Origin of the sequence: Microbacterium sediminicola (assembly GCF_039531125.1) — a bacterium.
Classification (GTDB): Bacteria; Actinomycetota; Actinomycetes; order Actinomycetales; family Microbacteriaceae; genus Microbacterium; species Microbacterium sediminicola.
The window spans coordinates 113,551-171,221 of the sequence record NZ_BAAAPL010000002.1 but is presented as its reverse complement, the minus strand read 5'-3'; the positions used below and the strand labels follow the sequence as shown (position 1 = coordinate 171,221).

The window sequence follows — 57,671 nt, the reverse complement described above, 5'->3', positions numbered from 1 at the left end:
GCGGCGCGTGGGCCGAGCTCGGCGGCCACCCACCCGATGATCGGCGCGCCGATCGGCGTGCCGCCCATGAGGATCGCGACGTAGATCGCGAGCACGCGGCCCCGAACGGCCGGCTCCGTCGTGGTCTGCACGTACCCGTTCGCGGTGGACAGCACCGTCACGACGGCAAAACCCGTGAACATGAGCGTGACGGCGTAGAGCCAGTACAGCGGCATGAGGGAGGAGATCGTCGCGGCGATCGCGAACAGCAGCGTCCCCGCGATGATCACCCGCACGCGCGCGCGGTCGCGACGAGCGGCGAGGAGCGCGCCGGTGAGCGAGCCGATCGCGAGGACGGAGCTCAGCACACCGAACCCGTCGGCGCCGGTGCCGAATTCGAGCGCCATCGTCGAGGCGAAGATCGGGAAGTTCATGCCGAAGGCGCCGAGGAGGAACACCACGGTGAACACGATGACGAGGTCGGGGCGGGTGCGCACGTAGCGGAAACCGTCAGCGAGCCGCGACCGCCCGGCCATGGACGCGCGGGGCGTGAGCTCACCGGGGCGCATCACGGCGAGCGCGACGATCATCGCGAGGAAGGTCACACCGTTGACGAGGAAGACCCACCCGGTGCCGATCGCGACGGCCAGAAGACCCGCGACCGCGGGCCCGATCATGCGGGCGGCGTTGAACGATGCCGAATTCAAAGCGACGGCGTTGCTCGTGTGCTCGCGATCGACCAGGTCGGACACGAAAGACTGGCGCGCGGGATTGTCGAATGCGGCGACCAGCCCCAGCGTGAGCGCGAACGCATACATCAGAGGAAGCGTCATCTGCCCGGTGACCAGGAGTGCGCCGATGCCCACGGCCAGCGCGAGCTGCCCGGTCTGGGTCAGAAACAGCAGCGTGCGTCTGTCGAAGCGGTCGGTGACCCATCCGGTCACCCCCACCAGCACGAGCGGCGGTGCGAACTGCAGCGCCATCGTGATGCCGACGGCCGCGGCATCCCCCTCGGTGAGCTCGGTCAGCACAACCCAGTTCTGGGCCGTCGCCTGCATCCAGGTGCCGATGTTCGAGACGAGAGCGCCGATGAACCAGACCCTGTAGTTGAAGATCGACAGGGATCGGAAGGTGGAACTCACCGTTCCAGTATCGCCCCGCGGCCGCGCGGGAGCCCTCCGGTCACATTCACGGCTCGTTCACCAATGTGTCAACCGGAGTGTGGGTGCGCGCGTCATCATGGCCGCATGTCCGCAACAGCGATGGCGCAGCATCTGAACACCCTGAAGTTCGGATCGACGCACAAGAAGGTGTGGTGGCTGTCGGCCCTGGGCATCATGCTCGACGGCTTCGACTTCTTCATCCTGGGCGTCGCGCTGCCCCTGATCGTCGTCCAGTGGAACATCTCACCGCTCGAGACCGGACTCGTCTCCAGCGCCGCCGTCGTGGGCGCGATCGTCGGCGCTTCGCTGATGGGGCGTCTCGCCGACAAGATCGGGCGCAGTCTCGCCTTCAAGATCGACCTCGCGATGTTCGTCGTCTTCGCGCTGGCCTCGGCGTTTGCTCCCGACATCTGGTGGCTCATCGCGTTCCGCTTCCTCTTGGGTGTGGGCGTCGGGGCCGACTATCCGATCGCATCCACGTACGTGGCCGAGATCTCGCCCACCCGCTCGCGCTCGCGGTTGCTGATCGGAGCCTTCAGCTTCCAGGCGGTCGGCCAGCTGCTCGGCGCTCTGGTGGGGCTGGTCGTGCTGTCGGCGCACCCCGATCCGAACGCCTGGCGGTGGATGCTGGCCTTCGGTGTCATTCCCGCGGTGATCATCGTGCTGATGCGCCGCAACGTCCCCGAGAGCCCGATGTGGCTGGCCTCGATGAGGCGCTATGACGAAGCGGTCGACGCCCTCCAGAAATTCACGGGTCGCCGCCTGACCGTGGATGAGGTCCGAGAGGTCACGGCCGAGGAAGCCGTGGCGGGAATGACGTCGCCCGGGAGCGCCGGTACGACGACCGTCGTGGAGAAAAAGGAGATCTTCTCGAAGGATGTGCGGGGTGCGACGATCCTCACGTCGGTGCCCTGGTTCTTCATGGACATCGCGACCTACGGGATCGGCGTGTTCACCCCGACGATCCTCGCGGCACTGGCGCTCGGCAACGCCGCCAACAGCAACTACATCGCGGACGACATCACCTCGACCGAGGGCGCCGCTTTCTTGGACATCTTCCTCATTGTGGGCTTCGCCGCTGCCATCCTGCTGGTGCGCAAGCTGGGGCTGATCTTCATGCAGACCGTCGGCTTCGTCGTGATGGGGGTGGGACTGATCGTGTTGGGTGCCACTGACTTCATGTCGGATGCCAACCCCTGGACGCTGGTGATCTTGTTCACGGCGTTCGCCGCGTTCAACCTCTTCATGAACGCGGGCCCCAATTCGACCACCTTCGCGCTGCCTGCCGTCGCGTTTCGCACCGAGAACCGCGGCGCGGGTGCGGGATTCGCCGCCGCCGCGGGCAAGTTCGGGGCGGCGTTCGGCACGTTCTTCTTCCCGATCATGCAGGACGACTGGGGGCTGTTCCCGACCCTCATGGTCATCGCCGCAGGGTGCTTCGCCGCGGCGCTGATCACCTTCGTCTTCCGTCGCCACGCGACGCGGGCGCTGGGTGAGGATGCGACGACGGCGAAGATCGTGACGATCGACCCCGCCGCGGTGCTCGCCGACCACGCGGCGTCGTCGGTGACTCGACAGACGCCGTCACCGCTGCCCCCGTCAGCTGATATCTGACCCGGTCTCGCCCGCGGCGACGCGCGCGTCGTCGTGGCGGCGGGAGGGAATGGCGAAGGTCGCCGCCAGCCCGACCGCGAGGAATCCGGCGGCGGTGAAGGCCGACCACCTCGTGCCGTCCGAGAACGCCGTCTTGGCGTCGTCTGCGAGCGCCGCGGTGGTGGAAGACGCCGCGAGTTCCTCGATCGCGGCTCCCGCGCTGTCGACCACGGTCGACACGACCTGATCGACCTCGTTTGCGGGCAGTCCGCGGGCATCGAGCGCGGAGGTGAGCACGCCGGCCGTGCTCGTGAACAGGACGGTTCCCAGGATCGCGATGCCGAGCGCTGCGCCGACCTGACGCGAGGTCGACTGCGTTCCCGATCCCTGACCGCTCTGGGCGACGGGCACATCGGCGAGGATCACACCCGTCAGCTGCGCGGTGGCAAGGCCCACGCCGAACCCGTAGACGAACAAGCCGGGGAGAACCCAGCCCCAGGCGGCGTCGGGGGCGATCGCGAGCCCGACAGCGACCACGCCGACGATCTCGGCGATGATGCCGATCCTGACAACGCTCACCGCTCGGACTCTTCCGGTGGACGCTCCCGCGGCGCCGCTCGCCACGAACGAGCCGACCGCCAGCGCGAGAAGGACGAAACCGGTGTGAAGAGCGTCGAGCCCGAGGACGAACTGCAGCCACAGCGGCAGGGACAAGATGAGCCCGAACTCGCCGAGCGAGACGATGAGCGCCGCGATGTTCCCGTACCGGAAGGTCGGAATCCGGAACAGCCCCAGGGTGATCAATGCCGGCTTGCCGACGCGCTCGCGGCGCAGGCACCAGGTGATGAAAGCGCCGGCGGTCACGACGGCGACGCCGAAAGCGATCGGCACCGGCGATACCTGCCACGGCCACGTCCATCCGCCGATGGTGAAGTCACCGTCGACACTCCACCACCCGAGCGTTCGGCCTTCGATCAGGCCGAACACCAATGCTCCGAAAGTGACGAAGGACAGCATCCCGCCGACATAGTCGACCCGGCCGGCTCCGCGATCCCGTGACTCGGTGATCGTGAGCAGCACGCCGATCACGATCACGATGCCCAGGGGGATGTTGATGCCGAACGCCCAGCGCCACGAGAAGTCGGTGGTCAGCCATCCACCCAAGAGCGGGCCGACGGCGGCCATCCCGCCGATCGTCGAGCCCCACACGGCGAAGGCGATCCCTCGCTCGCGCCCACGGAAGCCCGCGTTGATGAGAGACAGTGTGGTCGGCAAGATCATCGCCCCACCGATGCCCTGGATCAGCCGGGCCAGGATGAGGGCGTCGCCCGTGGGTGCCAGTGCTGCTCCCACCGATGCGGCCGCGAAGATCACGACGCCGGTGAGCATGAGTCGTCGCCGGCCGACCCTGTCGGCGAGGGAGCCGAAGACCAGGAGCAGCGAGGCGAAGACCAGCGTGTACGACTCCTGCACCCACTGGACCTGCGTCGAGGTGATGCCGAGGTCCTCGACGATCGACGGAATCGCGACGTTGACGATCGTCGAGTCGACGATGATCAGCGAGACCGCGATGCTGATGAAGACAAGTCCGAGCCACCGGCGGGAAGAGTGCATATCGCTAGAATAGCTAGCAATATCTGCGGAGCGCCATGCCTCGGTAGGCTCGCTGCATGCCGGAGTTCATCGACGCGCACGGCGTCGCCATCGTCTATGACGTCCACGAGCCATCCGGAACCGCGCGGGGCGCGCTCCACCTGCTGCACGGCGTCGGAGACCACGCCGGCCGGTACGCATCGGTGATCGCCGCGCTCACCGGGGCGGGGTTCCGCGTCTACGCCGATGATCACCGCGGGCACGGGCGAACCGGCGTTCGCCAGCACGGCGATCCGGGAAAGCTCGGGCGACTGGGCGTCGGCGGTATGCCGGCGACACTCGCAGCCGTCTGGCAGCTCGACGAGCTGATCCGCGCCGAGAACCCCGGGCTGCCGCTGGTTCTCCTCGGCCACTCATGGGGTTCGTTCTTGGCGCAGATGATCGTGAATGACCACCCCGAAGCGATCGATGCGCTCATCCTCACCGGAAGTGCGCTGCGCTGGCCCGGATCGCTCAATTCGGGTGACCTCAACGCGCCCTGGAAGGGGCCGGATGCCAACGGCATGGAGTGGCTGAGCACCGACACCGAGGTGCAGCGCGCGTTCCTGGACGACCCGCTCACGACCTCCACCCCGCTGCTGAAGCTGTTCGGCCCGGTGGACGCACTGCGGATCATGGGCAGGCCGGGGAAGCACCTCGGTCGCGATATCCCGACGCTGCTCATGGTCGGGCGGGACGACACCGTCGGCGGCCCCCGGAGCGTGCACCGGCTGGCCGAGGCCTACCGCACCCGGTCGGGTTTCACGGATGTCACGACGCTGGTCTATCCCGGAGCTCGGCACGAGATCTTCAACGAGGCCCAGCAGGCCGAGGTGCGCGCCGACCTGATCGCGTGGCTGGACGCCCATATCGCCGCACGGGACTGAGCGGGGAGCTCCGCGTGATCCTAGGCTTGTCGCATGCACGGTGAGTACAAAGTCCCCGGCGGCAAGCTCGTGGTCGTCGATCTCGACGTCCGAGAGGGGCGGCTCGCCGATGTCCACCTCGCGGGGGACTTCTTCCTCGAGCCGGACGAAGCGCTCGCCGACATCGATGCGGCGCTCACGGGTCTGCCGGCTGAGGCCGATGTCGCCACGATCGCCGCGGCGGTTCGCGCGGCGCTTCCCGAGGGGGCGCAGCTGCTGGGGTTCACGCCGGAGTCGGTGGGCACCGTCGTGCGCCGCGCCCTGATCACGGCGCCCGGATGGCGCGACTTCTCGTGGCAGATCGTGCACGAGCGCCCGGTGTCCGCGCACATGAACCTCGCGCTCGACGAGGTGCTCACCGCCCGCGTCGGCGACGGGCGTCGGTCGCCGACGCTGCGGCTGTGGGAGTGGAACGAGTCGGCTGTGGTCATCGGCTCGTTCCAGTCATACCGCAACGAGGTCGATCCCGAGGGAGCGGCCAGACACGGCTTCGACGTCGTGCGCCGGATCTCGGGTGGCGGCGCGATGCTCATGGGGGCGGACGCGATCATCACGTATTCGCTCTATGTGCCGGCGGCGCTCGTGGCGGGAATGACCTTCGCCGACTCGTACGCCTATCTGGACGACTGGGTGCTCGAAGCGCTGCGGGCCCTCGGGATCGATGCGGTGTACCAGCCACTCAACGACATCACCGGCCCCGACGGCAAGATCGGCGGTGCCGCCCAGAAGCGGTTGGCCAACGGCGGTGTGCTGCACCACGCGACCCTCAGCTATGACATGGACGGCGCGGTGCTCACCGACGTCCTGCGGATCGGTCGAGAGAAGCTCTCCGACAAGGGCACGACCTCGGCCGCCAAACGTGTCGACCCGCTGCGTCGGCAGACCGGGTTGCCGCGCGAGGCGATCATGCAGAAGCTCTCCGACACCTTCGCCGCGCGGTACGGCGCAGCTCCCGGACGTATCACCGATGAGGAATACGCCGAGGCTGAAGCGCTCGTGGCATCCAAATTCGCCACCGACGCCTGGCTGCATCGCGTCCCGTGACCGCGCGTTCCGTGATCCAGCTCCACCACTCCGACAACCTGCCGGTGCTGCGTGCTCTGGCGGACGAGTCCGCGATGCTCGTCTACCTCGATCCGCCGTTCAACACCGGGCGGGTGCAGGGTCGCGCGATCGAGTCCGCGACCGCACCGGGGGAGGTACGGCGTCCCGGCGCCTACACCCGGCGGGGATTCCACGGGCGTGACTACGAGCGACTGAGAGGTGATCTGCGCACCTACGACGACCGCTTCGACGACTACTGGGGATTCCTGGAGCCACGGCTGGCCGAGGCGTGGCGGGTGCTGCGTCCCGAAGGGACGCTCTACCTGCATCTGGACTACCGCGAGGCGCACTACGCGAAGGTGATGCTGGATGCGCTGTTCGGCCGGGAGTGCTTCCTCAACGAGATCATCTGGGCTTACGACTACGGTGCCAAGAGCAAGCGCCGATGGCCGACCAAGCACGACACGATCCTCGTCTACGTCAAAGACCCGGCGCGGTATTGGTTCGACTCCGCCGAGGTCGACCGCGAGCCCTACATGGCGCCCGGACTCGTCACGCCCGAGAAGGCGGAACGCGGAAAGCTTCCGACCGACGTCTGGTGGCACACGATCGTGCCCACTGCCGGGCGGGAGAAGACCGGATATCCGACGCAGAAGCCCGAAGGCATCCTGCGTCGGATCGTGCAGGCATCCACCCGAGTGGGGGATCTCGTCGTCGATCCGTTCGCGGGCTCGGGAACCACCGGCGCCGTTGCCGCAGCGCTCGGGCGTGATGCCATCCTGATCGACGCCAGCGCGGAGGCCGTTGCCGTGATGCGCGCGCGGCTCCCCGAGGCGGACGTCGTCGACTCAGTGAGCTGAGGTGACGCGTCCGGCGCCGGCCGATGGGTGCACCGCGAAGATGTGGGGCGGAGCAAACCCCGCCTCGGCGAAGGCGACTGTCACCGCCTCCGTCACGGCGGTCACATCCTCGTGTCGCACGAGCGCGATCGCCGCGCCGCCGAATCCGCCGCCGGTCATGCGGGCGCCGATGGCTCCCGCCGCCATCGATGTCGCCACAGCGGTGTCGAGCTCCGGGACCGAGATCTCGAAGTCGTCGCGCATCGAGGCGTGGGAGTCCAGGAGCAGGGCTCCGATCGCCAGGGGACCGCGTGCGCGCAGGACCTCGACGGTGTCCAGCACGCGCTCGTTCTCGGTGACGACGTGGCGCACACGCCGGAACGTGACGTCGTCGAGAATGTCCTCGGCGCGGGCGAGGTCGTCGACGACGAGGTCGCGCAACGAGGAGACCCCCATGGTCGCCGCGCCCAGTTCGCACGAGGCCCGACGCTCGCCGTAGCCGCCCGTGGAGTGTTGATGTTTGACGCGGGTGTCCATCACGAGCAGTTCGAGACCGGCCGCGGCGAATCCGAGCGGCACGGACTGCGTCTGCAGGCTGCGGCAGTCGAGGAACGTCGCGGCATCGGACTGGCCCAGCATGGATGCCATCTGATCCATGATTCCCGTCGGTGCCCCCACCGCGTCGTTCTCGGCGCGCCGCCCGGCGATCGCCAGCTCGCGGCGTGAGAGCCCGAGCTCCCACAGCTCGTTGAGTGCCATCGCCACGGCGCCCTCGATCGCCGCCGACGACGAGAGTCCCGCACCCACCGGAACGTCGGATGCGATGGCGATGTCGGCGCCCGCGGGAATCCCCTCGGCGTGTGCGAGCAGCGCCCAGGCGATGCCGAGCGGGTAGCGAGCCCACTCGACGATCTCGTCGCGCCGGGAGGGGAACAGGTCGTTCAGCTCGACGAGGGGAACCTCGACGGTCTCTTCGGCGAACGTCGACGCGACGCGCACGCGGGCGTCGGCACGCAGGGCGACAGCGGCGTGGGTGCGATGGTCGATGGCGAAGGGGAGCACGAAGCCGTCGTTGTAGTCGGTGTGCTCGCCGATGAGGTTCACGCGGCCGGGAGCTGACCAGAGACCCGACGGAGCGGCGGCGAACGCGGCCGCGAAGAGTTCCGCCGCATCGGCGGATGCCGCGGATGCCGCGGATGCTGCGGTGTCGCTCATGCCTGTACCCCCTCGACGTACGCGGAGGCCACGGCGGCGCGGATCCGCTCGGCGGCCGCCTCGGGCGGGACATCCCCGATCCAGGCGCCCATGGCGGCCTCCGATCCTGCGAGGAACTTCAGCTTGTCGGCCGCACGTCGCGGCGAGGTGATCTCCAGGTGCATGCGCACGGTGTCGCGGGCGACGTGCACGGGGGCTTGGTGCCAGGCGGCGATGTAGGGCGTCGGGGTGTCGTACAGCGCATCGATGCCACGGAGCAGCCGCAGGTAGAGCGGGGCGAGCTCATCGCGCTCGGCGTCGGTCGTCTCGGCGAAGTCTGCGACGTGGCGGTGCGGCATGAGGTGCACCTCGATCGGCCAGCGCGCCGCGAAGGGGACATATGCGGTCCAGTGCTCGCCCGAGAGCACGACGCGGCTGCCGCCGCGCTCGAAGTCGAGCACCCGCTGCATCAGATCGGGCGCGGTGCGCTCGATGTTCGAGAGCAGACGCTGGGTGCGGGGTGTGACATACGGGTAGGAGTAGATCTGACCGTGCGGATGGGGGAGGGTGACCCCGATCGCCTCGCCGCGGTTTTCGAAGGGGAAGACCTGCTGGATGCCGGGCAGGGCGGACAGCGCAGCGGTGCGGTCGGCCCATGCCTCGATGACGGTGCGGGCGCGAGTCGCGGTCTGCGTCCCGAACGAGCCGGTGTGTTCGGGGCTGAAACAGACGACCTCGCAGCGCCCGACCGAGGTGCGGGTGTTACCGAGAGCCAGAGCATCCAGGTCGTCGAGGCTGCGGGGTGCGTCGTCGGCGACCGGGGTGTCGCCGTGTGCGGCTGCGAGGGCCGGGCCGAACGAGGGGGACTTGTTCTCGAACACGGCGACGTCGTAGCGCGACGGCAGCTCGGAAGGATTGGTGGGCGTCTGCGGCGACAGCGGATCGAGTTCGGCGGGTGGAAGGAATGCGCGGTTCTGGCGGGCGGCGGCCACGGAGATCCAGTCGCCGGTCAGCACGTCCTGGCGCATCGTCGCTGTGGCCGGGCGCGGCCCGAGGTCGCGGGTGTCGATCGCGCGGTCGGGGCCGAGTTGCGTTCCGGGGTCGTCGTAGTAGAAGAGGTCGCGGCCATCGGCGAGGGTGTCATCGCGACGGACGACGCCCGCGCCGAGTTCGGTCACGGGGAGCTGGCGCATGTTCACGATAACATCGTAGACATTCTGCATGCTATCGTCAACATGATCCCGCTCGGGGAACCATGACCCTGTGAGGCAACTATGAACGCCAAACGCGCCTCGATGGCGGATGTCGCCGCCCTTGCGGGAGTGTCGGCGCAGACCGTCTCACGCGTCGTGAACGGGAGCGCTCGGGTCGACCCCGCCACCCGAGACCGCGTCGAGGCGGCGATGCTCGAGTGTGGCTACCGTGTGCACCGCGCAGCCCGTGCCCTGCGCACTGGTCGCAGCGGAACGATCGGCGCGGTCGTATCGACGCTTGCCACGGTCGGCAACTCGCTCATGCTCGAAGCCGTCACCGATGCCGCCGCGTCCCGCGGCTACGATGTCGCCGTCGTCACGCTCCGCGACGGCGCCGCGTCCGCTCTTGAACGCCTGCGCGAGCAGGGTGTGGACGGCGTGGTTGTCATCAACGAGGCATCCGCGCTCGCTCGCAGTGCCGAGCTGCCGGTCGGCCTCCGCCTGGCCGTCGTGGACTCCCCGCCCGATGACCGTTACTCAGGTGTAGAGACCGATCACGTCGGAGGAGCCACGGCCGCCACCGCGTATCTGCTGGATCTCGGGCACGCGACGGTGTCACACCTCGCGGGCCCCGCGACCTCGTACGCGGCATCCGAGCGCGAACGCGGCTGGCGGTCGGCGTTGGACGACCGAGGCGTCGAGCGGGGCGAGCCCGTGCGCGGATCGTGGAGTTCCGCATCCGGGTACGAGGCGGCCCGGCTGCTCATCGAGACCCGAGCGATCGGCACGGCCCTGTTCGTCGCCAACGACCAGATGGCGCTCGGTGCGCTGCGGGCGCTGGCCGATGCCGGGTTGCGGGTGCCCGAGGATGTCTCGGTCGTCGGCTTCGACGATGTCGCTGACGCTGCCAACTATCGCCCTCCGCTCACGACGGTGCGGCAGGATTTCCACACTCTCGGCGAGGCCGCCGTCGCAGCGCTGTTGGATGAGACGGGCACGGGCGGGCGACACGTGGTCGCCGCCCCCCTCGTCGAGCGCGGCAGCGCGGCAGCGCCCACGGCGACCTGATCAGTCCAGCGCGACGGCTTCGATGAGCGCCGCTGACTGCGGATACTGCATCGGGGGGCGAAGCCCCGCCGTGCGCGCTGTGCGGCCGGACATGACCACCGACGTTTCCGACCAGGCGAGCGTCGACTGCCCGGGGTGGCCGCCGGCGCCGTCCGGAGCGATGAGGCCGATGCGGTAGCGGCGTTCGTCGTCGAGTCCCGGCAGGGTGACCGGCGCCGGCGGGTGGAAGGCGCTGGTCGTCACCTGGGTGAGCGAGAAGAGGGCTCGTGACCCGTCCGCCGCGACCACGCCGCGCAGGTCGAGCGAGGGATCCGCGAGGTCGGCGTGCACCCGGCGGCCCGTCGCGATCATCTCTCGGGCGTCCTTGTGCACCGACACCCACGCGGCGATGCGCGACAGTGTCTCGTCGTCCTCGCGGGTGAGGTCCCATTCGATCCCGAAGTGGCCGAACAGGGCGGTGATGGCGCTCAGCTCGAGCGAGGCCGTACGCCCCGTCGAGTGCACCACGGGGCTCGTGAGGTGCGCCCCCATCATTTCGGGCGGCACCACCAGGCCCGTGTAGCGCTGGATGTCGAGACGCTCGATCGGGTCGAGGCAGTCGCTCGTCCAGATGCGGTCGGTGTGCTCCAGGATGCCGAGGTCGACGCGCGAACCGCCGGAGGCGCAGGACTCGATTTCGAGCCCGGGGTGCTTCGCCTTGAGTTCGTCGAGCAGTCGGTACAGCGCCAGCACATTCGCGTGGCCGCGGAACCCCGCCCCCGCGCCGCCGCCCGGTTCGAGCAGATCGCGGTTGTGGTCCCACTTGAGGTAGGCGATGTCGTATTCGTCGAGCAGGGCGTTCAGCCGCTCGGAGAGGTAGGCGTAGGCATCCGGGTTCGACAGGTCCAACACCTGCTGCTGGCGACCGGGCCGGGGGAGTTCGCCGCGGGCGCGCAAGATCCAGTCCGGATGCTGCCGGGCGAGGTCGCTGTCGGGGTTGACCATCTCAGGTTCGACCCAGAGGCCGAACTCCATCCCGAGGCCGGTGACGTAGTCGATGAGCGGTGCGAGCCCGTCGGGCCAGACATCCTCGTCGACGTACCAGTCGCCGAGGCCCGCGGTCTCGCCGCGGCGTCCGCGGAACCAGCCGTCGTCGAGCACGAATCGCTCCACTCCGACCTGGGCCGCGCGGTCGGCGAGCGCCTGGATCGTGGGGAGGTCGTGGTCGAAGTAGACGGCCTCCCAGGTGTTGAGCGTGACCGGGCGGGGTCGTCGTGGGTGCTGGGCGCGGGCGCGCAGCTCGTCGTGGAAGCGGGCGGCGAACGTGTCCAGCCCGTCGCCCCACGATCCGACCGCCCACGGACTCGCGTAGGACTCGCCGGTGGTGAGGGTGATCTCGCCGGCGGTGAGGAGTTCACCGGCCCAGATCACGCTGTCGCCGGTCGGAGTGCGCTCGGCGGTCATGCGCTGATCGCCCGACCACGCCAGATGCACGCCGTGGACCAGGCCGCGTTCGAAGCCGAAGCCGGGGGTGCCGGCGACTACCACGAGGGTCGCATCCGCCCCGGGCCTGCCGCGGCGACTCTCGCGAACGTGGCCGCCGACCGTGAACGCGCTGCGCTGCGGCGACCGCTCTCGCAGGTGGTGCCCCGTCGTGGTCAGTAGCTCGCGCGCGCTCGACGGCACGGGAAAGCCGAGCTGCAGCGACTGCAGTCGGTATGGCGCATCGCCGAGGTTGGTGAGGGTGTGGCGCTGACGCACCGCCCCTCCGGCCCCGACGATGATCTCGGAGACGACGCTCAGCTGCGCCTCGGTGTCGCGCAGCCAGAACCGCGCTGAGACGTCGTCGATGATCGCATCGTGCAACGTCAGGCGGCTCGAGAAGTCACGACCTGAGCGATCTCCCTCCAGGCCCGGCGAGGTGAGCCATCCGCCCGAGGCCTGCGGCAGGATCGTGAGTCGACCGGTTTCGTCCAATCCCCCCGACACTCGCTGGGGCACGGCACCGCGTGTGATCCCCGCGAGCTCGTCTGCGTCCAGTTCGCCGAGGTCCTCGCCCCAGTGGACGATGACCGGCTGGTCGGCGCTGTGCACATCGAGCACGACGCTCGTGCCGCCCTGTCGCAGGTGGACGACGGGAGGCAGAGTGCTCGACGGCGCGGTGTCGGGGGGAGTGGGCATGGATCAGTCCTCGAGGTAGCCGAGCTCAGCGCTCGCGAGGAAGCGTACCGAGGGGATCGTCACGTTCTCCAGCTCGACGATCACGACCGTGTTCTCGCCCGCACGCGTCGCGGGGCCCGGCACGAACAGCGTGCGCTGCGGACCGTTCTGCCAGTAGCGACCCAAGAAGAAGCCGTTGATGAACGCGTACCCCTTGCCGAACCCGTCGGTGTCGAGGAAGAGGTCGGATGCGGCATCCAGTGTGAACGAGGCGCGCAGGCCCACCGTGCCGGAGTAAGCGGCGGCAGCGGGCGCCGGGGCTGCTTCGAGCACGGATGCTGCGACCGCGGTCACATCGATCGGTGTGGCAGTCCATCCCGTGAGCGCCGCTCCATCCACCGTGGGCACGCCGATGAGTCCCTTGTGCTCGCCGATGCGGCTCGCATAGTTGATGCGCCCCTGGTCCTCGACCAGCAGCTCGAGGCGTCCGGCCGAGGGCAGGGCGATCGTGTGCTCGTGTTCGCGGCGCGACATCCGGCCTACGGGGGTGCCGTCGACCGACGCCCACGCGAGGTCGCGCACCTCGTCCACCGCGAACAGTCCCGCGGGGGCATCGGCGGCGTACAGGACGAGCGCCCCGTCCTGTCCGAGCTGCTCGAAGGTCGCGGGAGCCTCGGTCGTCTGAATCTCGCGGACCAGCGGCGCGAGCCAGTCGCCCGTGGCCTCCAGCGGCACCTCGAGGATCGGGGCGGCGGTGGGGTCTGCGGGCACCTCGTCTGGCACCGGTGCGTACTTGGCGATGACCTCACGGAACGCCCAGAACTTGGCGTTGGGGTTTCCCGCCTCATCCAGCGGGGCGTCGTAGTCGTACGAGGTCGTGATCGCCGAGTAACGGCCCTTGTCGTTTGCGCCGTTCATGAGGCCGAAGTTCGTGCCGCCGTGGAACATGTAGAAGTTCACCGAGGCGCCGGCGGCGAGCATGTCGTCGAGATCTTGTGCTGCGACCTCGGGCGAGGTGGTGTGGTGGTTCGAGCCCCACCAGTCGAACCAGCCGTCCCAGAACTCCGAGCACATGAGGGGCCCGGTGGGCTGGAATTCGCGGAGGGTTGCCAGACGTTCGCTGGCGCGGGAGCCGAAGGAACCGGTCAGGTGCAGGACACCCGGAAGGCTGCCGTTGCGCAGCATGTCGGGCTGCGGCTGATCGACGGTCGTCAGTGGGACCGTGATTCCGGCGGCGCGGGTGACGCGCACGAGCTCCTCGAGGTAGGCCTTGTCGGCGCCGTAGGCGCCGTACTCGTTCTCGATCTGCACGAGGATGACGTTGCCGCCGCGATCGATCTGGCGGGGCGTGACGATCTCGTAGATGTTCTCGAGGAAGCGGGTGATCTCGCGCACGAACCCGGGCTCGGAGCTGCGCAGGCCGAGCGAGGTGTCGGTGGTGAGCCACGTCGGCAGCCCGCCGTTGGCCCACTCGGCGCAGATGTAGGGGCCGGGGCGCACGATCGCGTGCATCCCCTCGGCCGCGACGAGATCGAGGAAGCGACCCAGATCGTTCCAGCCCGTGCTATCCCATTCGCCGCGCACCGGCTCGTGGGTGTTCCACGAGACGTAGGTCTCGATGGTGTTCAGACCCATGAGGCGGGCCTTGTGGATGCGGTCGGCCCACTGGTCGGGGTGCACCCGGAAGTAGTGGATGGCGCCCGAGAGGATCTGGTAGGGCTCGCCGTCGAGGAGGAAGTCGGTGTCGCCGATGGTGAAAGTGGTCACGAGCGCGCTTTCGGTAGGGAGAGAGGTTGATGGGTGAAGGGCAGGAGAACGGCGGGAGGGGAGCTGGCCCCCTCCCGCCGCGTCGCCGTTCCCGGAGAGGGGTTACTGGTTGACCGAGAAGCCCTGGCTGTTGCCGTACTCGACGAGCTGGTCCTGCCAGTCCATGAGTCCGTCGGTCAGGGTCGTCGAACCGTTGTAGGCCTCGCCGACCGTGTCGTTGAAGATGCTGTTCGCGTAGACCTGGAAGGGCAGGTACTGCCAGCCGGTGCCGACCGACTCGGATGCCGCGACGAGCACCTCGTTGATGGCCTGGCCGCCGAAGTACTCCGAGGTTGCGCTCTGGAACTCTTCGGAGTTCAGCGTCGCGGTCGTGGCGGGGAAGCCGCCGGTCTCGACGAACATGTTCACGCTCTCGTCGGAGTTGTTCAGCCACTTGAGGAACCCGGCCGCAAGCGCCGCGTTCTCGGTGCCGGCGAGCACAGCCTGCGCGCTTCCGCCGTTCTCAGCCGAGACCGCTTCGCCGCCGTCGTAGGTCGGCATCGGGGCGACGCGCCACTCACCGGCGGACTGCGGCACGGAGGACTCGAAGTTGCTCGGCATCCACGCACCGGTCACAAGGGTTGCGAGCGTCCCGTTGCCGAGGCCCGTGAACCACTCGTTCGACCAGCCTGAGATGTCGGAGAGCAGGCCCTCGTCGATCAACGTCTGCCACATCTCAGCCCACTCGGTGGCGCCGGCGTCGTTCAGGTCGATCGTGACGTCGGTGCCGTCGGTGGTCGAGTAGGGGCGGCCGCCGGCCTGCCAGATCATCGACTGCGTGAAGCCCGCGTCGCCCGAGTCCGAGGTGATGTACTTCGTGGGGTCGGCCTCGTGCAGCTGACGCGCGACCTCGATGTACTCGTCCCACGTGGTCGGAACCTCAAGGCCGAACTCGTCGAAGATCGTGGCGTTGTAGAACATCGCCATGGGTCCCGAGTCCTGGGGCAGACCGTAGATGCCGCCGTCGAGGGCGACGGAGCCCCAGGTGGACGCCGAATAGTCGGCCTCGAGGTCGCCGAAGCCGAATGACGTGAGGTCGAGGAGGCCGCCGGTCAGGGCGAACTGGGGCATCGCGTAGTACTCGATTTGCGCGACATCCGGGGCACCCGACCCCGCCATGATCGCGTTCTGCAGCGCGGTGTACTGGTCGGCGCTGGTGCCGGCGTTGACGAGGTTGACCGTGACGTTGGGGTACTCCGCCTCGAACGCCGCGACCTGGTCGGCGCTGGAGGGTGCCCACGCCCAGTAGGTGATCTCTCCGCCGGCCTCGAGGGCGGCCTCGATGTCGTCGGCCGAGCCGCCGCCGCTGCTGCTGCCGCCTGACGAGCAGGCCACGAGCGACACCGCCGCGATCGCCGCGACCGAGACTCCGGCGACGCGACGAAGCGCCGTTCCGGTGGTCATCTTCTTCATGGTGTTCCTTCCACTTCCTTGTTTGCGGAACCGGGGCAGGGCGCTCCGGGCTGTCTGAGAGGGCTTGTGTCACGAAGCAGTGCCTCCCGGGCTGCTCCAGATCTGGGCTACTCCTTGACGCTCCCCGCCGTGAGCCCCGACTGCCAGAACCGCTGCAGCAGCAGGAATGACACGACGATCGGGATGATCGACAGGAACGCGCCGGTGAGCACCAGGTTGTAGATCGGTTGCGCGCCGGCGCCGGTCGCCTGCGCGTTCCACTGGTTCAGGCCCACCGTCAGGGGGTACCAGTTCGGGTCGCTGAGCATGATGAGCGGCAGGAAGTAGTTGTTCCAGGTGGCGACGACCGCGAACAGCAGCACCGTCACGATGCCGGGGACCAGCAGGCGGATCGAGATCGTGAAGAAGGTGCGGATCTCGCTCGCCCCGTCCATCCGCGCGGCCTCGAGCAGCTCGGTCGGGATAGCATCCGTCGCGTAGACCCAGATGAGGTACAGACCGAACGGGCTGATGAGCGAGGGGATGATGATCGCCCACGGGGTGTTGGTCAGCCCCATCTGGCTGAACAGCAGGAAGGTCGGGACGGCCAGGGCTGTTCCCGGCACGGCGACCGCGCCCAGCACCACGGCGAAGTAGATCTTGCGACCCTTGAAGTTGTACTTGGCCAGGCCGTAGCCGGCCATCGTCGCCAGCAGGGTCGCACCGCCCGCACCCACCACGACGTACAGCAGCGTGTTGCCGAGCCACCGGACGAAGATGCCGTCGTTGTAAGTCAGGGTGTCGACGATGTTGTCCCAGAGGGCGAAGTCACCGCCGAACCACAGACCGAAGGTGGTGAACAGGTTCTCCTGCGTCTTGGAGGCATTGACGAACAGCCAGAACAGCGGCACGAGGGTGTACAGCAGGTACACCGACATGACGAGGGTCAGCACGAGCGACTTGCGCTTGTGCGTCGGAGAGGTGTGCGCGTAGGTGCGGGTGTTCATCGCTGCTCCTGCCGTGAGCCGCGCAGCTGGACCACGTAGGCGATCACCGCGGTGATGATGCCCATGATGATCGCCACGGTCGCGGCGTAGTTGTACTGCTGACCCGCGAACGACAGGTTGTAGGCGTACATGTTGGGCGTGTAGAAGGTCGTGATGATGTTCGGCGCGAGCGGCTGCAGGATGTTCGGCTCGTTGAACAGCTGGAAGCTGCCGATGATCGAGAAGATCGTCGCGATCACCAGCGCCCCGCGAACGGCCGGGATCTTGATCGAGAAGATCGTCCGCCAGGCGCCGGCGCCATCGATGGAGGCCGCCTCGTAGAGCTCGGAGGGGATGGTCTTCAGTGACGAGTAGAAGATCAGCATGTTGTAGCCGACGAACTCCCAGGTCACGATGTTGCCGATCGCGACGAGGATCCATTGCGAGCTGAACGGCTGGACGACGTCTCCGCCGAGCAGATCGTTGAGATTGGATGTGAGACCGAACTGATCGCCGTAGATGTAGCCCCACATGAGAACGGCGACCACCGCGGGAACCGCGTAGGGAAGGAAGATCACGATGCGGTAAAAGCCGGTCGCGTGTAGTCGTGCACTGTCGATCGCGAGGGCCGCGGCCAAGGCTAGACCCAGCATGATCGGCACCTGTACGACGAGGAAGACCAGAACCCGCAGGAAACCGTTCCAGAACCGCTCGTCAGTCAGTGCGGCGATGTAGTTGTCGAGGCCGACGAAAACGGTGCCGCCGATGAGCTGGTCCCGGAACAGGCTCAGCCCGAGGGCGTAGACGAGCGGCGCCAGGAAGACGAGGGTGAAGACAATCGCGAACGGACCGGCGAAGATCCAGCCCCTCCAGTCGCTGCGGGAGCGCGTCCGCGGGGTGCGCTTCGAGCGCGGTGCCGCTGCTCGAACTGCTGTTGTGGTCATCATCAACCGAAGCCTCTTCTGTGATGCTCTCTCGACTGGTGCGTCGATGTTGACGTAAACATAGCCCCGCTCTGGGTAGCATGTCAACGTCAACATGGATCGTTGAGGTGAGCGAAGATGCCGAACGGGGATGCCAAAGCCCCCAGACCTGTGCGCCGTCCGGCGTCGATGGCGGACGTTGCACGGCTGGCCGGGGTGTCCGGTCAGACCGTGTCGAGAGTGGCCAATGAGGTTGAGAACGTCGACCCCGCGACCCGCGCCCGCGTGCTCGCGGCGATGCGCGAAGTCGGCTACCGACCCAACCGCGCCGCGCGGGCGTTGCGGTCGGGGCGATTCGGCAGCATCGGAGTGATCATGTTCTCGCTGTCGTCGTACGGGAACACGCGGTCGCTCGAGGCGATCGCCACCGGTGCGGCATCGGCGGGGTACTCGATCACGCTCATCCCGCTGGCATCCGCGTCTCCTATGGCGGTGGCTGCGGCGTTCGCCCGGCTGAGCGAGCACGCGGTCGACGGCGTGGTCATCATCATGGAAGCCCACTACCTCCACGACAGTCAGGTCGAGTTGCCGACCGATCTTCCGATCGTCGTGCTGGATTCAAGCGGTCAATACCCCTATCCGATCATCGACACCGACCAGGCGCAGGGCGCACGCTTGGCGACGCAGCACTTGCTGGACCTCGGCCACGACACCGTGTGGCACGTTTCAGGTCCGGCAGTCTCGTTCTCGGCGACCCGACGTCGGGACTCGTGGCGCGCCACCCTTGAGGCCGCGGGGGCGCGAGTTCCGGAGGTGCTGCGCGGGGACTGGAGCGCGAACTCCGGCTATGACGCGGGGTGCATCCTCGCCGAGCGGGATGATGTCACGGCGGTCTTCGCATCCAACGACGAGATGGCGCTCGGTGTTCTGCGTGCGTTCCGGGAGCACGGCATCCGGGTGCCCGAGGATCGCAGTGTCGTGGGGTTCGACGACATGCGCGAGTCCGCGAACTTCTCACCGCCGTTGACGACGATCCACCAGAACTTCGAGAGGGTCGGCATCCGTGCTCTCGAAGCCCTGGTGCACGAGATCGAGACAGGTGACACGAGTGAACGCATCATCGTGCCGACTCAGCTTGTCCAGCGCGCCAGCACCGCTCCGCCCCCGGCCCGGCCCGGACGCGTTGCGCGTCCCTGAGGCCCTCAGGCAGGTGCCGCGCGGCGGGCCTCCCAGCCGGTGCGCACCATTTCATCGACGGTGTAGCGCATCTGCCAGTCGAGATCGCGGGCGGCCAGTTCGCCGGTCGCCACGATGCGGTCGGGGTCACCCGGGCGTCGGGGCCCGATCTCGGCGGTGAAGGAGACGCCGGTGACCCGGGCCATGGCATCCATGATCTCCTTCACACTCAGACCGTTCTGCGAGCCGAGGTTGTAGGCGGCTTCGACGGGCTCGCCCGCGGCAAGGCGCTGGGCGGCGACGACGTGGGCGGCGGCGATATCTCCGACGTGGACGTAGTCGCGCACGTTCGTGCCGTCGGGGGTGTCGTAGTCGTCGCCGTTGATGCGCGGCGTCTCCCCGGCGATGAGCTTCTCGAAGACGATCGGGAAGAGATTGTGAGGACTGGTGTCGTACACCGACGGGTCCGCGGAGCCGACCACGTTGAAGTAGCGCAGCGACGTGTGGCGCAGGGGTGCGTCGGAGTCGGTGGTCGCGCGGGCCTGGTCGGCGATCAGCCATTCGCCGATGAGCTTCGACTCGCCGTACGGGGAGGCGGGGCGCTTGGGCAGATCTTCGGTCACGAGCGGGACATCGGGAGTGCCGTACACGGCGGCGCTGGAGGAGAACACGATGTTCGTGACTCCCGCGGCCGCCATGGCCTCGAGGACGATACGGGTGCCCTCGACGTTCTGCGCGTAGGTGTGCAGAGGGCGCTGCACGGAGACGCCCGCGTACTTGAAGCCGGCGACGTGGATGACACCGTCGACGTCGTGCTCGCGCAGCGTCGATTCGACAAGTCCCCGGTTGAGGATCGTGCCGTGGACGAACGGCACGCCTGCGGGGACGAACCCCGCGTGGCCGCTGGAGAGGTCGTCGATCACGACGGGGGACAAGCCCGCCGCGGCGAGCGCGCGGACGACGTGGGCACCGATGTAGCCGGCACCGCCGGTGACAAGCCAACTCATGAGATCTATTCTTCCCCCATCCGAGAGCGTCGCCGCGCGCCCTCGAACTCGTGTGGGTCGCGTGACGAGCTGCCCCATCCGAGGAGCTGCTCGCGCGCTCCCTAGGATTGTGCCGATGCACGAGGTGTTGAAGAGTCTGATCACCCTGCGGCCGACCGACGGGCCGCGGTGGCCGCACGCACTGCAGGCGGCGATCGCGCTCATGGCGCCGATCCTCATCGCGACCGCCCTCGGTGATCCGCACATCGGCTACCTCGCGGCCGTGGGCTCTTTCACGGCGCTCTACGGTGCTGCTCTCCTGCCGATCGAGCGCGTGAAGGTGCTGCCATTCGTCGCGGTCGGCCTGCTCGGCTGCGCGGCACTCGGCGCCGTCTTCGGCGCCTCGACACCGTTGACCCTGATCGGCTTGGTTGTTGTCGCGGCGCTCGCCGCGGTGTTCGTCTTCGGCTTCAGCCTCGGCCCGCCCGGTGTCATGTTCTTCATCCTCGTGTACGGCATGGTCGGGCACGTCGTCGCGGTCAAGCCCGACACCGAGACCCTGCCCCTGCTGGCGGCGATCGCGGGTGGGTGCGTCCTCGCGTATCTGTTGTCCATCTCGCCGATCATCCTGAGTCGTCATCGCGAGGGCGGGCGTCCGCTGCGGGAGCTGCTTCCGGCACCGGCCTGGGAGGAGCGCGGTCTCACGCTTCTGTCACGCACGATCCTGGTCGCAGCGGTCGGTGCACTCGCGGGCATCGTCGTGGACCCCGTCCGTTCGTATTGGATCGTCGCGGCCGGTGTCGTGGTCGTGGGGATCTCGGTCGAGCGTGAGCAGATCGTCGGGCGCGGCATCCACCGCATGGTCGGGACGGTGCTGGGCGCGGTGTTCTACCTCGCCTTCACCTTCGTGCCGTGGACGCCGATATGGGTTGCTGTCGTGCTCGGGCTGCTGCAGCTCCTCATCGAACTTGTCATCACGCGCAATTACGCGCTCGCGCTGATCCTCATCACCCCACTCGTGCTCCTGCTGACGGGCGCCGCCACAGGTGACACGGGCTCGATGCAGGTCGCCGTGGAAAGGCTCGTCGACACGATCGTCGGGTCCGCCCTGGGCGTCGCGGCGAGCTTTCTGCCGCGCGTGCGGCGCCGCGCGCAGCGCCCGTAGGTCAGCTTATTCAGCTCGGATCAGGGAGGGCAGCGCGCTCATGAACGCTGATGCCTCGAAGTCGTCGACAAGGGTGCGTTGAACGACGAATCCCGGAACGACGGCGAGCAAGACGGGCGTCGCGGCAATCGCCCACCCTTCAGGATCCTCGATCGAGGTGGAGGCCGTTGCCCAAGCGACGAGGCGCTGTGTGACCGTCGCGCGCAGGGCACGGAGCACGTCCTGGGCCAGGAGCTTTACCTCGGGGTCCAGGCTCGCCTCGGCCCAGATCTGTAGCAGCACGGGCGTCGGGTCTGAGCGGAGGAGCCCCTCGATCAGGGTCCGCGCGATTTCTGCGGGGGACAGGATGCGATCGACGGCGGCGCTGTCCAGGTCGAGCGTGCGCGCTTCGAGCACACGGGCGGCGACAGCGCGGACGAGTTCGTTCTTACTCGCGAAATAGCTGTAGATCGCTCCGGCAGACAGGCCCGACTCCGCAATGATGTGCGCCATCGACGCTCGGCGGTAGCCCTCGCGCAGGAAGCACCGCTCGGCGGCATCCAAGATCTCGTCCCGTCGGTGCGCGCGGTGTTCTTCGCTGATCTTCGGCATGTGCATCGCTCCCTCGCGCCGGCGTGATTCGACTTTACAAATCTGCAGGCGATTCGCATAATAAAGAACGAATATTCGTTTTTAGATCAGGGCAGGCGTGTCGAGGAGCTCACTCGCGGCCTGCGCCGCCGCAGATTCGTCCGTCGCCGAACTCTCCTGGAGTACCCATGTCCACTTCCCGTCCTCCCGTGCTCGCTCGCACCCCGTGGCCCCGCGCCGTGGCGATCGCGCTCGCGCTCTCCCTCGTCGTCGGCGTCGTGCTGCTCGCCTTTGCCTGGCCCGCTGTCACCGCCTCGCCCCACGATCTTCCGGTTGGTGTCGTCGGCACAGATGAGGAAGTGTCCGAGGTGACGGATGCTGTCGCCGAACAGTCCGATGGCGCGATCGCGCTGACCCGCTACGACGACCGCGACGCTGCCGTGGCGGGGATGGAGCAGCGCGAGATCTACGGCGCCGTCATCCTGCCGAGTTCACAGACCGAGGCGCCCGAGGTACTCAAGGCGACCGCCGCGAACCCCGCCGTCGCCCAACTGATCGACGGACTCGCCCAGACGCTGCAGACGCAGATCGATGACCAGATCCGAGCGATGATCGAGTCCTCGATCGCAGCAGCACAGACCGCCGCCGCCGCGCAGGTGCAGGCACTCGTCCAGGCGGTTCAAGCCGGTGAAACTTCCCAGCTCCCCGCTCCAGGCGCGGAGAACTCGATCACGATCCCCGATGTCACCGTCCAGGTCACCGACATCGTGCCTCTCGCCGCCTCCGATCCGCGCGGGACGGGGCTGGCGGCGGCAATGTTCCCGCTCGTTATGGGGGGGATGATCGGCGGCATCGGCCTTACTCTGCTTGTCAAGGGCGGAGGCCTGCGCCGCGCGATCGGGGTTGTCGTCTACGCGGCGGCCGCGGGGTTCGTCCTCGCCGGCATCCTGCAGGGCATGTTCGGCGCGCTGCAGGGCAGCTTCGGACTGAACGCCCTCGGGCTCGCGGTGTCGGTCGGGGCGATCGCCTCGACCATTACAGGAATTGCCGGCCTCATCGGCCCGCTCGGCGTCGGCGTCGGCTCGGCATTCACGATGCTGATCGCCAACCCGATCTCGGCGGCGACGGTGCCGGTGCAGTTCATCGCCTCCCCCTGGGGTGCGATCGGTCAGTGGCTTCCGCCGGGCGCCGCGGCCACGCTAGTGAGAAATCTCTCGTACTTCCCTGACGCGAGCACGACCCAGCAGTGGGTCCTGCTGATCGTGTGGATGGCAGTGGGCTTGGCTCTCACTCTCATCGATATCCCGAACCGCCGCCTCAAGGCCGGCGAGACCGCGGCCGAACACCCGCTCACAGTCTGAGCGGAGTGCGGCCGCCCTCAGTCGATGATTCAGATCCCGCTGAGTGCCGCCGCCACGACCGCGCGCGCTTCCTCCTGCACCTGACGAAGGTGCTCCTCACCCTTGAGCGACTCGGCGTAGAGCTTGTAGACGTCCTCGGTGCCGGAGGGTCGCGCGGCGAACCACGCGCTCTCGGTCTGGACCTTCAGCCCGCCGATCGCCGCGCCGTTGCCGGGTGCATGGGAGAGTTTGGCGATGATCGGCTCCCCGGCGAGCTCGGTCGCGGTCACCGCATCCGGCGACAGCTTCGCCAGCGTTGCCTTCTGCGCGGGGGTCGCAGGAGCGTCCACGCGTTGGTACACCGAAGCGCCGAACTCGGCCTCGAGCTCGGCGTAGCGCTGCGAGGGAGTCTTACCGGTCACCGCGAGAATCTCGGATGCCAGCAGGCACAGGATGATGCCGTCCTTGTCGGTGGTCCACACCCCGCCGTCGAACCGCAGGAACGAGGCGCCCGCCGACTCCTCGCCACCGAACGCAACGGAACCGTCGATGAGACCCGGAACGAACCACTTGAAGCCGACCGGCACCTCGACGAGGGTGCGACCGAGCGATGCGGCGACATGGTCGATGATCATCGACGACACCAGGGTCTTGCCGATCGCCGCATCCTTCGACCAACCGTCTCGGTGGGAGAACAGATAGTCGATCGCGACCGCGAGGAAGTGGTTAGGGTTCATGAGGCCCGCGTCGGGCGTCACGATGCCGTGCCGATCGGCGTCCGCGTCGTTCCCCGTGAGCAGGTCGTAGTCGTGCCGCTTGGCTACCAGTGCTGCCATCGCCGACGGGGAGGAAGGGTCCATGCGGATCTTCTCGTCCCAGTCCAACGTCATGAAGCGCCACGTCGGGTCGACCTCGGGGTTGACGACCGTCATCTCGAGTTCGTACATCTCGGCGATGCGGGCCCAGTAGTCGACGGATGCTCCGCCGAGGGGATCGGCGCCGATCCGGATGCCGGCGCGGCGGATGGCATCCAGATCGATGATGTTGACCAGATCGCTGACGTAGGACTCGCGGAAGTCGTATGTCTCCAGCGTCGAGCGGTCGATGTTCGCGAACGGGGTGCGCTGCACACCCGCCATTCCCTCAGCGATGAACTTGTTCGCGCGCGTCGCGATCCAGCCGGTGGCGTCGGTGTCTGCGGGGCCGCCGTGGGGCGGGTTGTACTTGAAGCCGCCGTCGCGCGGAGGGTTGTGGCTCGGTGTGACGACGATCCCGTCAGCGCGACCAGGGTCGTGGTCGCTGCGCCCACGGTTGTAGGCGAGGATCGCGTGGCTCAGGGCCGGTGTCGGCACCCACGAGTCGCGGGAATCGACCAAGAACTCGATGTCGTTGCCGACCAGCACCTCGATCGCGGTGCGTTCGGCGGGCAGCGAAAGCCCGTGTGTGTCGCGGCCGAGGAACACGGGCCCCTGAATACCCTGCGCTCGGCGGTAGTCGATGATCGCCTGCGTGGTGGCGAGGATGTGGTCCTCGTTGAAGCTCGTGCTGAGCGACGAGCCGCGGTGTCCGCTCGTTCCGAAAGCGACCCGCTGCGTCGGGATCGACGCGTCCGGCTTCAGGTCGTAGTACGCGTTGATCAGCTCATCGATGTCGATGAGGTCGGACGGTTCGGCGGGCAATCCTGCGCGACTCATGGCACCAGTCTGCCTCGTTTCTCCTCCGGCCGCTGAGGTGACGTCCGGAGGGTGGAATGGAGCAGCTGAGAATTCACCCCGCCACGGAGCCGCACCCCGGTCTAGGCTGAGTGGCCGTGACTACCAACGCGAGCCCGCCCGTGCCGGCCTCCCGCCGCACGTACAGCTTCCTCGGGCCCGCGGGAACCTTCACCGAGGCGGCCCTCGCGCAGGTGCCCGAGGCGCGCGGACAGAACTGGCGGCCGGTGCGCAACGTCGGCGAGGCGCTCGCCGACGTCGTCGAGGGACGATCAGATGCGGCGATGATCGCCATCGAGAACTCCGTCGACGGTGGCGTCTCCACCGCGCAGGACGCGCTCGCGACGGTTCCGGGCTTGCGGATCATCGGGGAGTACCTCGTTCCCGTCGAGTTCGTCCTGGTGGGTCGCCCCGGGGCGACGCTCGAGGACGTCTCCCTGGTCGCCGCCCACCCCGTTGCCTATGCGCAGTGTCTGGGGTGGCTCTCGAACACGCTTCCGGCGCACGCGCACATCCCCGCGGCATCCAATGTCGCCAGCGCTCTGGGGCTTATCGAGGGCGACTCGCAGGCGGATGCCGCCATCGCGGCTCCCGGCATCCTGGAACACCACGACCTCGAGCTGCTCGCTCAGGGGATCGGCGACAACGAACACGCGGTGACCCGGTTCGTGCTGGTCAGCCGCACGGTGGCGCCGCCCGCGCCGACGGGTGCGGACAAGACCTCGCTGCTGGTCGAGCTGCCGGATGACTACCCCGGCGCGCTGCTGGAAATGCTCGAGCAGTTCGCGACCCGCGGCATCAACCTGAGCCTGCTCGCGTCGCGTCCGATCGGCGATGCCCTCGGGCGGTACCGGTTCGTCGTCGACGCCGACGGACACATCGAGGACGAGCGGATGGCGGATGCGCTGCTCGGCCTCCGCCGCTTCAGCCCCAAGGTCACCTATCTCGGCTCCTACCCCCGCGCCGACCGCGCCATCGTGCGGTACTCCGAGCGGTACGCCGACGACGTCTTCGTCGAGGCCCGCGACTGGTTACGGGGCCTGCTTTCCGGGGAGCCCGAGGTCTAGTCTCTCGCCGGCGCTGCCGCTTTCACGCGGTCGTAGGCGGTGAGCGCTGCGCGGCGGGAGGCCGCGAGGTCGACGATCGGCGCGGGCCGGAGGCCGTCGGGGAGCCACCGCGCGCGGTATGTGCCGTCGGGGTCGAACCTGCGAGCCTGCAGGTCGGGGTTGAACACGCGGAAGTACGGTGCTGCATCTGCGCCCGACCCTGCGACCCACTGCCAGCTGAAGGGGTTGGATGCGGCATCCGCGTCGACCAGCGTGTCCCAGAACCATCGCTCGCCCGCGCGCCAGTCGATGAGCAGGTTCTTCGTGAGGAGAGATGCCACGACCATGCGGACGCGGTTGTGCATGGTGCCGGTATGCCACAGTTCGCGCATGCCGGCGTCGACGAGTTCGATCCCGGTCTCGCCGCGCTGCCAGGCGCGCAGCGCCGCCTCATCGAGGGGCGGCCAGGGGAAGGCATCGAACGCCGGTCTCCAGTTCGTGGTCGCCAGATCGGGGGAGTGGAAGAGCGTGTGCCAGGCGAACTCGCGCCATCCGAGTTCGGAGAGGAACTTCTGGGCGGCGGCAGGATGGTGCGCAGCCCTCGGATGCCGCAGCGTGTCGTGCCACACCCGGTGCGGGCTGATCTCGCCCCAGCGCAGGTGGGGGGACAGTCGCGACGTGACGTCGCGGTCGGGGCGGTCGCGTTCGGCGTCGTAGTCGGGCAGGTCGGTCGAGAGGAACTCCTCGAGCCGCGCTCGCGCGGCGTTCTCGCCGGGGGTCCACGTCGCGGTGAGTCCCGCGGCCCAGTCGGGTGCGGTGGGGAGAAGTCCCCAGTCGTCGAGGCTGTCACCTTCCGGCGACGAGCGCGGCCCGGGGAGCGGGCTGGGGTGTGACAGGGGAAGGCGGGGTGCGGGGAGTGCGCGACATGCCGCCCAGAACGGCGTGAAGACCGAGTAGGGCCCGCCTGCGCCGGTGCGCACAGTCCAGGGTTCGAACAGCAGCGACGCCCCGAATGAGTCGACCCGAAGACCGCGTTCGCGAAGAAGGGTCTTCAGCTCGGCGTCGAGATCGCGCTCGGGTTGCCCGTAGCGGCGATTCCAGAAGGCCGCGTCGGCGTCGGCGTCGGTGACGAGCTCGGGGATCCGTGAGGCTGCCGCGCCGCGGCGCAGCACCAGCGGGATGCCGAGCGCTGCCAGATCAGCGCGCAGTGAGGAGAGCGAGTGATGCAGCCACCACCGACTCGCGCCGCCCAGCGGCCGGACGCCGGGCGAGACCTCGTCGAGGACGTACACCGCGATCACGGGATCGCCGGTGTTGACCGCAGCCGTCAGAGCGGGGTTGTCGCCGACACGCAGGTCATCGCGGAACCAGACGATCGCAGTCACGCGCGGAGCCTAGTCATCGCGGCACGCAGAGGGACCCGAGCGATCGCGCAGCGCGTCGTCAAGAGCCTGCAAACCTCCCAGCGCGTCGGTCAGGGCCGCGCGCTGCGCGTCCGGAAGCGTGGCGAAGGCCTCCCCGAGCGATCCCATCCACGTTTCGATGATGCTGGTCTGCTCGGCGAACGCGCGCTCGGTGGGAGAGATCCGGTTGACACGCCGGTCGGTGTCGCTCCTGCCCGACCGGACGAGGTCGCGCGCCTCCAGACGCCTGATGGCGGCGCTGACATTCGGCTGATGCATGCCGACGATCCGGGACAGTTCGCCGACCGTGGCACCGGGGTGTTCGAGCACCTCTTTGAGCACCGAGAGCTCGGTGCGCGGCACCGGTTCGATGCCCGCGCGATCCGGGATTCCGTTGTGGACGGTCCATGCGAGCGAGCGCAGAACGGCCGCCAGCTCTGCGGGCGGCCGTTCTGCGTGGGGCATGCGCGTCATGCTAGCAACGGCTCAGAAGGGCTCGGCCAAGACCTTCAGCACGTGGTTCGTGGCGGCGATGTTGTCGAAGTCGGGGCGTGTGCCCTTCTCCCACTCCGCGATGCCCAGGCACGTGTCGACGACGAGCTTGCACCGCTCGTACCGGCGCTCGGTGTAGGCCGTGAAGGCTTCCTCGACGGAGTCGTGCGCGGCGAGTTCTTCGCTGAGCACCACGCCATCCTCGATCGCCTGAGCCGCACCCTGCCCGAGGTGCGGGGTGACCGCGTGCACCGCGTCGCCGATGAGGACGATGCGCCCGCGGTGCCAGGGTGCCGGGGCGATGAGCGACTCCTCGGGGCGGAGCACGACGTCCTCGGGCGAGGCGTGGGCGATGTACTGGTCGCGGACGCGGCCGGTCAGCCCGCCGTACGGCGCGAGATGCGCCATGAGCGCGTCGACGAGGTCCTCCTGCGCGGGGCGGGCGTCACGCGCCATCTCCGCGTTGAAGAAGAGATACGCCAGGTCGGGTGCAATGGGAACGAAGCCCGACATCCCGTGCTCGCTCGGCTGGAGGACGATGCGGTCGATCTCGGGGTCGCGGGGGATGTTGACCCGGTAGGCGGACTGCCCGATGTAGGAGGGCGTGAGTTCTGTGGGAAGGACGTAGCGCCGCACCTGCGAACGCACCCCGTCGGCCCCGACGACCACGTCGTAGCGCGCGCTCGTCTCGTCGTCGAACACGACCGTGACCCCGTCGGCGTCGGGCTCGAGGGAGACGAAGGACGTCGAATAGCGGATGTCGACGCCCACCTCGCGTGCGCGGGTGGTGAGGATCTCGTGCAGCAGCGGCCGCGTGATGCCGTTCATGGGCGGGTAGTCGGAGCTCTCGATGAGGGTTCCGGGCATGTCTTTGATGAACTCCCCGTCGGCCGTGTACATGCTGCCCCAGGCCGCCGCACCGTAGCCCTGGTCGAGGCAGGGTTGTGCGCATCCGATGGCGTCGAGAGCGCGCAGCGCATTGGCGGGCTGGATGATGCCGACGCCGTAGACGGAGGAATGCAGGTCGGCCTGCTTCTCGATGACGGAGACGGAGAAACCCTCCTGGCGCAACGCGATGGCGGCGGAGAGCCCGCCGATCCCGCCGCCGATGACGAGGATGGTGCGATCGATCATGCTTCCTGCTTCCTTGCGGGAGCGCGCATCGGTGAGCGCTGCAGATCGATCATTGCATATTGAGCAATATATATCTAGTAAGATGGATTGTGAGTCACGACATGTGGCGTGCGAGGAGTTCCAGTGTTTCCGTGCGGCCGGGTGAGGCATCCATCGGCTCGCCCTCGCGCGCAGCCGCGACCGGCGAGATCATCACCTCGTCGACCTCCCACCGCCGGGCGAAGTCGGTCAGGCGAGCGGCGACATCGGATGCGGTGCCGATGAACCAGCGGGTGCGCGCCCAGGTGAGCATCGGTGCGCCGAGGGAATCCACGAGCTCGGCGGATGCGGCCTGCTCGACGGTCTCCAGCGCGGTGAGCGGGCGATTCCCGCGGAGCCGCGCCATCATCCGCACCTGTGGGAGGGCCCTGGCGTACGCCTCTTCCGTGGATTCGGCCACGACGACATTCGCGGTGAGGAACGTTCGCGGACTGTCCCCTTCGATCTGCGGCTGGAAGTGCGAGCGGTACAGCGACATCGCGCGCTCGAGCCCATCGCCGGAGAAGTGGTTCGCGAAGACGTAGGGGAGGCCGAGCGAGGCGGCCAGCTGGGCGGAGTAGTCGCTGGAGCCGAGCAGCCAGACCTCGGGGGCGGCGGCGGCTGCGGGAGTCGCGTGGATGGCGTATTCGCCACCGGACGTGAACCGCACCGTCGCTCCCTCGGGCGAGGCGTAGGCGAGGATGTCCTGGATGTGCTCGGGGAATCGCTCGACTTCGCTCGTGGTGCCCGACTGGCGGAGAACTCGGGTGATCACCGGATCGCTGCCCGGAGCGCGGCCGAGTCCGAGATCGATGCGTCCGGGCGCGATCGCTTCGAGGGCCGCGAACTGCTCGGCGACGACGAGCGGGGAGTGGTTGGGGAGCATGACGCCGCCCGAACCGAGACGGATGTGCGCTGTGCGCGCGGCCGCCGCAGCGATCAGGACGGGCGGAGCGGTGGACGCCACGGCCGGCATGTTGTGGTGTTCGGCGAACCAATAGCGCCGATAGCCGAGGCGCTCCGCATCTGCGACAAGCGTCATCGAGGCGGCTACTGCGTGCGCGCTCGTCTGGCCCGTGCGTACCGGCACGAGATCGAGCACGGATAGGGCGGGAGTGGTCGGAGCGCTCATCGTTGAACCCAATCGGATCGGGCGCGCTGCTATTCCCTTTTCCCCGGCGGCGCTGCTCAGAAGGGCGCCGCGGCGAGATCCTCCGCGAGCGGAGCGAAGTGCACCCCGAGGGTCGGGGGTTCGTCGACGTAGATTCGGCCGAGCGGTGATGTCCACTCCAGGACACCGTGCTCGAGCTGTCTCACCCGCCACGCAGTGAACTGCTTCATCGAATGATGCCTTTGGCAGAGGTGGCTCAAGTTCGCGACCGCGGTTCTTCCGCCGAGCGCGAAGTCATGGGTGTGATCAACCTCGCAGCGGATGGCCGCGACGCGGCATCCGGGGAATCTGCAGTGCTGATCTCGTCCGCGAAGATACCGATCGATGTCGGCGGTGCGTTCATAGCTGTCGGTATGCAGCACCTGGCCGGTGACGGGGTGCGTGACCAGTCGCTCCCACCACCGACCGCTGGTGCCGGCGAGCGCACGGGCGGTGGCGGGGTCGATCGGCGAGCGCCCGACGAGGTCCGACGGGCCCTCGTCGCGTTCGAGGAGCGTCAGCGCAGGGACCACGACCTGCACTTTCGCGCGGATCGCGCCGAGCGCCCCGCGACCGTCGCCCGGCACGAAGGTGTCGACGAGCGGATCGGCCGCGAGCAGCAGCTGTGCGAGCACATCTGCCCGGATCTGATCCATCGTGCGGGTGTCGCTCGCCGTAACATCGGCCGCCGTCGAATCCGCTGTCGGGTCATCCGCTGCGGCGTCATCTTCGGTCACGCGCGTCACGGCCCCACCAGCGAGCGGACCCACGCCAGACCCGCTGTTCTCTGCACCGGACGGTGTCCTCGACCCGCGCGCATCGACGATCGAGCGACCCATGTGCGTGAGCCGGTCGTAGATACCCTCGGCGACGACCGTTGGCTGAATGGTCCGCAGCTCGGACATGCCATCGCCCAGCGGGAAGACCTGGACCGTGCGGGTGTGGCGCGCGTCCTGATGCCGCTGGGCGAGTGTGCGGGGATGGAGTCGCTCGGCGAGGAGCGCGACGCCCGCCTTCACCCGCCCGGGTGTGTCATCAAGGCACATCTCGACGGCATCCGTCTCGAACTCACCGCGCGCCTCGGTCGGTAGCGCGGCTCCTGCATCGACGATGACGCGCACGTGACCGCGGGTGATCTCGCCCCGCTCCCAGGCAGACACGGTGACGGGGTAGTGCTCGACCAGCTCGCGCGCGTCGTCGATCTGGCGTTGCATCGACCGGTCGCTGGTTCGGGTCGCGCCGGCGAGCTCGGCGGCGATTCCACGCAAGGCCATGTCGTGCGCAGCCACCTTCGCCGATCGCCCTTGAGACTGCTTCTGTGCGAGGCCACCGGCGCGGGCATAGAGGCGGGTGCGTCGCACTTCGAGCGCGGCGATCTCCCGCTGCACCCGTTCGATGTCCGAGACGATCTCGTTGAGCGCCGCGGCATCAGCATCGCTGAATCCGAGTCGCTCGATCGTGGGCATGCTTCGATGCTAAAGAGGGCCCCAGACATTCCACGTGAGCGGGCGAGCGGACCTCCGCTTCGGGGGCGACACGCTCCTGCTCAGACCTGACTCACGTCATGCCCGGGCGGAACCGCGATGACCAGCGCGTCCTTCTCGACCCGGCAGTGGATGGCCACCGCCTCGCCGAACTCGTCACCGTCGAGTTGCACGGGCTGCGCCGCCTCTGGCGAGATGTCGACGCTGGTTCCTCGCGAGTAGAGGATCGACGTGTCCTGGGTCCGCAGCGCGTGCACTTCACGGGCGGGGAGGATCCGCCGCAGCGCCGAGTTCAGCCAGGCGACGCGTCGCCACACGAGGACCCAGCCGAACAAGCCCTTGGGTTGGACCACCGCGACATCCAGCTGGCCGTCGGCGAGAGAAGCCTCGGGGATGAGCGTGAGGCCTGCCGGCAGCGAGCCGCAGTTGGCGAACAGCACGCTCTGGACGCGGGCCGTGCGAAGCTTCTGGCCGGCGACTTGGTAGATGATGCGGAACGGCTTGTTGGTCAGGAGTGAGCGGGCGGCGCCGTCGACATAGGCGATCCATCCGAGCCGCTTCTTCAGGTCGCTGTTGGTGTTCGCGATCATCGCGGCATCCATGCCCATGCCGCCCATCACCACGAAAGCGTGCTCTTCGCGGGTGCCATCTGCACGCTGGAGCCCGGCGATGCCGACATCGATGTGGTGGTGGTCTCCCTCGAACGTCGCGCGCACCATGGGGGCCGGCCCCGACAACGGGAGCGAGAGATTTCGTGCGAGGAGATTGCCCGTGCCGGAGGGCACGATGGTCAGGGGCACAGAGGTACCGGTCAATGCCTCGGCCACTGCGCGCACTGTGCCGTCTCCGCCGGCGACGAGCACAGCGGCTGCCCCTGCGGCCACGGCCTCGCCAGTGACGCCCTGGCCGCTGTCGTCCACGGTGGTCTCGAAGAAGTGCGGTGCGCCCCATCCCGCGGCGGCGGACTCCTTCTCGACCAGGGCGCGCAACGATTTCTCGTCGACCTTGATCGGGTTGTAGACGAGCGCCGCCCGCTTCGCGGCGTCAGGGGAAGGCGGCATGGAACACACGATAACGGCCCGATCACGCCCGAAAGTACGGCCGGACCCCTGTGCGAGACTTGTCGGGTGATCGATCCCGCGCTTCTTCGTGACAATCCCGAGCTGGTCAAGCGCTCGCAGGCGGCCCGCGGACACTCCGCCGAGACCGTGGATGCCGCCCTCGGGGCCGACCGGGAGCGCCGGGCCGCCATCACGGCGTTCGAAGAGCTGCGTGCGGCGCAGAATGCGCACGGCAAGTTGGTCGCAAGAGCACCCAAGGAAGACAAGCCCGCCCTCGTCGCGGCTGCCAAGGAGCTCAGCGACCAGGTCAAGCAGGCCCAGCAGCGCGTCAGCGTCGCCGAGGAGGCCGCGGATGCCGCGCTCTCCCGGATCGAGAACGTCGTGATCGATGGCGTGCCGGCCGGCGGCGAAGACAAATTCGTCACGCTGCGTACGCACGGCGAGGTCCCCACGTTCGACTTCGCGCCGCGCGACCACCTCGAGATCGGCGAGCTGCTCGGCGCGATCGACATGGAGCGCGGCACCAAGGTCTCGGGCAGCCGGTTCTACTTCCTCAAGGGCGTCGGCGCGCTGCTGGAGATGGCGATCATGAACCTCGCACTGCAGCGCGCCGTGTCGGCCGGCTTCATCCCGATGATTCCCCCGACGCTCGTGCGTCCCGAGGTGATGCGCGGCACCGGATTCCTCGGCGAGCACGCCGACGAGATCTACCGCCTCGAGGCCGATGACCTCTACCTGGTCGGGACCAGCGAAGTGCCGCTCGCCGGATACCACATGGACGAGATCCTCGACATGGAGGCCGGCGCGAAGCGCTACGCGGGCTGGTCGACCTGCTATCGCCGCGAGGCCGGCTCCTACGGCAAGGACACCCGCGGCATAATCCGCGTGCACCAGTTCAACAAGCTCGAGATGTTCGTCTACACCACGATCGACGATGCCGAAGCCGAGCACCTCCGCCTCGTGGAGATGCAGGAGGGCATGCTGCAGGATCTCGGGCTGTCCTACCGCGTGATCGACGTCGCCGCCGGCGACCTCGGATCCAGCGCCGCGCGCAAGTACGACGTCGAGGCCTGGGTCCCGACCCAGGGGGCCTACCGCGAGCTCACCAGCACGAGCAACTGCACGACCTACCAGGCCCGTCGCCTCGACATCCGCCACCGCGTCGCCACCGGCAAGACCCAGCACGTGGCGACGCTCAACGGCACGCTGGCGACCACCCGCTGGATCGTCGCCATCCTCGAGACCCATCAGAACGCCGACGGGTCGGTGACGGTACCGGAGGTGCTGCGGCCCTACCTGGGCGGGCTCGCGGTGCTGGAGCCCATCGCGTGACCGAATCGCCGCTGCCCCCGACCGGGGAGATCGAGGTCATCGACGAGCGCGTCGCGGCGGCGATGGTCGAGGAGCTGGCGGAAGAGGCCGAGGCTGACATCCAGCACACACCGCGTCTGCTGATCGCGCTCGACGTCGACGGCACGGTGCTGCTCGAGGACGAGTCGCTGAGCCCGGGTGTTGTCGAGGCCGTCGCGCACGCGCAGCGCGCGGGCCACGAGGTCATGCTCGCGACCGGCCGCAGCTGGTCGAGCACGCGCGGTGTCGTGCGGATCCTGGGGATCTCGCCCGACTACATCGTGTGCGCCAATGGCAGCGTGATCATGAAGCTCGTCGATGCCGATGAGGCGCGCTACGAGCAGGTGCACACCGAGACCTTCGATGCGACCGAGGTTCTCGGGCTGCTGCGTGAACACCTCCCGGACGCGAAGTACATGGTCGAGCTCGGTGACGGGCAGCGGCTGTTCACCGAGGAACTGCACGACTGGAACATGTTCGGGGCCCGACGGGTGCACATTGATGACCTGGCCCATGAGCCGGTGTGCCGCGTCGTGGTGGTCTCACCCGAGCACCACGAACAGGACTTCGTCGACCTGGTCTCGCGCGTCGGCCTCAACGAGGTCTCGTATGCGATCGGCTGGACCGCATGGCTCGATATCGCGCCTCCGGGTGTGGACAAATCGACCGCACTGGAACTCGTGCGCGAGTGGCTCGGGATCGCACCCCACGACGTGCTCGTCATCGGTGACGGTCGCAATGACATCGGGATGATGGAGTGGGCCAGCCGCAATGGTGGGCGCGCGATCGCGATGGGTCAGGGGCCGCGCGAGGTGCACGAGGCCGCGAACGAGAGCACAGCTTCCGTTCACGACGGCGGTGTGGCTGCGGTCTTGCGCACACTCTGACGCCTGTCGTTCAGCGGGTTCCCATGCTCGTATGGCGAGAATGAGAGCAGGTCTGGTCGGTTAGGCTGGACACCGATTCGGTGGATGTCGCTCGCGGCATCCGTCGGGAGGGTTGTCCGAGCGGCCGATGGACCTGGTCTTGAAAACCAGTGGGCAGCAATGTCCCGTGGGTTCGAATCCCACACCCTCCGCAGTATGGCTCCGTTCGCGGACCTGCCCGAAGGGTGCGTGGGGGTAGTCGTCGCGAGAGGGACACCAGTGAGCAAGAAGACATCCGGCCGCCGCACCGTGGCGCGCCATGGTGCCCTGAAGTCTCCGCATCCCATCTCCGTCCTGCTGAAGGCCGTCGGCATCGTCGCGGCCGTGCTGCTGGTTTCGACCACCGGAGTTGCGGCCTACGCGGCCTACGATCTCGTCTCGACCTACGCGACCGAGAACGTCGTCGAGCTTGAGGAAGAGATCGAAGTTCCGCCGGACATCGGCGCCATCGAGGGTGGCGTCAACCTCTTCGTCGCGGGCACTGACGCCTGCGAGGAAGAGTGGTCGTGGCTCTTCGGTGCGCGTTGTTCCGGTTCCGACGCAGGTGGCGAACTCAATGATGTGAACATGCTTGTCCACATATCGGATGAGCCTCGCCGGGTCACGGTCGTATCGTTCCCGCGAGACCTCATGCTCCCGATTCCGTCCTGCGACCAGGGCGACGGGACGATGTCGTATGCCGCAAGCAAGCAGCCGCTGAACTCGGCGTTCTACTATGGCGGCGGCAGTGATGGCGGCGGTTTGGCGTGTGTTGTCAAGACGATTTCGCAGCTCACCGGCGTCAGCATCCCGTTCGCGGCGAAGATTACCTGGGGTGGCGTCATCAACGTGACCGATGCGATCGGCGGCGTTGACGTGTGTGTCGAGGGAGGCATCAGCGATCCGAACGCTGGGTTGTACCTGCCTGATGGGTGGTCCACCGTGTCCGGGGCCGAGGCGCTCGCCTTCTTACGCACTCGATATGGTGTCGGCGACGGGAGTGACCTCGGCCGCATCAGCAACCAGCAGCAGTACATGTCGAGCCTCACGAAGAAGCTCGTCAGCGAGGGCGTGCTCTCCGATCTCCCGACGCTCTACCGCCTCGCGACGACCGCCGTTGACAACATCACGAAGAGCTCGAGCCTCACGAACCCCATGACGCTCGTGCAGATCGCGCTGGCGGTCAAAGAGGTGCCGTTCGAGGACATCGTCTTCGTGCAGTACCCGACGTACACCGACCCCGATGACCCGAACAAGGTCGTACCGAACTACACCGCCGCAGACGCGCTGTTCGCCGCTCTTGAGGAGAACGCAGCGCTCGAGCTCACCGGCGATGTCGGCGCAAACGACTCCGTCGTCGAGGTCGCGACGGAAGAGCCGGTGACCCCCGCCGAAACGGCGACTCCGGATCCGACCGCATCTGCGACTGCCGAGCCGGCCGAGGAAGAGGTCGTCGTCACGCTCCCCTCTGCGATCACAGGGTCGACCGCCGCGCAGACGACCTGTTCCGTCGGAAACCTGGGCTGAGGGTTCCGCCTCGCGTTCGGCGCCGCGGACACGAGCGGTTAGTATTGACGAGCGCATTCGGCTGTTTCGGCGGCGGATGCCTGGAGACGTCGCATAGTCAGGCCTAGTGCACCACCCTGCTAAGGTGGAGTCCCCTCACGGGGACCGAGGGTTCAAATCCCTCCGTCTCCGCCGATTTTTCCGTGTGATGTCTCAGGACATCGGTGACAGTTCTGCATCAGGACATCGGCGACAGTTGGTGTGTCAGGACATCGGTGACACTCTCAGAGCTGTTTGCGGGGTCCACGGGGTTTGCCGTTGCCGACGTACTTCACGCCGGGTGCCGGCCAAGGGTGTTCGATGATTAGCGTGCCGTCGAGGTCGAAGATCATGATCCCTTCGCGTTCGTAGGTGACCAGGACGTCTTGCCCTCGGCGGGTGTGGCTGATGTTGAACCAGATTCCGCGGGCCTTGATCGTGCCGTTGAGATGGACTGTCGCGACGCGGATTCCGTTGACGGCCCGGCCTTGCGGTGGCGGGATGAGCCCTGTCTTGGGGATCGCGTATCGCTGCTCGGCAGGCAGCGGCCGGGGTGGCTCGGCCGTCGGCGTCGCATCCCACACGGCTTGCGGGGTAGCGCGACCGGGCAAGGCTTGATGCGGACGGTTGACGTTGTAGATCTGGTCGAATGCGTCGACCTGTTCCTGCAGTTCGACGAGGCTTCCGGCGAGGGGCTGCTTGTCGAGATATCGGAACAAGGTCTGGTGGAAGCGTTCGTTCTTGCCCTGCGTGGTCGGCTTGCCCGGTTTCCCTGTGATCGGCTCCACACCCAGTGCTGTGACGTGCGCGACAAGTTGCCCAAGGATCCCGCGACGGGATGGGTTGAGCGCCAGCCCGTTGTCGGAGAGCAGTCGTTGCGGAACGCCGTGCGCGGCGATCCCTTTCTTCACAACGGCGATCGCGTCCTTTGACGTCTCACCCCACGCCACATGGGAAGCGACGGCGTAGCGGGAGTGGTCATCGATGAGCTGGAAGATCACACACTTCCGGCCGCCGGCGAGGACGTACTCGGTCGCGTCGAGCTGCCAGCACGCGTTCGGCGCCGGATACACGAACCGCCGGAACGATGCCCGCGGTTTCTTCCGCGGCTCCGTCCGGGCAACCCCAGCATCACGGAAGATCCTTGCCAGCGACGCCACCGACGGCGCATCCATCCCGAGCGAGCGCGACTTCTCATGCACGCTGATCGGGCCATGATCCAGCCCGGAGGACTCGAGCGCCGATCGGACACCGATCGCCTGCTGCTTCACTTCGTCAGTGAGCCGGTTCGGACTGGACCTCGGGCGCCGGCTCCGCGGCTCCAACGCGGCGGCTTGCCCGTCAACGAGCGCCCGTCTTCGGATCTCGTAGAACGTCTTCCTCGAGACTCCGTGCTCGGCGCAGAACGTCGTCACCGAACCACGCGGCGCGTCCGGCGGCCATTGCGCGATCACGAGACGGACACGAGGATCAACAGGCTCAACGGCGCTCATCCCTCACAGATAGAACCGAGAAGTGTCACCACCAAACACACCGGAACCGTCACCCATGTCTTGACCCCGAACTGTCACCGATGTCCTGAGACAAGACACATCCGATTTTCCCGCGTATTTCCAAGGTTCCGGGGCTGGGTTGAATCAGGTGGTTTCGGTTCAGTCCGCGGCGTCCGTCGACGAGCATCGCGGCGCCGAAGATCCACGTCGTCGACTCCGATTGGAGCGACCCTGCTGCGTCTCAGCGCCCGCACGCTCGAACGGTGCGATCCACCTGCACTGACCGAGTTCGATCATCTGCTGGAATCTTTCGGTGTGCAGGAAGTGCGAAGCTCGACGTCGCCCGCGCGTCCGCGAACGCGCCTGCTGAGCCGTCCCGTACCCCGCAATACGGGACTCTGACCGGCAGATGCGTGACCGAGCATGCGCTGAATGCGCTCTGTTTTGGTGCCGACCTCAGCTGCGAGCAAGGACCGTGCAGCGTTAGCGCATATCGCAGCACTTCACCGAGTGGGATAGTGGGCGTATGACCGAATTCGTGACGGATGACGAACGGCGCGACTCCCCCTGGCAGGTGCGCGCCGGTATCGTCGCGCTCTCGTTCGGCCTCATCGGCCTCATCGGTTTTATGTCGCTCGCGACGCGACCGACAGCGCTCGCATCATCCGCGTGGTGGCCGGCCGCCGGGATCGCAATTGGTCTCGGCATTCAGTTTCCGAAAGCACGATTGTGGATTCTGGCTCCATTGGTCGCCGCGACCACTCTCCCCCTGGCGCTGTACGCCGGTCGGCCGGTCGTTGTCGCACTCGCCCTCGCCGTCGTCGTCGGTATCGAGATGAGTGTCGGGGTGATCATTCTTCGAGGGCGTTCCCCGCACATCCCAAGGCTCGAGAAGATGCCCGATCTCGGGCGGCTCTTGATCGCCGCGGCCGCATCGGCAGTCACATTCGCCGTCCTCGCAAGCCTTGTAGATCTCATCGCCGAAGGCCCTGCGGCAGCGCTCGAGCGCCTCGAGACCGGCGCAGCAAAACATGCAGCAGGTGTGCTCCTGATCACCCCGCTGTATATGGCGATGCGGCGTCGACGTTCTGCCACGTTGTGGTGGGAAGCGACAATCCAGATCGCGCTCACCGCTGCAACCGCCCTCTACGTCTTCGTCACAAACCCCGACCTGCCGCTCGCGTTCCTGCCATTCGCGCCGCTCGTGTGGGCGGCGGTTCGACTCTCGACACGAACTCTGATCATCGAGATGCTCGCAACGGCGGTGATCGCGTCGTGGGGGAGCGCGACCGGCTATGGGCCGTTTTCGTTTGAGCGACTCGGCGCGGGAGCGGGAAGCCTGGTCCTCCAGATCTTCGAAGTTTCTATGGTCATCGTTCTTCTCACACTCTCGCTCTCGGTGCGACGAGAGCGCAGCATGACCCATATGCTCCGCGAGAGCGAGGAGATCTTCCGCCGAAATTTCGACACCTCCGTTGCCGGCATGCTTATCCTCGAGCGGAGCAACGACGACCTGTGCTCCATCGTCCGCACGAACGGTTCCGCAGCGGGCATCCTCACCGACACCACCGTCGGTACCTCACTCACCAAGAACTTCAGCCCCGAAGCTCTGAGCGAACTGGCCACCGCTGCGGACGCAGCCGATACCCCGAACAGTCGGCTTCGGCTGGATTCGAACAACGGCCGCAGCCTCGATGTCAGTCTGAGCTACCTCGGCAGTCACGGTGGAAACCGCATCTACGCCATGCAGTTCCTCGACATCACCGAGGTTCTCGAAGCTCGTAAGGCCCAACTCGAAGAACTCGAGCGTGCCGCGCAAGTCCAGCGCGCGCTCGCGCCGCTCACGCTCCCCGATGTGCCCCATTGGGCCTTCAGCGCCCGGTCCATCCCGGCACGTCAAGTCGGTGGTGACTTCTATGACGTGCGGGTGAGTGGCCGTCATGGTGTGATCACTCTCGGAGACGTCATGGGTAAGGGTGTCGGCTCCGGCATGCTCGCCGCGTCCACGCGCACCGCGCTGCGCCTCCAAGCTGACGAAGAGAGCCCCGCCACGGCCCTGGCACGCACCGCCGATCTCGTCCAAGAAGACTTCACCCGCGCCGAAGCATTCGTCACCCTCGCCCACTGCACGATCAACTTCGCGACCGGTGAGCTCTCACTCGTCGATGCCGGGCACGGTCTCATCTTCGTGACCCGACGCGCAGGCGGGTCGGTCGAACGACTCGCCTCGACCGACCCGCCGCTCGGCATCTCGGAGGCCTGGCACGACATCACCACTCGAATCGAGTCCGGTGACACCCTCATCCTCCTCAGTGACGGTCTCCTCGATCTCTGGGACGACAAGATCGAGAACATCGAGGCCGAGCTTTCACGCCTCGTGGGCCGTGAGACACCGGCAGAGCACATTCTCGACGTGCTCTGCGCGGGCGCCGACCAGACTGTCGACCGCGACGACATCACGGCTGTCGTCGTCACTCGCCGATAGGGACGCGAGCCTCGCCGCTCGCCGCCCGCGAGGGCGCTGCACGCCGGCGCTGACGGAGCTCTCTGCTGCCTGTCCAGGCGACGTCCGCCGTGCGCGAATTCAGGCCATCGCTTGACAGACTGCGTGCGCTACGCATATAAAACTTGTTACATATGTGCGCGTGCACATACTCAATGGAGAGCGAGAGACAGCGATGAAGTTCGAGAACGTCCTGCTCGGTGTCCTGTCGACCAAGCCGTTCCACGGCTACGAGCTGATGAAGTGGTTCGACACCGAGGGCCAGTTCATCAGGTCCAACACACACCACAGCCAGATCTATCGCGAGTTGGCGCGCATGGTGAAGAACGGGCTTGTCGAATTCGACGTTGACCCTCGCGAGGGCAAGCCCGACGCGAAGGTGTATCGAATCACCGAGGTTGGCCGTCAGGTGCTGATCGAGTGGGTCCGGTCGCCCTACGCGCCGACAAGTCGATTCCAAGACGCCGATTTCAACACCCGATTCATTTTCGCGGTCTCGCTTGACCCGGAGGCAGCGCTGCGGATCGTGGATACCGAGTTGGCCTATCGTCGCGAGCAAGTCGCTCGAAGCCGCGTACGCAAGCGGGGGATCGTCGGTGTCGAGCCCGTTATCGGATTCGAGGCCGAGCGCTATGGACGCTACGGCGAGCTGATGCACCGCTACGGATCAGCCGCTGTGGACCAGTGGCTCGCATGGCTCGAGGACGTGCGGTCGCAGCTGATCGCCGATCTCGCGGAGTCGGATGCCAACGCCACCAGTGAGGAGGCCACCGCGTGAGGGCGATCATGGTCATGTTCGACAGCCTGAACCGCAAGATGCTGCCGAACTACGGCGGCACGTGGGTGCACGCACCGAACTTCGCACGTCTTGCCGAGCGTACCGTCACGTTCGACAACTGCTACGGCGGATCCATGCCCTGCATGCCCGCGCGCCGCGAGCTGCACACCGGACGGTACAACTTCCTTCATCGTTCGTGGGGACCGCTGGAGCCCTTCGATGACTCCGTTCCGGCGATGCTCACCGCGGCAGGTGTACACACACACCTCTCCACCGACCATCAGCATTACTGGGAGGACGGCGGGGCGACTTACCACAACCGGTTCTCGACCTACGAGTTCTTCCGCGGGCAGGAAGGTGATGCGTGGAAGGGGCAGGTTGCCGATCCTGAGATCCCGGATGCAGTCGGCATGACCGCCGACGTCAAGCCCAAGCTCTGGCGGCAGGACTGGGTGAATCGCGGCTACCTGAAGAACAAGGCCGACCACCCTCAGACGCTGACCTTCGACGCGGGTGTCGAGTTCATCGAGACGAACAAGGATGAGGACTCGTGGTTCGTCCAGATCGAGACCTTCGATCCGCACGAGCCGTTCTTCAGCTACGCGGAGTACAAGGCCCACTACGCGGCCGCAGAGTACGACGGACCGCACTTCGACTGGCCTGACTACGCGAAAGTCACCGAGACACCGCAGGCCGTCGAGCACGCGCGTGCAGAGTACGCTGCACTGCTCACGATGTGCGACGAATCGCTCGGACGCGTGCTGGACCTGATGGACACGCACGATCTATGGGACGACACGATGCTCATTGTCTGCACCGACCATGGATTCATGCTCGGGGAGCACGGCTGGTGGGGAAAGAACGTGCAGCCCTGGTACGACGAGACCATCCACAATCCGCTCTTCGTCTGGGACCCGCGCACGCCGGTCTCGGGGGAGCGACGCGGCGCGCTCGTGCAGACGATCGATTTCGGGCCGACGCTGCTCGACTTCTTCGGGATGTCACCGACCGATGAGATGCAGGGCGCATCGTTGGCGCCGGTCGTGGCCGACGACACCCCCGTGCGCGAGTACGGCTTGTTCGGCGTCTTCGGTGGCCACGTGTGCATCACCGACGGTCGGTATGTCTACATGCGGGCGTCGGCGACTCCTCAGAACCAGCCGCTGTCGGAGCACACACTCATGCCGACGGTGATGACCGGGTTCTTCCCACAGCAGATGCTCGCAGCTGCCGAGCTGGTGGACCCCCTTCCATTCACAAAGGGGCTGAAGGTGCTGAAGACCCCGGCGCACGCCTGGGTGAGCCCCTACGCGTTCGGTACGCAGTTGTTCGATCTCGAGACCGATCCAGATCAGGCCGCGCCATTGCGGGACTCCGAGCTCGAATCTCGGCTCGCGACGGCTCTGCGCGACGCGATGCTCGATGCCGATGCGCCACTCGAGCAGTTCGTCCGACTCGGGCTCCCGCCGACAGGTCCGCTGACGGCGGAGCATCTGCTCGTTGACGCGCAGTGGCAGATGCTGCAGATGTCGCTCGCTCCGGCGGCTCGCGCCGAGGATTTCGGTCCCGACGGGGCCATACTCGACCAGCCGCTCGGCAACCTCCTGTCCGACCAGCGCACGCGCGGAGTTCTCATCGAGCGCGCTCCCATGCTCGCGGGCGGCCCCATGGCCCAGATGATCGGCGGGCTGAGTCTGTTGCAGATCGCTTCGATGATGGTTGGCCTTCTCCCGCGCCCCGTCCTCGCCGGCCTTGCGCAACTCCTCACCGCTGCAGCAGCCGATGAGCCGCAGCGCGTCGAATGACCTGATCCCGACGAAGTATCACCCCGCGGGACTGTCCCGCGTCTCATCTCACAAAGGAGTGACCTGACATGACCACCGATCCCACCACCGCGGCGCCCGACGCCCCGGATGCTCCACTCGCGGCGCCGACCGTGACCGCCGCGATTCGGCACGGCGACCTCGACAAGAAAGGCGGCGTCCCCCGACGCAAGACGAACCTCGTCATCCTCGGTGGCTCCATGGTTGCCGACGGTGGCGAGGGCTCGATGGCGACGACGCTCTTCCCCGTCATCGCTGCCGCTCTCGGTCTTGCAACCAGCGCGCTCGGCGTCCTTGCCGCGGTCGGCCGCATCGTCGGGGTCGTCGCAGGACCGACCTGGGTCTACTTCGCGAAGAAGTTCGGCCGCAAGGCCATCTTGGCGATCGCGACGGGATTCTGGGGCATCTGGGCGGTTGCCGCCGGGCTCGCACAAGACTTCACCCAGCTGCTCATCCTCTACGGGATCATGGCCGCTGGAACAGCAGCGGCGCACGCGATCGTGCCCGAAGTCATCGGGGACTCGTTCGAAGACAGAAAGCGCGGTCGTGTGGTCGGCTGGGTCTATGGCGGGACCGCCGCCGTGGGCAGCCTCATGGCGCCGCTCATCGGGAGCCTCGCGAACATCGAGGACGGGTGGCGCTATGGGTTCTACGCCTTCGGGGCGATCAACGTCCTCTTCGGGATCTTGATCCTTGCGTTCTACAAGGATCCCGGAACCGGCGGCGGCGAGGCGCAGCTGAAGACCTTCTCGCAGGCTGAGCGTGACGCGGCGTCGAAGATCACCTGGGCGAAGGTCCGGTCGTTGGCGACGATTCCCAGCTATCTCGTTCTCCTCGGCAGCCGACTCCTGTCCACGCATCTCCTGCTCGCGACATTCGCGGTCGTGCTGCTCGTGAACGAGTACGGATTCGATGTCGCCGTCGCCGCGATCGCAATGGCACCGTTCGGTATCGGCTACCTTGCCGGCACCGTCGTCGGCGGATTCCTGTCCGACAGCCTCAACAAACTGAGCGTGAACTACGGGCGCGTCGCCATGCTCCAGGGCGCTCAGGTGCTGTTCGCTGTCGTCGCCTACTTCGCCACACAGGTCGCCTACGGTGGGATCACCCCCTACCTGGTGTTGTTCGGGATCGTCGGTGCCACCGTCGGCCTCAACCCGGGAGTGAACCGTCCCCTCGTGATGGCGGTCGTTCCGCCCGAACTGCGTGCCGCGGCCTTCGCGATCTTCGTCTCTGTCATCGAATCCGCAGGCTTCGCGATCTGGACGCTCACCGCAGGCTTTCTCGCCGACAGCGTCGGCCTCAAAGCGGTCCTGCTCTGGCTCGTGTGCGGGATGATGATCGTCAACGCGCTCTTCCTGACGCTGCTGTACAAGCCGTTCAAGCGCGACCGCCTCGCTCTGGAGACCGAGCTCGACGCGCGTCGTGCCCGCATCCTCGAGGCTGAGACTCAGCAGTAGACCCGAAAACGAAAGGAAGAGATCATGTCATCCGAATCTCTTGACCTCAATGAAGCCGCGAGCCTCGGGTCCGGCGGTAGCTTCTGGACCACGAAGGCTGTCCGCGACATCCCGGCGATCTATGTGACCGACGGTCCCCACGGCCTGCGCAAGCAGACGGGCTCGGCCGACCATCTCGGCATCGGCGCGAGCGTGGCGGCCACGTGTTTCCCCCCGTTGGCCGGGCTCGGTCAGAGTTGGGATCCGGAACTCGTCCACCGGGTCGGCGAGGCGCTTGGTGAAGAGTGCCAAGCAGAGGAAGTGCATGTGCTCCTCGGTCCCGGAATCAACATCAAGCGTTCGCCGCTGGGTGGTCGTAACTTCGAGTACCTCTCGGAGGACCCGCACCTCTCCGGCATCCTGGGGACTGCCTGGGTCCGCGGCGTGCAGAGCCGTGGGGTAGGCGCATCACTGAAGCACTACGCGCTGAACAATCAGGAACACGATCGCATGCGCGTCAGCTCCGACATCGACCCTCGCCCGTTGCGTGAGGTGTATCTGCGCGGGTTCCGTCGTGTCGTCGAAGACGCGGCGCCGTGGACGGTGATGTGTTCGTACAACCGTGTCAACGGCGTCCAGGTGTCAGAGGATCCCTTCCTGCTGACGCGGGTGCTCCGTGACGAATGGGGGTACGACGGCGTCGTGGTATCGGACTGGGGGGCGGTGCGCGACCGCGTCGCATCCGTTGCCGCCGGACTCGATCTGCAGATGCCGTTCGATGGGGGAGTGTCCGATACCGCCGTTGTCGAGGCTGTGGAGGCAGGCGTTCTTGACCGCACCGTCGTTGACCGCGCAGCGCGTCGCGTCGAAGCACTCGCTCGCCGCGGCGCGTCTGCGCACCGCGCGGGCGCGACGTACGACCCGGATGAGCATCACGCCCTCGCGCGGGAGGCGGCGATCCGGTCGATCGTCCTGTTGAAGAACGAGGCCAGTCTGCTGCCCCTCGCTGCGTCAGGCTCGATCGCCGTCATCGGTGACTTCGCGCAATCCCCTCGATACCAGGGTGGGGGGAGCTCCCATGTGAATCCGACGCGCGTCGACGTGCCCCTCGAAGAGATCCGCGCCGCGGCGCCGGGTGTCGATGTGACATTCGCCCAGGGATTCACCGTCGATGGTGCCGGGGCTCAGCCGGAGCTGGTCGCCGCAGCGGTGGAGGCGGCCGCGGCCGCCGACGTCGCCGTCCTCTTCCTCGGTCTCGACGCCCGTCAAGAGTCGGAGGGCTTCGACCGCGACCACATCGATCTCCCCGCCGAGCAAGTCGACGTTCTGCGGGCCGTTGCCGAAGTGCAGTCACGCGTGATCGTGGTGCTCTCGCACGGCGGCGTGCTCGATCTGCGCGAGGTGACTGCACACGCACCCGCGATCCTCGACGGCAACCTTCTCGGTCAGGCAGGCGGCGGAGCTATTGCGGACGTCCTGTTCGGCAAGGCCTCGCCTTCGGGCAAGCTCACCGAAACAGTCCCTCTCCGTATCCACGACACCCCCGCATACCTCGACTTCCCGGGCGAGCACCGCCATGTGCGGTACAGCGAGGGCCTCCATGTTGGATACCGCTGGTACGACGCGCGCGATCTGGAAGTGGCATACCCCTTCGGCCACGGTCTGTCGTACACGACGTTCGAGTACGGCACCGCGTCCGCACGTGCGCACGGCGATGGGGTGATCGTCACGGTGCAGGTCACGAACACCGGCGAGCGTTCCGGCCGAGAGGTGGTCCAGGCGTATGTGTCGGTACCCGAATCCGACCAAGTGCGCGTGCCCTGCGCGCTCGCCGGTTTCGCAAGCGTCGAACTTCGGCCGGGGGAGTCGCGCGCGGTCGACATCGTCGTCGACCGTCGCGATCTTGAGTATTGGGACATCCGACTCGATCAGTTTGTCCTTGAACGTGGGCGCTACGTCTTCTCGCTCGGGTCTTCCAGCCGGGACATGAGGGCATCGGTCGAGGTGTCGCTGGAGGGGGACCCGGTTGTCTTCCCGCTCACGCTCGAATCGACGATGGGGGAAGTCATGTCCAACCCTGTCGCCGCCTCCCTCATCGCGCAGGCGATGCCGATGCCGGACCTGCCGGAGGGTGACGCCATGGGCACCGACATGGCCCGCATGATGGCGAGTATTCCCATCGAGCGAACGCTGTCATTCGGCGGCGGAGCGGCGAGCCGGGAGCAGCTCGAGCAGCTCCTTTCTGCGGCGAACGCGCAAGGGTGACGCGAGGCGGTGCTGAGCCGCTTCCCGGCAGCAGCAGAGCGTCTGACTTCTCTCTCTCGATCGGTTGGTGACGGCGACGACGGGCGAGACCGCCTACGCAGTCCCGCCCGTCGTCGCCGGGTGGATTACCGAGTGACCGACTTGCGATTGGCCAGCACGTAGAGGCCGAGAACGATGATCGCGCCGATGATCGATCCGAGGAGGCCGGACGCCTGGAAGAAGCCCCCGCTCGGGTCGGCTCCGAAGATCACGTAGCCCAAGAAGCCGCCGACGAACGAGCCGACGACTCCGAGCACGATCGTCATCAGGATTCCCATGCTCTGCTTGCCGGGGATGACGGCGCGCGCGATGAGGCCGGCGATGAGGCCGACGATGATGAGTCCGAGAATGGTCCACAGCATGATGCGTTCTCCTTCGTGAGGTCAGATGTATCTGCGACTGGGCGGGGGATCAGGCGGCCTGGGCGCGGCGGGCGCTCAGGCGACGGTTGTGGCGCCGGACGGCGAGCATGTCAGCGAGCCCTCCGAGACCGATGGGTCGCACCTCGGGGACGAGACCCAATCCGGTTTCACGAGCTGCGGCACGCACGGGTCGAGCGTCGCGACGCTCCCAGATCACGGGGAGCGGTTCGGTCTCCGGAAGGGGTTCGGTGATCGGGCGTACGGCGTTGCGTCGGTCGTTCATCACTGCCTCCAATACGTGTGGGACTAGCTATCCAGATATCAAAACAGATGTCAAGTTCACAGAGTATGTAATACAGACATTGTGCAATCGATCGGGAGGCACAGCATCTGTCAGGTATGCTGGTCCTGCAACGACGGCGGGCGAATCGATCAACGATCGTCTGCGCCACCAGCGGAGCTCACCCACGCCGTCGTCGAGGCCCGATCAGTGGAGGGGGAATCAATGCCGAGGACAGTCGTACGACACGAGGCGGAGCACCTCTACGCCGCTCAACCTCTCTCGGAAGCCGGGCAAAGACTGAGCCAGGCGATCCTTCGCCTGCGACGCAGTGAACGAGTGCAGGCGGATCGCGCGGTTCGGGCATCGCAGCTTTCCAGCATCGATCTCTCCGCGCTGCGTTATCTCGTCCAGGGGCACCGAGACGGCCGAAACCTCAGCCCGAAAGACCTCATCACCATGCTCGACACCTCGAGTGCCACGGTGACGAATGTCGTCGAGCGGCTCGTCTCGCGCGGATACCTGATCCGCGAAAGGCATCCGACTGATCGTCGAGCCCACTACCTGCGCCCCACAGATGAGGCGGTTCGCCACGTCCAGGACGCATACGGGGCACGCGATGCAGCCGTCGTCCAGATCATCGACGAACTCTCTGACAGTGACGCCGAGATCGCCGCCGAGGTGATCGATCGGCTTGCACGGGCGCTCGACCGGCTGGCCACAGCAGACGACGCCATCTGACGCTGTCTTGGCGAGTGGTCGCGCGGCGACGACACCCTCAGTCGGTCGCGTCGGTTCGCGCCTGCAGATAGCGACAGAGCCGTGAGAGTGTCGTCAGATCAGCTGCGAGGCTCGCGATCTGATCGCCGTCGAGAGAAATCGTCTCGTCGCGCGGCTCGAACTGCACTCGCCAGGTCGCGGTGCCACCTTCGGACGTCGGCACGATCGAGGTCACCGTCGATGCCGTGCGCAACTGCACCACCACGAGGCCTGAGTCGGGGCCTTCGGTGAAGTACTGGTCCACGACAGAGATGTCGGGAGCGGCACCCGTCTCGCTCACGAGGAAGTCGGCCACCCAGGTATGGACGGTGGTCTGGTCTCGGTACAGCATCGCGTTCGGCCTCTCGTCGGATACGGTGCGCATCCACGGCCAACTCTATCGCCGCGCGGCTGTCCCGAGTCGGGCGCCGTCAGCCCAGGGCGCGGTCGAGGTCCTCGAGCAGATCGTCGATGGATTCGATGCCGACCGACAGACGCACGATCGTATCGGGCACGGCCAACTCCGTGCCCCGCACCGACGCATGCGTCATTTCGTCTGGGTAGTTCACGAGCGACTCGACGCCGCCGAGCGACTCGGCGAGCGTGAACAGTCGCGTCGATTCGGCCACGTGTCGTGCGTGCCGACTCGATCCCACCTCGAGGGAGACGATCCCACCGAAGCCCGACATCTGGGCGGTGGCGATCGCGTGCCCGGGGTGATGGGCCAGTCCCGGGTAGTACACGGTCGCCACGCGCGCGTCCTCATCGAGGAACTGCGCGATACGGCCCGCGTTCTCGCTGTGGCGCTGCATCCGGATGCCGAGCGTCTTGATACCGCGGGTCGTGAGCCACGCATCCAGCGGCCCGGAGACCGCCCCCGCGGCGAACTGGAGGAACTTCGCCTTCTCATAGATCGCGGCGCTGGATGTCACGAGCGCTCCGCCCACGACATCCGAGTGCCCGCCGAGGTACTTGGTCGCAGAATGCACGACGACATCCGCGCCGAGCGCGATCGGCTGTTGCAGCGCCGGACTGGCGAACGTGTTGTCGACGACGAGGAGCGCCCCGGCTTCGTGGGCTGCGCGAGAAAGGGCCGCGATGTCGGTGATGCGCAGCAGCGGGTTGCTGGGAGTCTCGACCCAGACAAGCCGCGGTGTGCTCTGCTGAAGGGCTGCCGCGACGGCGGCCGGGTCGGAAAGATCGGCGACCCGGACACGCACGCCCCAGGGGCCGAGCAGCCGCGCGATGAGACGGTAGCTCCCGCCGTACGCGTCATTCCCGATGAGCACCTCGTCGCCGGGGGCCAACAGTGCGCGCAGCAGCGCATCTTCGGCCGCCAGACCCGAGGCGAAAGACAGACCGAACTCCGCTCCCTCGATGGCGGCCAGTTGGCGCTCCAGGGCGGTCCGAGTGGGGTTGCCGCTCCGGCCGTACTCGTATCCTTCGCGCAGGTTCCCGATCCCGTCCTGCACATAGGTTGACGAGAAGTGCACGGGCGGGATGACCGCGCCGGTGGTGGCATCCGGGTGTTGTCCCGCGTGGACGGCGCGGCTATCGAATCCGTGGGTGGTGGAGCTGGTCATCAGACGCTCACAATCGTGTCGAGATCGGTAGGTGACATGTGGGCCCCGAGCCACTGGTCATCGAAGATCTTGGTCAGGTAGCCGCGCCCGCTATCCGGGAGCAGGACGACGACGACAGCCTCGGCCGGCAGGTCCCGTGCGGCCTCCAAGGCCGCAGCAACCGCCATCCCGCTGGATCCGCCGACGAGAAGTCCCTCCTCGCGGGCCAGACGCCGGGTCATCGCGAAGGCGTCGGCATCCGAGACGCGGACGTAGTCGTCAACGACCCCGGGGTCGAAGTTAGAGGGGAAGAAGTCTTCGCCGACACCTTCGATGAGGTATCCGTGAACCGGCCCGCCGGAATAGATCGAGCCTTCGGGGTCGGCTCCGATCACCCGAATGCCGCCCCGCGACGCCTCCTTCAGGAACCGCCCCGCGCCGCTGATCGTCCCGCCCGTGCCGATCCCGGCGACGAAGTGGGTGACCCGCCCGTCGGTATCGGCCCAGATCTCGGGACCCGTCGTCTCGAAGTGGCTACGGGGAGCCGCGGGATTGGCGAACTGGTTCGGGGTGAACGCCCCCGGGATCTCGCGGGAGAGACGGTCGGCAACCGAGTAGTAGGAATCGGGATGCTCGGGCGGCACGGATGCCGGCACCTCGACCACCTCGGCGCCGTAGGCGCGCAGCACCGCCATCTTCTCGCCCGCGAATTTGTCGGGCACGACGAAGATCATGCGATACCCGCGCTGTTGGGCGACGAGTGCCAGGCCGATGCCCGTGTTGCCGCTGGTGGGTTCGATGATCGTGCCGCCAGGGCGCAGGAGCCCCGCCTCTTCGGCGGCATCGATCATGCGCACGGCGATACGGTCTTTCGCCGACCCGCCCGGGTTGAGGTACTCGACCTTGGCGAGGACGGTCGCGTGCAGGCCGGCGGTGACGGAGTGGAGACGAACGAGAGGGGTGTTGCCGATGAGATCGGCAACCGAGGCGGCATAGCGCACAGGGGGTCCTTGGAAGTCAGCACGCCGGAGTGCGCGCAGTGGTCGGGGTCGTCGAAGGGGGCGCGTGAGCGCTAGCGACAACAACGACACGTCAAGGACATGACGGACACTCTGCCGGGATCTGCCCGCCGATGCGAGTTCATGACGTCACATGACGGCGAAGCCCGCGCCGCGCACTCACGTGCCGGCCGTGAGGAGTTCAGGATGGTGGATGGCGGCGACATCCGGGTGTGCTCGCACGCGGGACTTCAGCAGGTTCTCGCCGTATGTGCCGCGGATCACGTTGTCGCTGACCTGCTCGATCCCCCGTGCTCGCGCCCGATACTCGGGGGCGATCTCCAGTGGCGGCACCTGCGCGGCCAGCGCCGGGTTGAAGAAGAACGGCACCGAGATGCGCTCGCTGCCCTGCTCGGGGGCGATCACGCGATGCACCGTCGCCCGCAGGTAGCCGTCGGTTGCCCACTCGAGCAGTTCGCCGATATTGACGATCAGGGCTCCGTCGACGGGCGGGATGTCGTGCCAGGCGCCCTCGTACTCGACCTGCAACCCCGCGGCGCCGGGCTCGATCCACAGCAGGGTGAGCATTCCGGGGTCCTTGTGGCTGCCCACGCCCTGTCGGGAGGGCGCGGTGTCGGGAACGCCGGGGTAGCGCACGATCTTCAACCAGGTCGCGGCATCCTCGAACAGGTCGAGCAGTCGCGCCGGATCCGACCCGAGCGACTCGGCCCAGGCGGTCAGAAGACGCCGTGCGATGACGGTGAGGACCTGGGTCCACTCTTCGACGACCTCGCGTAGCTGCGGCAGAGCGCTCGGCCACTGGTTGGGGCCTTCGAGTGCCAGGTAGGCGGGGTCCTGCGGGTGACGCTCCGGCGCGATGCGCCCCGGGCCGATGTCGATCTGCTCGCGCCAGTCCACGCGCCCTTTCGTCAGCTCCCCGCCCAGTCGCGCGTACCCGTGGAAATGGGGCGAGCGCAGGTTTTCGATCTCGAGTTTCGCGTCTTCGGGCAGCGCGAAGAACGCACGGGATGTCTGCAGGAGTCGCTCTTGGAGATCGGCCGGGATGCCGTGGCCGACGAGTGAGAAGAACCCGACCTCGTGTGTGGCGCGACGAAGGTCGTTACGAAATCCCTCGGCGGCGTCGTCCCCGGCATCCAGGCGGGCGAGATCGAGGACGGGAACGGGGGAGGATGTCATGGCCTCGACGGTAGGCTCCTCGTCGGAATCGCCGGCCCGTGTGACACCAGATGTCGTCATGTGACGCTCGCCCCGCGGACATTCTGCGGTGGTACCCGTGGGCGCGACTTCTGCCGCCGGTGAATGTGACGTCACACGGCCCCGTCCGGTACGAGACACTGGGGACAGCATCCGGTCGAGACGAGGTTCCGAAATGACGAAGAACAGCCGACAGGAGTGGGTGCGGGCGGCGATCAGGGTTCTTGAGGCGGATGCCAACCGCAGCGCCGACACGCATCTCCACGTTTTCCCGCTACCGCCCGAGTGGGGCATCGATCTCTATCTCAAGGACGAGTCAGTCCATCCCACCGGTTCGCTCAAGCACCGACTGGCGCGCTCGCTGATCCTGTTCGGACTCGTCAACGGATACATCGGTCCCGAGACCACCCTCGTCGAGGCATCCAGCGGGTCCACGGCGGTGTCGGAGGCCTACTTCGCCCGGCAGCTCGGCCTTCCGTTCATCACCGTGGTGCCGCACACGACCAGCGCCGAGAAAATCGAACTCATCGAGTTCTACGGCGGGAGGTGCCACTACGTCGACGAGCCGTTGCAGGTCTACGCCGAGGCACAGCGGCTGGCCCGCGAGTGCGTGAGCGGCCACTACCTCGACCAGTTCAGCTGCGCGGAGCGGGCGACCGACTGGCGCGGCAACAACAACATCGCCGAGAGCGTCTTCGGGCAAATGGCTCTGGAGCGTCACCCGGTGCCGTCATGGATTGTGGTGGGTGCCGGCACCGGCGGTACCTCGGCGACGTTCGGGCGCTACGTCCGCTACCGCTGCTTCGACACGCGGGTGGCGGTCGTGGACCCGGAGGGATCGGCGTTCTTCGAGGCGTGGCGCACCCACGACCTGGGCTACACAACAGGTCGGCCATCCAAGATCGAGGGGATCGGGCGGCCACGCGTCGAGCCGTCCTTCATGCCGACGCTCATCGACGAGATGTTCGCGGTGCCCGATGCGGCATCGGTTGCGGCGATCCGGTTGCTGAAGGATCGCACTCATCACTGGGCGGGAGGGTCCACGGGGACGAACCTGGTCGGCGCCTTCCAGCTGATCGCACGCATGCTCGAGGCGGGCGAGACCGGCAGTATCGTCACGCTCATCTGCGACAGCGGCGCCCGCTACAGCCGCACCTACTACGACGACCAGTGGGTGGCTGCGCAGGGGTGGGACCTTGCCCCACACCGTGCCCGCATGGAGCATTTCCTCGAAACAGGGTCCTGGGGGTAGCCGCCCGTCCCCCTGGCGGGACAAGGCTCGCCGGGTGCCCGCGCGTCCGGCTCCGATACACTGGGGTTCGCTCGGCAACGCGTGCCGAGGTGGTCGCCCCACTCGCGCGCGGTCCGAGGCTGAAAACCTCCGACATCACTTCTCTTGATTCTCGGAGGCTTTTCCATGTCTTGGCGCCACTCTCATCCATCCGCCCGTTGGTGGGCGCTCGGCGTGCTGTCGATGACCCAGCTGGTCGTCGTTCTGGACAGCACGATCGTGAACATCGCGCTCCCCCAGGCGCAGGCGGAGCTGGGCCTGACCGACTCAGCGCGGCAATGGGTCGTCACGGCCTATGCGCTGGCCTTCGGTGCGTTCCTGCTGCTCGGCGGGCGCATCGCCGACTACGCGGGACGCAAGCTCGCCTACATGATCGGCATGGTGGGATTCGGGGTGGCATCCGCATATGGCGGACTGGTTTCATCCGGGGTCGACCTCATCATCGCTCGCGCACTGCAGGGTGTGTTCGCCGCATTGCTGGCTCCCGCGGCACTTGCGCTGTTGACCGTCACCTTCCCGCACGGACGAGAGCGCAACCGTGCCTTCGCCGTGTTCGGGACCGTCGCCGGTGCGGGAGCGGCCACAGGCCTCGTCCTCGGCGGCTTCCTCACCGAATTCGCCGACTGGCGATGGTGCCTGCTGGTCAACCTCATCTTCGTCCTCATCGGTGTCATCGCGGGCGCGATCGTGTTGAGCCCGAGCAAGGCGGAGGGTGAGAATCGCTACGACGTCGCCGGTGCCGTCACCATCACGCTCGGTCTGGGCGCGCTCGTGTACGGGTTCAGCCTTGCCGAGAACGGGTGGGCGGATCCGTTGACGATCATGTTCCTCGCCGCGGGTGTGATCCTCTTGGCGGCTTTCGTCTGGATCGAATCCCGCGTCGCCCAGCCGCTGCTGCCGCTGCGCGTGATCGCCGATCGTGTGCGCGGCGGTGCCCTTATCGTGCAGGCGCTCTCCGGCAGCGTCATGATCGGCACGACTCTCTATCTGACGTTCCACCTGCAGATCGTGCTGGGGATGTCGGCACTTGCCGCGGGTGTGGCGAGCCTGCCGCTGCCCTTCGCGATCACAGCCACGGCGCCGCTGGTCACCAGGCTGCTGCCGAAGACGGGTCCGCGCCCGCTGATGACCCTCGGTCCGATCCTGGCGGGCATTGCGCTGTTCTACCTGAGCCTCATCTCTCCGACGGGCTCGTACTGGGTCGAGGTCTTCCCGGGGCTGCTCCTCATGGGCGTCGGGATGGGCTTCATCTTCGTGCCGCTTCAGAACGTCGCGCTCATGGGGGTCGCCCCGCATGAGGCCGGGGCGGCTTCCGCGGCGGTCAACTCGGCGATGCAGATCGGGGGATCGATCGGGCTGTCCGTGTTCACGACGATCTACGTCTCGGTGCTGGCAGGCGTGACGGGTGCGCCGACGGCAGGGGAGCTCACCGCCGCCTATGGGGCGACGTTCCAAGCCGCAGCGATCGGCATGCTCGCCGCCGCACTGATCGCCGTCGCGATGATCCGGCGACGTACCGACGAGACGGTCGCCGAGGCCGCTGTCGCGACGCGCGTGCCTCTCGGCTGATCGCCGGTGTGCCGGCGCCGTTCGGGACGCACAATGGGGGAATGAGTTCCACGACACCTGTACCGGTCCGGCGCGATGTTCTGAGCTGGATCGGTGTCGGTGTGGCGGGTGCTGCGCTCGCGGTCGTGGCGTGGGCGTGCCTGACCGGGTGGGGAGGCATCGTCCACGGTCATCCCGCCTATGCGATCTTGCTGTCGATCACGGCGCTCGGCGCGCTGGGGTTCGGTGCGATCGCCCTGCTGCGTCCCGTGCGGGCAGGGCTCTGGCGTCGGATCGGTCGCATCGCCGCTGTCGTGCTGGCACTGCTCTGGGTGTTCGTCCTCGCGTGGCTGCGTCCGTATCCCGCCGTCGAGCCTGCGCTCGAGGCGATGCGCTCGGATGCCTCGGTCGATGTGGTCGAGTCCGGAACGCGGATCGTCATGCAGCCGACGGGAGGGGCCTCGGCGACAGGCATCTTCTTCCAGCCTGGCGCCCTCGTCGACCCGCGCGCATACGCCGCGGTGCTTCGCCCGCTCGCGGAGTCCGGCTACACCGTCGTCATCGTCAAGCAGCCCCTCGGGATCGCGTTCTTCTCCCTCGGCGAGTTCGACGCGGTCGTGTCGGAGAATTCCGACGTGCAGGAATGGGTGCTCGCGGGCCATTCGCTCGGCGGTACGGTGGCCGCAATCCAGGCCGACGGCGACGCGACCGGAGTGGCGGCGGGACTGGTGTTCTACGCGTCCTATCCCGCCAGCGACATCAGCGCGACCCTCGATGTCCCCACGCTCTCGATATCGGGTACCCGCGACGGATTGGCAACCCCCGACAAGATCGACGCGTCTCGCGCGGATCTCCCCGCCGCGACGCAGTTCGTCGTCGTCGAGGGCGCCTCCCACGCGCAGTTCGGCGCCTACGGTCCGCAGCCCGGCGACAACGAGCCTGAGATCAGTGATGATGACGCACGTGCGCAGATCTCGTCATCGACGCTCGACTTCATCGAGGCGCTCGCCGGCTGAAGTCTCGTCTGGGATCCCGATGCGGCGGCCGCCCAGCGCGCGCAACGCGGAGAGGATCGTCACGACATCCACCACCTCCTGGGTGAGGGCTCCGACAACGGCGGGGATGGCCCCGGTCATCGCCACCAGCATCAGCGCGATGCTCAGGCTGATTCCGATCCAGATTGCCGTGAATGCGACGCGGAGGGTGTGGCGCGAGATCGCGATCGCGTCGATGATGCGGGAGAGCGAGTCCACGAGCACGACCGCGTGGGCGGCGTCCCCGGCGGCTGTCGCGCCGCGGGCGCCCATCGCGATGCCGATGTCGGCCGCGGCGAGGACGGGTGCGTCATTCACACCATCGCCGACCATCATCGTCGGACGTGGCTGGAGTTCGGCCGCGAGCGCGACTTTGTCGGGCGGGAGGAGCTCGGCGTGGATTTCGTCGATGCCGACGGCCGCGGCGATCGAGTCTGCTGTCGCGCGCGCATCGCCGGTCAGCAGTGCGATGCGCTCGACGTCGTGATCGCGCAGCCATGCGATGACGGCGGCCGATTCCGGACGCGGGTCGTCGGCGAGCACCAGAGCGCCGGCATAGGTGTTGTCGATGGCGACGTACGCGGCGGCCTGTCCCGACATCAGCGGCGTCGTCACCTCTGCCCCGGTCAGCGAGGCGATGAACGCGGGCTTTCCGACGGCCACCGTGCGCCCCTCGATCAGCGCGGTCACGCCGTTGGTCGCGACCTCGCCCGCTTCTGACGCGGCTGGCAGAGGGCGGCCGAGTGCCCGTCCGGCCTGGAGGATGCTTCCGGCCAGCACATGAGAGGAGTACTGCTCAGCCGCGGCAGCCAGCAGAAGAAGGTCGTCGTGCGTGGTGCCCACCGAAGGGCGGATGTCGACCAGGACGGGTCGGCCGCGGGTGAGCGTCCCGGTCTTGTCGAACGCGGCCGACCTCACCCTCGCGAGCTGCTCGAGAACGGCGCCGCCCTTGAGGATCACTCCCGCGCGGGCGGTGCGTGACAAGCCGCTGAGGAAGGCGACGGGTGCGGCGATCAGCAGCGGACACGGCGTGGCGAGCACCAACACCTCGGCGAACCGCGCGGAGTCGCCGGAGATTGCCCACGCGGCCCCGGCGAGCACGAGTGAGATCGCCGTGAAGGGGATCGCGAATCTATCCGCCAGGCGCACCACCGGCGCGCGCGAACTCTGGGCCTCGCGCACGAGCGACACGATCTGCTGGTACTGGCTGTCGCCGGCCAGGCGGCTGACCCGCACTTCCACGGCCGTGCTGCCGTTGATCGCCCCCGACAGCACTTCGTCGCCGACGGTGTGGGACACGGGCATGCTCTCGCCGGTCAGCGACGACTCGTCGAAGCTGGCCGACTCGGTGAGGAGAACGCCGTCCAGCGGCACGATCTCCGCGGGGCGCACCACCAGCACCTCGCCGACGGCGACGTCGTCGACATCCGCATCGCGAACACCCCCTGCCGTGTCGCGCACATGCGCGATGCGCGGAGACCGGTCCAGAAGTGCCTGCAGATCGCTGGTGGCCCGTCCCGCGGCGAAGTCCTCCAGCAACTGCCCGCCGGCCAGCATGAGCACAACGATCAGCGAGGCGACGTACTCGCCGACGGCGATCGTGGCCACCATCGCGACAACGGCGAGGATATCGAGCCCCACGTGTCCGCGCAGTACGTCGCGCACCATCCCGACCAGGGTCCACACGATGAACGCGGCCACGAAGGCGGTCGCCAGCCACCGGCCGGCCGACCCGGCTCCCACCACGTCCAAGATCAGTGTGGCGGCCAGCACGGCGAGCGCCGCCATGACAGCGATATTGCGGAGCAGCGAGCGGGCGAGCCTCACACCGTCATCCTCGCGCGCGGCGCGCGCGCTGTCACGGGACC

47 protein-coding genes and 2 tRNA genes (1 of these 49 running past the window's edge) are annotated in these 57,671 nt (G+C 67.4%); 23 read left to right on the top strand and 26 right to left on the bottom strand.

The features are described 5' to 3' along the window. Window positions 1–1,121, bottom strand: the 5' portion of a protein-coding gene (locus ABD206_RS09295; RefSeq protein ID WP_344071794.1) for an MFS transporter. The gene continues 169 nt to the left of window position 1, outside the view; the window shows 1,121 of its 1,290 coding nt (coding positions 1–1,121); the start codon lies at window positions 1,119–1,121; its stop codon lies off the left edge, out of view. A 105-nt stretch (window positions 1,122–1,226) separates the two neighbouring features. On the opposite strand from ABD206_RS09295, the gene ABD206_RS09290 reads away from it, so the two are divergent. Beyond that, window positions 1,227–2,756, top strand: coding sequence for an MFS transporter (locus ABD206_RS09290; protein WP_344071792.1), 1,530 nt, complete (start codon window positions 1,227–1,229; stop codon window positions 2,754–2,756). Here ABD206_RS09290 and ABD206_RS09285 read toward each other — a convergent pair. Then, entirely contained in the window at window positions 2,742–4,349 is a 1,608-nt protein-coding gene (locus ABD206_RS09285; protein ID WP_344071790.1) for a DHA2 family efflux MFS transporter permease subunit, read from the bottom strand. The two genes, ABD206_RS09290 and ABD206_RS09285, sit on opposite strands and share 15 nt — an antisense overlap. Before the next feature lie 56 nt (window positions 4,350–4,405). Here ABD206_RS09285 and ABD206_RS09280 point away from each other — a divergent pair, with 56 nt between their 5' ends. The 3 genes from ABD206_RS09280 (at window position 4,406) to ABD206_RS09270 (ending at window position 7,197) form a co-directional block, all read left to right on the top strand. Next, window positions 4,406–5,254: an alpha/beta fold hydrolase gene (locus ABD206_RS09280; protein ID WP_344071788.1), complete on the top strand. Its 849-nt coding sequence runs from the start codon at window positions 4,406–4,408 to the stop codon at window positions 5,252–5,254. 33 nt (window positions 5,255–5,287) lie between these two features. Beyond that, on the top strand, window positions 5,288–6,337 hold the full coding sequence (lplAB, locus tag ABD206_RS09275; protein ID WP_344071786.1) for a lipoate-protein ligase LplAB: 1,050 nt from the start codon (window positions 5,288–5,290) through the stop codon (window positions 6,335–6,337). A gap of 74 nt (window positions 6,338–6,411) precedes the next feature. After that, a complete protein-coding gene (locus tag ABD206_RS09270; RefSeq protein WP_344073524.1) occupies window positions 6,412–7,197 on the top strand; it encodes a DNA-methyltransferase in 786 nt (261 codons plus the stop codon). On the opposite strand, the gene galK is transcribed toward ABD206_RS09270, so the two are convergent. Together galK and galT are read right to left on the bottom strand one after the other, a co-directional pair. After that, window positions 7,186–8,391 carry a galactokinase gene (gene galK, locus ABD206_RS09265; RefSeq protein ID WP_344071784.1) on the bottom strand — a complete coding sequence of 402 codons (1,206 nt, stop codon included), beginning with the start codon at window positions 8,389–8,391 and terminating at the stop codon, window positions 7,186–7,188. The genes ABD206_RS09270 and galK overlap by 12 nt on opposite strands. Continuing rightward, the gene (gene galT / locus ABD206_RS09260; RefSeq protein ID WP_344073522.1) at window positions 8,388–9,563 is read right to left on the bottom strand and encodes a galactose-1-phosphate uridylyltransferase; all 1,176 of its coding nucleotides are present in this window, start codon (window positions 9,561–9,563) and stop codon (window positions 8,388–8,390) included. The genes galK and galT overlap by 4 nt, the downstream gene beginning before the upstream one ends. Before the next feature lie 81 nt (window positions 9,564–9,644). Here galT and ABD206_RS09255 point away from each other — a divergent pair, with 81 nt between their 5' ends. Beyond that, window positions 9,645–10,631 (top strand): LacI family DNA-binding transcriptional regulator, encoded by a 987-nt coding sequence (locus tag ABD206_RS09255; RefSeq protein WP_344071782.1) that lies wholly within the window; start codon window positions 9,645–9,647, stop codon window positions 10,629–10,631. Here the strand turns inward: ABD206_RS09255 and ABD206_RS09250 are convergent, their stop codons facing one another. From ABD206_RS09250 to ABD206_RS09230, 5 genes are all read right to left on the bottom strand, one after another. After that, a complete protein-coding gene (locus ABD206_RS09250) occupies window positions 10,632–12,791 on the bottom strand; it encodes an alpha-galactosidase (protein WP_344071779.1) in 2,160 nt (719 codons plus the stop codon). A gap of 3 nt (window positions 12,792–12,794) precedes the next feature. Then, a complete protein-coding gene (locus ABD206_RS09245) occupies window positions 12,795–14,537 on the bottom strand; it encodes a glycoside hydrolase family 35 protein (RefSeq protein ID WP_344071777.1) in 1,743 nt (580 codons plus the stop codon). A 102-nt stretch (window positions 14,538–14,639) separates the two neighbouring features. Continuing rightward, window positions 14,640–15,989 (bottom strand): ABC transporter substrate-binding protein, encoded by a 1,350-nt coding sequence (locus ABD206_RS09240; RefSeq protein ID WP_425561190.1) that lies wholly within the window; start codon window positions 15,987–15,989, stop codon window positions 14,640–14,642. Between the two features lie 107 nt (window positions 15,990–16,096). Continuing rightward, window positions 16,097–16,975, bottom strand: a complete 879-nt coding sequence (locus ABD206_RS09235) for a carbohydrate ABC transporter permease (RefSeq protein WP_344071775.1) — start codon at window positions 16,973–16,975, stop codon at window positions 16,097–16,099. After that, complete coding sequence (locus ABD206_RS09230) at window positions 16,972–17,898, bottom strand: carbohydrate ABC transporter permease (RefSeq protein WP_344071773.1); 927 nt, start codon at window positions 17,896–17,898, stop codon at window positions 16,972–16,974. The genes ABD206_RS09235 and ABD206_RS09230 overlap by 4 nt, the downstream gene beginning before the upstream one ends. A gap of 168 nt (window positions 17,899–18,066) precedes the next feature. Here ABD206_RS09230 and ABD206_RS09225 point away from each other — a divergent pair, with 168 nt between their 5' ends. Beyond that, window positions 18,067–19,074 (top strand): LacI family DNA-binding transcriptional regulator, encoded by a 1,008-nt coding sequence (locus tag ABD206_RS09225; protein WP_425561189.1) that lies wholly within the window; start codon window positions 18,067–18,069, stop codon window positions 19,072–19,074. 5 nt (window positions 19,075–19,079) lie between these two features. Here ABD206_RS09225 and galE read toward each other — a convergent pair whose 3' ends face one another. Further along, window positions 19,080–20,060, bottom strand: a complete 981-nt coding sequence (gene galE, locus ABD206_RS09220; protein WP_344071770.1) for a UDP-glucose 4-epimerase GalE — start codon at window positions 20,058–20,060, stop codon at window positions 19,080–19,082. Window positions 20,061–20,175: 115 nt separating this feature from the next. On the opposite strand from galE, the gene ABD206_RS09215 reads away from it, so the two are divergent. Next, window positions 20,176–21,204 (top strand): FUSC family protein, encoded by a 1,029-nt coding sequence (locus ABD206_RS09215; RefSeq protein ID WP_344071768.1) that lies wholly within the window; start codon window positions 20,176–20,178, stop codon window positions 21,202–21,204. Between the two features lie 6 nt (window positions 21,205–21,210). On the opposite strand, the gene ABD206_RS09210 is transcribed toward ABD206_RS09215, so the two are convergent. Further along, a complete protein-coding gene (locus tag ABD206_RS09210) occupies window positions 21,211–21,795 on the bottom strand; it encodes a TetR/AcrR family transcriptional regulator (protein ID WP_344071766.1) in 585 nt (194 codons plus the stop codon). Between the two features lie 167 nt (window positions 21,796–21,962). On the opposite strand from ABD206_RS09210, the gene ABD206_RS09205 reads away from it, so the two are divergent. Next, complete coding sequence (locus ABD206_RS09205) at window positions 21,963–23,135, top strand: ABC transporter permease (protein WP_344071764.1); 1,173 nt, start codon at window positions 21,963–21,965, stop codon at window positions 23,133–23,135. A gap of 29 nt (window positions 23,136–23,164) precedes the next feature. Here the strand turns inward: ABD206_RS09205 and pgm are convergent, their stop codons facing one another. Further along, window positions 23,165–24,808 carry a phosphoglucomutase (alpha-D-glucose-1,6-bisphosphate-dependent) gene (gene pgm, locus ABD206_RS09200; RefSeq protein ID WP_344071762.1) on the bottom strand — a complete coding sequence of 548 codons (1,644 nt, stop codon included), beginning with the start codon at window positions 24,806–24,808 and terminating at the stop codon, window positions 23,165–23,167. A 116-nt stretch (window positions 24,809–24,924) separates the two neighbouring features. On the opposite strand from pgm, the gene pheA reads away from it, so the two are divergent. After that, window positions 24,925–25,893: a prephenate dehydratase gene (pheA, locus tag ABD206_RS09195; protein ID WP_425561188.1), complete on the top strand. Its 969-nt coding sequence runs from the start codon at window positions 24,925–24,927 to the stop codon at window positions 25,891–25,893. Here pheA and ABD206_RS09190 read toward each other — a convergent pair. The 6 genes from ABD206_RS09190 to ABD206_RS09165 form a co-directional block, all read right to left on the bottom strand. Next, entirely contained in the window at window positions 25,890–27,257 is a 1,368-nt protein-coding gene (locus tag ABD206_RS09190) for a cryptochrome/photolyase family protein (RefSeq protein ID WP_344071758.1), read from the bottom strand. The genes pheA and ABD206_RS09190 overlap by 4 nt on opposite strands. 9 nt (window positions 27,258–27,266) lie before the next feature. Beyond that, window positions 27,267–27,740 carry a MarR family winged helix-turn-helix transcriptional regulator gene (locus ABD206_RS09185; protein WP_344071756.1) on the bottom strand — a complete coding sequence of 158 codons (474 nt, stop codon included), beginning with the start codon at window positions 27,738–27,740 and terminating at the stop codon, window positions 27,267–27,269. A 21-nt stretch (window positions 27,741–27,761) separates the two neighbouring features. Beyond that, window positions 27,762–28,901, bottom strand: a complete 1,140-nt coding sequence (locus ABD206_RS09180; RefSeq protein ID WP_344071754.1) for an FAD-dependent oxidoreductase — start codon at window positions 28,899–28,901, stop codon at window positions 27,762–27,764. 94 nt (window positions 28,902–28,995) lie between these two features. Then, on the bottom strand, window positions 28,996–30,051 hold the full coding sequence (locus tag ABD206_RS09175) for an LLM class flavin-dependent oxidoreductase (protein WP_344071752.1): 1,056 nt from the start codon (window positions 30,049–30,051) through the stop codon (window positions 28,996–28,998). A gap of 56 nt (window positions 30,052–30,107) precedes the next feature. Further along, window positions 30,108–31,535, bottom strand: a complete 1,428-nt coding sequence (locus ABD206_RS09170; protein ID WP_344071750.1) for an HNH endonuclease signature motif containing protein — start codon at window positions 31,533–31,535, stop codon at window positions 30,108–30,110. Window positions 31,536–31,615: 80 nt separating this feature from the next. Further along, window positions 31,616–32,614: a diacylglycerol/lipid kinase family protein gene (locus ABD206_RS09165; protein WP_344071748.1), complete on the bottom strand. Its 999-nt coding sequence runs from the start codon at window positions 32,612–32,614 to the stop codon at window positions 31,616–31,618. 66 nt (window positions 32,615–32,680) lie between these two features. Between ABD206_RS09165 and serS the strand changes: the two genes are divergently transcribed. The 5 genes from serS (at window position 32,681) to ABD206_RS09140 (ending at window position 36,567) form a co-directional block, all read left to right on the top strand. After that, window positions 32,681–33,946, top strand: coding sequence for a serine--tRNA ligase (gene serS, locus ABD206_RS09160; RefSeq protein ID WP_344071746.1), 1,266 nt, complete (start codon window positions 32,681–32,683; stop codon window positions 33,944–33,946). Beyond that, the gene (locus ABD206_RS09155; RefSeq protein WP_425561187.1) at window positions 33,943–34,851 is read left to right on the top strand and encodes an HAD family hydrolase; all 909 of its coding nucleotides are present in this window, start codon (window positions 33,943–33,945) and stop codon (window positions 34,849–34,851) included. Before serS ends, ABD206_RS09155 begins: the two co-directional genes overlap by 4 nt. 106 nt (window positions 34,852–34,957) lie before the next feature. After that, window positions 34,958–35,042, top strand: a tRNA-Ser gene (locus ABD206_RS09150). A gap of 67 nt (window positions 35,043–35,109) precedes the next feature. Continuing rightward, window positions 35,110–36,396, top strand: a complete 1,287-nt coding sequence (locus ABD206_RS09145; RefSeq protein WP_344071744.1) for an LCP family protein — start codon at window positions 35,110–35,112, stop codon at window positions 36,394–36,396. 82 nt (window positions 36,397–36,478) lie between these two features. Next, window positions 36,479–36,567 (top strand) — tRNA-Ser (locus ABD206_RS09140). Between the two features lie 92 nt (window positions 36,568–36,659). Here ABD206_RS09140 and ABD206_RS09135 read toward each other — a convergent pair. Beyond that, window positions 36,660–37,907 (bottom strand): integrase core domain-containing protein, encoded by a 1,248-nt coding sequence (locus ABD206_RS09135; protein WP_425561186.1) that lies wholly within the window; start codon window positions 37,905–37,907, stop codon window positions 36,660–36,662. A 526-nt stretch (window positions 37,908–38,433) separates the two neighbouring features. Here ABD206_RS09135 and ABD206_RS09130 point away from each other — a divergent pair. The 5 genes from ABD206_RS09130 to ABD206_RS09110 all read left to right on the top strand — a co-directional run bounded on the left by ABD206_RS09130 (window position 38,434) and on the right by ABD206_RS09110 (window position 46,715). Continuing rightward, window positions 38,434–40,392, top strand: a complete 1,959-nt coding sequence (locus ABD206_RS09130; RefSeq protein ID WP_344071742.1) for a SpoIIE family protein phosphatase — start codon at window positions 38,434–38,436, stop codon at window positions 40,390–40,392. A 193-nt stretch (window positions 40,393–40,585) separates the two neighbouring features. Next, on the top strand, window positions 40,586–41,188 hold the full coding sequence (locus tag ABD206_RS09125) for a PadR family transcriptional regulator (protein ID WP_344071740.1): 603 nt from the start codon (window positions 40,586–40,588) through the stop codon (window positions 41,186–41,188). After that, window positions 41,185–42,993 carry a sulfatase gene (locus tag ABD206_RS09120; protein WP_344071738.1) on the top strand — a complete coding sequence of 603 codons (1,809 nt, stop codon included), beginning with the start codon at window positions 41,185–41,187 and terminating at the stop codon, window positions 42,991–42,993. The genes ABD206_RS09125 and ABD206_RS09120 overlap by 4 nt, the downstream gene beginning before the upstream one ends. Before the next feature lie 68 nt (window positions 42,994–43,061). Beyond that, window positions 43,062–44,471, top strand: a complete 1,410-nt coding sequence (locus tag ABD206_RS09115) for an MFS transporter (RefSeq protein WP_344071736.1) — start codon at window positions 43,062–43,064, stop codon at window positions 44,469–44,471. A gap of 24 nt (window positions 44,472–44,495) precedes the next feature. Next, on the top strand, window positions 44,496–46,715 hold the full coding sequence (locus ABD206_RS09110) for a glycoside hydrolase family 3 C-terminal domain-containing protein (protein ID WP_344071734.1): 2,220 nt from the start codon (window positions 44,496–44,498) through the stop codon (window positions 46,713–46,715). A gap of 125 nt (window positions 46,716–46,840) precedes the next feature. Here the strand turns inward: ABD206_RS09110 and ABD206_RS09105 are convergent, their stop codons facing one another. Both ABD206_RS09105 and ABD206_RS09100 read right to left on the bottom strand, forming a co-directional pair. Further along, window positions 46,841–47,116: a GlsB/YeaQ/YmgE family stress response membrane protein gene (locus tag ABD206_RS09105; RefSeq protein ID WP_344071732.1), complete on the bottom strand. Its 276-nt coding sequence runs from the start codon at window positions 47,114–47,116 to the stop codon at window positions 46,841–46,843. Between the two features lie 49 nt (window positions 47,117–47,165). After that, window positions 47,166–47,399, bottom strand: coding sequence for a hypothetical protein (locus ABD206_RS09100; RefSeq protein WP_344071730.1), 234 nt, complete (start codon window positions 47,397–47,399; stop codon window positions 47,166–47,168). A 222-nt stretch (window positions 47,400–47,621) separates the two neighbouring features. Between ABD206_RS09100 and ABD206_RS09095 the strand changes: the two genes are divergently transcribed. Continuing rightward, window positions 47,622–48,137, top strand: coding sequence for a MarR family winged helix-turn-helix transcriptional regulator (locus ABD206_RS09095; protein ID WP_344071728.1), 516 nt, complete (start codon window positions 47,622–47,624; stop codon window positions 48,135–48,137). Between the two features lie 37 nt (window positions 48,138–48,174). Here the strand turns inward: ABD206_RS09095 and ABD206_RS09090 are convergent, their stop codons facing one another. The 4 genes from ABD206_RS09090 to ABD206_RS09075 form a co-directional block, all read right to left on the bottom strand. Beyond that, window positions 48,175–48,540, bottom strand: a complete 366-nt coding sequence (locus ABD206_RS09090) for a protein-L-isoaspartate carboxylmethyltransferase (RefSeq protein WP_344071726.1) — start codon at window positions 48,538–48,540, stop codon at window positions 48,175–48,177. A 46-nt stretch (window positions 48,541–48,586) separates the two neighbouring features. Further along, entirely contained in the window at window positions 48,587–49,738 is a 1,152-nt protein-coding gene (locus ABD206_RS09085) for a cystathionine gamma-synthase (protein ID WP_344071724.1), read from the bottom strand. Continuing rightward, entirely contained in the window at window positions 49,738–50,718 is a 981-nt protein-coding gene (locus ABD206_RS09080; protein ID WP_344071722.1) for a PLP-dependent cysteine synthase family protein, read from the bottom strand. The genes ABD206_RS09085 and ABD206_RS09080 overlap by 1 nt, the downstream gene beginning before the upstream one ends. A 177-nt stretch (window positions 50,719–50,895) precedes the next feature. Beyond that, on the bottom strand, window positions 50,896–51,912 hold the full coding sequence (locus tag ABD206_RS09075) for an isopenicillin N synthase family dioxygenase (protein ID WP_344071720.1): 1,017 nt from the start codon (window positions 51,910–51,912) through the stop codon (window positions 50,896–50,898). Window positions 51,913–52,105: 193 nt separating this feature from the next. Here ABD206_RS09075 and ABD206_RS09070 point away from each other — a divergent pair, with 193 nt between their 5' ends. The 3 genes from ABD206_RS09070 (at window position 52,106) to ABD206_RS09060 (ending at window position 55,785) form a co-directional block, all read left to right on the top strand. Beyond that, on the top strand, window positions 52,106–53,182 hold the full coding sequence (locus ABD206_RS09070) for a PLP-dependent cysteine synthase family protein (protein WP_344071718.1): 1,077 nt from the start codon (window positions 52,106–52,108) through the stop codon (window positions 53,180–53,182). Between the two features lie 165 nt (window positions 53,183–53,347). Beyond that, window positions 53,348–54,790: an MFS transporter gene (locus tag ABD206_RS09065; protein WP_344071716.1), complete on the top strand. Its 1,443-nt coding sequence runs from the start codon at window positions 53,348–53,350 to the stop codon at window positions 54,788–54,790. 41 nt (window positions 54,791–54,831) lie between these two features. Further along, the gene (locus ABD206_RS09060) at window positions 54,832–55,785 is read left to right on the top strand and encodes an alpha/beta family hydrolase (RefSeq protein ID WP_344071714.1); all 954 of its coding nucleotides are present in this window, start codon (window positions 54,832–54,834) and stop codon (window positions 55,783–55,785) included. On the opposite strand, the gene ABD206_RS09055 is transcribed toward ABD206_RS09060, so the two are convergent. Next, window positions 55,747–57,630: a heavy metal translocating P-type ATPase gene (locus ABD206_RS09055; protein WP_344071712.1), complete on the bottom strand. Its 1,884-nt coding sequence runs from the start codon at window positions 57,628–57,630 to the stop codon at window positions 55,747–55,749. The genes ABD206_RS09060 and ABD206_RS09055 overlap by 39 nt on opposite strands. Window positions 57,631–57,671: the final 41 nt, after the last annotated feature.

Excerpts from the sequence above, each read along its gene's own strand:
- ABD206_RS09210 (WP_344071766.1), bottom strand. The coding sequence starts at position 21,795 with ATGCCGAAGATCAGCGAAGAACACCGCGCGCACCGACGGGACGAGATC.
- ABD206_RS09065 (WP_344071716.1), top strand. The coding sequence starts at position 53,348 with ATGTCTTGGCGCCACTCTCATCCATCCGCCCGTTGGTGGGCGCTCGGC.
- ABD206_RS09290 (WP_344071792.1), top strand. The coding sequence starts at position 1,227 with ATGTCCGCAACAGCGATGGCGCAGCATCTGAACACCCTGAAGTTCGGA.
- galE (WP_344071770.1), bottom strand. The coding sequence starts at position 20,060 with ATGAGTTGGCTTGTCACCGGCGGTGCCGGCTACATCGGTGCCCACGTC.
- ABD206_RS09165 (WP_344071748.1), bottom strand. The coding sequence starts at position 32,614 with ATGCCGCCTTCCCCTGACGCCGCGAAGCGGGCGGCGCTCGTCTACAAC.
- ABD206_RS09270 (WP_344073524.1), top strand. The coding sequence starts at position 6,412 with ATGCTCGTCTACCTCGATCCGCCGTTCAACACCGGGCGGGTGCAGGGT.
- ABD206_RS09130 (WP_344071742.1), top strand. The coding sequence starts at position 38,434 with ATGACCGAATTCGTGACGGATGACGAACGGCGCGACTCCCCCTGGCAG.
- ABD206_RS09235 (WP_344071775.1), bottom strand. The coding sequence starts at position 16,975 with ATGAACACCCGCACCTACGCGCACACCTCTCCGACGCACAAGCGCAAG.
- ABD206_RS09240 (WP_425561190.1), bottom strand. The coding sequence starts at position 15,989 with ATGAAGAAGATGACCACCGGAACGGCGCTTCGTCGCGTCGCCGGAGTC.
- ABD206_RS09095 (WP_344071728.1), top strand. The coding sequence starts at position 47,622 with ATGCCGAGGACAGTCGTACGACACGAGGCGGAGCACCTCTACGCCGCT.
- ABD206_RS09285 (WP_344071790.1), bottom strand. The coding sequence starts at position 4,349 with ATGCACTCTTCCCGCCGGTGGCTCGGACTTGTCTTCATCAGCATCGCG.
- ABD206_RS09105 (WP_344071732.1), bottom strand. The coding sequence starts at position 47,116 with ATGCTGTGGACCATTCTCGGACTCATCATCGTCGGCCTCATCGCCGGC.
- ABD206_RS09255 (WP_344071782.1), top strand. The coding sequence starts at position 9,645 with ATGAACGCCAAACGCGCCTCGATGGCGGATGTCGCCGCCCTTGCGGGA.
- ABD206_RS09215 (WP_344071768.1), top strand. The coding sequence starts at position 20,176 with ATGCACGAGGTGTTGAAGAGTCTGATCACCCTGCGGCCGACCGACGGG.
- ABD206_RS09280 (WP_344071788.1), top strand. The coding sequence starts at position 4,406 with ATGCCGGAGTTCATCGACGCGCACGGCGTCGCCATCGTCTATGACGTC.
- ABD206_RS09205 (WP_344071764.1), top strand. The coding sequence starts at position 21,963 with ATGTCCACTTCCCGTCCTCCCGTGCTCGCTCGCACCCCGTGGCCCCGC.
- pgm (WP_344071762.1), bottom strand. The coding sequence starts at position 24,808 with ATGAGTCGCGCAGGATTGCCCGCCGAACCGTCCGACCTCATCGACATC.
- ABD206_RS09125 (WP_344071740.1), top strand. The coding sequence starts at position 40,586 with ATGAAGTTCGAGAACGTCCTGCTCGGTGTCCTGTCGACCAAGCCGTTC.
- ABD206_RS09225 (WP_425561189.1), top strand. The coding sequence starts at position 18,067 with ATGGCGGACGTTGCACGGCTGGCCGGGGTGTCCGGTCAGACCGTGTCG.
- ABD206_RS09175 (WP_344071752.1), bottom strand. The coding sequence starts at position 30,051 with ATGAGCGCTCCGACCACTCCCGCCCTATCCGTGCTCGATCTCGTGCCG.
- galT (WP_344073522.1), bottom strand. The coding sequence starts at position 9,563 with ATGCGCCAGCTCCCCGTGACCGAACTCGGCGCGGGCGTCGTCCGTCGC.
- ABD206_RS09060 (WP_344071714.1), top strand. The coding sequence starts at position 54,832 with ATGAGTTCCACGACACCTGTACCGGTCCGGCGCGATGTTCTGAGCTGG.
- galK (WP_344071784.1), bottom strand. The coding sequence starts at position 8,391 with ATGAGCGACACCGCAGCATCCGCGGCATCCGCGGCATCCGCCGATGCG.
- ABD206_RS09180 (WP_344071754.1), bottom strand. The coding sequence starts at position 28,901 with ATGATCGATCGCACCATCCTCGTCATCGGCGGCGGGATCGGCGGGCTC.
- ABD206_RS09085 (WP_344071724.1), bottom strand. The coding sequence starts at position 49,738 with ATGACCAGCTCCACCACCCACGGATTCGATAGCCGCGCCGTCCACGCG.
- ABD206_RS09070 (WP_344071718.1), top strand. The coding sequence starts at position 52,106 with ATGACGAAGAACAGCCGACAGGAGTGGGTGCGGGCGGCGATCAGGGTT.
- ABD206_RS09185 (WP_344071756.1), bottom strand. The coding sequence starts at position 27,740 with ATGCCCCACGCAGAACGGCCGCCCGCAGAGCTGGCGGCCGTTCTGCGC.
- ABD206_RS09115 (WP_344071736.1), top strand. The coding sequence starts at position 43,062 with ATGACCACCGATCCCACCACCGCGGCGCCCGACGCCCCGGATGCTCCA.
- ABD206_RS09110 (WP_344071734.1), top strand. The coding sequence starts at position 44,496 with ATGTCATCCGAATCTCTTGACCTCAATGAAGCCGCGAGCCTCGGGTCC.
- ABD206_RS09090 (WP_344071726.1), bottom strand. The coding sequence starts at position 48,540 with ATGCGCACCGTATCCGACGAGAGGCCGAACGCGATGCTGTACCGAGAC.
- ABD206_RS09230 (WP_344071773.1), bottom strand. The coding sequence starts at position 17,898 with ATGACCACAACAGCAGTTCGAGCAGCGGCACCGCGCTCGAAGCGCACC.
- ABD206_RS09170 (WP_344071750.1), bottom strand. The coding sequence starts at position 31,535 with ATGCCCACGATCGAGCGACTCGGATTCAGCGATGCTGATGCCGCGGCG.
- lplAB (WP_344071786.1), top strand. The coding sequence starts at position 5,288 with ATGCACGGTGAGTACAAAGTCCCCGGCGGCAAGCTCGTGGTCGTCGAT.
- ABD206_RS09135 (WP_425561186.1), bottom strand. The coding sequence starts at position 37,907 with ATGAGCGCCGTTGAGCCTGTTGATCCTCGTGTCCGTCTCGTGATCGCG.
- ABD206_RS09250 (WP_344071779.1), bottom strand. The coding sequence starts at position 12,791 with ATGCCCACTCCCCCCGACACCGCGCCGTCGAGCACTCTGCCTCCCGTC.
- ABD206_RS09100 (WP_344071730.1), bottom strand. The coding sequence starts at position 47,399 with ATGAACGACCGACGCAACGCCGTACGCCCGATCACCGAACCCCTTCCG.
- ABD206_RS09075 (WP_344071720.1), bottom strand. The coding sequence starts at position 51,912 with ATGACATCCTCCCCCGTTCCCGTCCTCGATCTCGCCCGCCTGGATGCC.